The following is a 56373-nucleotide window of genomic DNA, read 5'->3' on the forward strand; positions in this document are numbered from 1 at the left end:
AAATCCTGTCTAAAGATGATACTGCCGTGACCGATCGCGGTTACCAATGTCATCGGCTCTTTGACGAGTGGCAACGAGATGGCCAGCTGTTCATCTGCCGGATCAAGGCCAGCACCAAGAAGAAGATCCTTTCGCAAAATACTGTACCTGCCGAAAGCATTGTCTTTTTCGACGGCACCGTACTGCTGGGCACCCCCGGCATTAATCAAAGCCAGACCCCTTTGCGATTGGTCGGCTATGAGGTCGACAGGGTCAAATACTGGATCGCTACCAACCGCCATGATTTGACCGGTGAACAGATCGCCCAGGCTTACAAACTGCGCTGGAACATCGAAAATTTCTTCGCCTGGTGGAAAAGGCACTTGAAAGTCTACCACCTGATTGCACGCAGTGCCTACGGCTTGATGGTCCAGATCTTGGCAGGCCTGATCACCTATCTGTTGCTGGCCATTTATTGCCACAAGAACTACCAGGAAAAGGTCTCCATCCGCCGGGTCAGACAGTTGCGCACAGCCATTGAAAACGAGTTGCGTTCAATGCCGGATGATGATTTTGAAGAGTCAAATGTAAAAGATCAGAAATTACAATTTGTTGATGCAAAAACCTAACCGGAAATTACTGGGACGAAGTAGCACTCAGGGGAGATAAAATTCGATCAGGTGCATAGACCGCGTTTGCCCGGATTATCACCCAGAATTATATCTGGGCCATAGGCTTCAACCTTGCAGGCATCACCCTGGCCGCCACGGGAGTACTCACTCCATGGCTGGCGGCTCTGGTTCACCATGTGAGCTCGGTCCTCGTGGTGGCCAATTCCGCCCGGCTGGCCAGGGGGGGTGATTGACGTTTCGCGGTCACGGATCAAACATCCAGGGCGATTACAAAAGCTTGGGAGTCGGCTGTCGCTGGGGGTGGAGTGTTTTTTAGAGAAGATTGGAAAAGGCCCGTATCAGAAGATGATACGGGCCTTTGACGTGGCAGAGGGGACGTGGGTTTGTGTCTGGTGGTCGACGGATGCCGCATCTGTGGGCTTCACGGCCGGCTCCTGGCATCTGGCATGGAGGTGCTAATGCCCGTCATTTTCGGGGCGTTTTCTCTCGTTCGGAACCTCGAAAACCAGGGTCGTGGTCCGCTTTTCCTGAAGGTAATCCCTGGTATTCCCGTTAGTGGGCTCTGTCTTGGTGAAGAAGCGGACAAACCAGTGTCCGCAGACGTCGAGGGGAATCTCGATCTTCCCTCCCGTGCACTCCTGTCTCGGGATATACATGTCTTCAGCCTGGGTCGAGAATCCGCTGTAGGTCGCGTCCCAATATCCATCCCCCTTGTAGATTTTGCCGTCCTGAAAGACCGTGAGAACCAGGGTTTCCCCCTGCTTCAGGTTGCCGACGTTTTTGGACGGGACGAGTTCCAGGGGAAGGCCGACGCATGCGGGAAAGGGATCTGAAGGCGTGTCGCAGGTGACGTAGATCTTGGTCCACTGGCTGCTGCGCAGGCTGCCCTCGACGGAGAGCGCCTGATCCGCAATGGCGCTCATGGGTTTGATGGAGTGGCGTTTGCGGTTGTTTTTGTCGGTCCAGGTGGTGAAGAATCCCGGCGTGGTTTCGGCGGTCAGGACAAAGGTTCCGGGCATGTCGTATTCAATGACGTAGGAATGTAGGGATTTTTCGTCGCGCACCGCGATTTCTTGGATGCTTCCATCCGGTTTGATGACCCGGACAGCATGCAGTTTTTTGCCCCTGACGGCATCGTCTACAGGGATATGGTGGCCGTAACAGAAAAAGAGCGGTGATCCCTTGCCCTGGTAGACGTGATATCGTCCGGACTGGATGTAGAGGGAGTGGGCAAGGACTCCCGAAGGCAGAAGAATCAAGAGCGTGAGCAGGGCCGTAAGGATTTTTTTGAGCATGAGTATGTCCTTGGACGAGGGTTGGTGAAATGCAATTCGCTGTCTCTTGCCTGCTGAACTCGTGTCGGGCAGAGGCTATATGCAATGGGCGACAGCGGATTGTCAGAGCCGGATAGTTAATGATGTTGAACATAGAATAGGGTGTTTATCTCTATTAGGCAAGGCTAAAAGCGAGACTCAGGCCTCATTCTCTTAGCCCCCCAGCCGTCAGGCGATCCAGCTCTTTTTGATGTTTGCAATACTCAGCCAGAACAGGACGAGGCAGAAAAGGCTGAGGATGCCCAGATCCACGAAAAACGGAAGAATGTGTTTGCCGTGGATGGCCCCGTGGAGCATGTCAGCCCCGTAGGTCAGAGGAAGCGCGAAGGAAAGGGGCTTGAGCAGGAAGGGCAGGTTGTGGATGGGGAAAAAGAGTCCGCACAGAAACATCATGGGGAAACGGAAGAAATTGGAGAAGGTCTGGGCCTCGAAGATCTCGTTGACCGCCACGGCGATGAACAGGCCCAGGAAGGTGGAGGCCACGGCGTTGTGAGGTCAACCTCGTATGGCCATCGAGAGAATGGGGAGTGCATCGGAAAGAGTTTGGAGGCAGTGGTTGACGGTATGGCTGTACGTAATTACTGTATTTACATATAGCCATCAACGGGAGGTTTGATTATGGATAAGCAAACACGAGGCAAAGTCGTCAAATTGGTTCCCATAGGCAATTCCAAGGGGATACGTATCCCCAAACCGCTTTTGCAGAAATATGGGATGTCCGGCAGTCTGTTGCTGGAGGAAACATCCGACGGGTTGCTCTTGCGGCGCGATAAGCAAGAGCGGCTTTCCTGGAAAGAAACGTACCAGGCCATGGCCGTGGCAAGGGAGGATTGGGGGTATTTCGAGGAAACCGTGGCGGATGGGTTGGAAGATGAAGAAAGTAACTCGGTATGACATTTTTTTTGCCGATCTGAATCCGACACAAGGGTGCGAGATCAACAAGATCCGGCCCGTGGTCGTGGTAAGTCAGAACGAGATGAACCGCTATTTGGAGACCATTGTGGTTTGTCCGCTCACGTCGGCCCTTCATCCCGGATGGCGAACGCGTATTCAGATCGAGTGCGCGGGAAAACCAGCTGAGATCGCCGTTGATCAGATTCGGACCATCAGCAAACGCCGGTTGAAGAAAAGGATCGGCGAACTCTCGGAAATCGAGGCGGCTATCCTGCGCAGGTTGATTACCGAGATGTACGGGGAGTGAGTCCGTTGGATATGTTTGATTTTTAGCTGAAGTCCGGGGCTCAACGAGGCCATGGATTATGTTTCGTGTCCCCTTAGCATGTTGAACACCAGGGCCGTGGAGGAGACGGTTCGTGAAGACGGGAAAACGGTTACCATCATGCCACTGTGGAAGTGGTTATTGACTGCAGAGGGCGGCTGACATCCCGCGATGAAGCTGGTTCAGTGCAGCGTATCCCTCAGTTTTCAGAGTCATCTCTCAACCAGTGCGGAGCCTTTTCATGGAATAGACTCCTTTGGCCCCTGCCAGACAAGTGAATTTCCGTTTATCCTTTGACTGGAGCAGGTGTTTGACCTGATCAAAGACCTCCTGCACGAATTCCTTTGAATCCAATATGCCGGCATCGCTGAAGTATCGGGTTCGGTAGCAGAACAGTTCGAACCGTTTGAGTTCGAAATTCTTCTTTCTCTCCTTTTTCACGATTTTCGGATCCACGGGCTTGCCCTTGCCCGTGTCCACCGCACCGGTTTCATAGACGAACTGTCAGTATTTTCGCATGATCTCGGATGGTTCGTACTCGCCCCATTCTTTCATCCCGAAATCCACGGACAGCAACCCGTCCTTGTTGCCTGTGCTGGACATGGTAGCCTAGGGAACTCCATTTATATACCTCCGGTCGTTTCTCAATCCCCGCACGAACAGGATTCAAGTCCAGGTAGTCCGGCAGGTTGACCAGAGAACATTCGTTCTGGACAATCAAAAATTTGAATCGATCCCCCCAGAAATATCCCTTTCTGCCATGGCGCTTGTTGTAGTAGCGCGTGAATCCCTGTTTGATATCTTTGACGAATCCAGCCAAAGAGGCCCACCGCTCCCTAAATTTGAAATGGTCTGATCGCTTATCAGCCCGTCGGTCGGAACATGTCATCTCTGGATAGTCTGGTGTTGCAGATCAGGGCTTCGCCCCTGTGGTCTTCGCTGTTTTCCTGCCTGCAGGTTTTGTGTCCGGCCATCGGATTTTTTGTTTGATTACATGAAATCTGATACATTTTTGTGGTGTATTAATATGATAAAAATATTTTTTGTTTACATACTTTTGTTATTTAAGTATCACGCATAGAGTAATTTTTTGAGGGGAGTAATGGTTGGCTCCGGGCGCTTCAGGTGCGGTCGGATTACGTTCGGTTTTAGGGGCGGCCCTGCAGATGTCCTCGTGAGGTATTCTATTGCCTATGTGTATCAAAATGAATGAACATGATTCCCCTGCTGTGGTCTGCGCCTACATCAAAAGCAGGCGACAGGGGATTTTTCTTTTCTACGCACTCCTCCTCTGTCTGTGCGCTCTGGTCGTTGTCGCCGTCAGGTTGGGATCGTATGACATGAGTGTCAAAACCGTTGTCGAGAACCTGCTCCACATGGGCGAAGGTCCCGAAAGCGTGGTGGTCTGGAACATACGCATGCCTCGGATCGTGGCCGGCATCGTGGCCGGATCCGGGTTGGGACTTGCCGGCCTGGGTACGCAGAGTCTGCTCAGGAATCCCCTGGCCTCGCCCTTTACCCTTGGAGTAAGTCAGGGCGCCGGATTCGGCGCGGCCTGTGCCATCGTCGGCATGGGTGCATGGAGCACGGATACGGGATTCGTGGCCGATCAGCTGTTCTCCGTGCTTGCGGTTTTCGGCATATCCAGGATGTATGTGGTCACCTTTTTCGCTTTCATCGGTGCCATGGCGGCAACCCTGATCATCCTGGCCTTGTCCCGCTCCAAAAAAATGTCTCCCCGATCCGTCATCCTTGCAGGTGTCGCCCTGGCCTCCCTGTTCACTTCAGGGACCATTCTGGTCCAGTATCTCGCCTCGGAAACCGAAGTCGCTTCCGTGGTCTTCTGGACCTTCGGCGATGTGGCCCGTTCAGGGTGGTCGGAGATCGGGGGTCTTGCCGTGGCTCTTGTGGGGAGTGTGATGTTTTATCTTCATAAGCGGTGGGAGCTCAACGCGCTTCTGGCCGGGGACGACGTGGCCACGAGCCTGGGAGTGAACGTCGAGAGACTTCGCATGACCGGGCTCTTGCTCGCCAGTGTGCTGGCCGCACTGGTGACGGCGTTTCACGGGGTGATCGCCTTTCTGGGGCTTCTCGCCCCGCATATCGCCCGTTTGCTTGCGGGCTCCGACCATAGGATACTCATTCCTTTTTCCTGTCTTGTGGGGGCATTGTGTCTTGTGGCCGCAGACACGTTGGGCAGAGTGGTCGTGGGATCGGGTTCGCTTCCAGTGGGGGTGTTGACCTCTTTTCTGGGAGCCCCCCTTTTTCTCATGCTTCTGGTCCGCTCGGGAGATGGCTGAATCTTCAACCACAACTATCTTGGAAACGTCCGCTTGGGTGACTGATTGAAAGAGAATTCTTTGTTTACCAGCTTATGAGCTCGCAAGCTGGTAGCCACAAAAATGGAATATCTAACGCTTGTAACAAGCTGCTTGCATGTTGGATTTTACTTAGAATGATTACTGCAGAGAGGTTTGAAGTGAAAAACGTGAGTTGGTTGCCGCCCCTGTTGCTTGTCTGCCTGGTTGTGGTTTCCGATTGTTTTGCCGGAGAGATCACTGTGCGGGACCTTGCGGGTAGGATGGTCACCATTGAGAAGACTCCCGAAAGAATCGTCTGTGTCGCTCCGGGCTCATTACGTTTGATCGCTTATTTGCAGGCCCTGGATCGTGTGGTCGGGGTCGAGGAGATAGAAAAACGATTCCCCAAGGCGAGACCTTACTGGATGGCCAATCCGCAACTCGCCAAACTCCCGATCATCGGTCCCGGAGGGGTGTCTTCCATCAATCGCAGACCCGATCTGGAGTCTATTCTTTCGGTGTCACCGGATCTCATTTTCATATCCTACATGCAGCCCGACAAGGCCGATGAGCTTTCCCGGCAACTGTCCATTCCGGTTGTGGTTCTTTCCTATGGTGATTTCGGGTCCTTTGACGAACGTCTGTATGTTTCCCTGGAGGTTGCGGGAAAGATTCTTCGCAAGGACGATCGGGCCCGAGCTGTTGTGGACTACATCCGGACCTCGGCCAGGGATCTCGCATCGAGGGTTTCCGGGATCCCCGAAGCCGACAAGCCTCGAACCTATATCGGGGGAATCGGATGGAAAGGAGGACACGGGCTGGAGAGCACGGACGCCGGGTACCAGCCTTTTGCCTGGGTCAAGGCGAACAATGTGGCCGCGGTACCGGGCAAGCAATCTCATTATTTCATCGACAGGGAAAAACTGCTGGCCTTGAATCCTGAGGTGATTTTCCTGGACGGTGGGGGGAGCGTGATCATCAGGGAGGATTACACGAAACATCCGCGCTTTTACGACCAGCTCGATGCCTTTAAGAGGGGAAACGTTTTTTCTCTGTATCCCTTTAACTGGTACATGACGAATATCGGAACGGTCATAGCGGATGCCTATGCCGTGGGAAAGATCCTCTATCCGCAGCGGTTCGAGGATGTGGCCATCCCGGAACAATCCGATGCCATCTATGATTTTCTATTGGGTAAACCTCTCTACGGGGCCCTGCGTTCCGCAAACGGTGTCCTGGGCAGGCGGATACATTTTTAAAGGAGCTGTGGCAGGTCCGGCCAGGTATGTGAAAACAAGGAGCGCGATTATGTACGAGCAAAAGGCTGCGTTTTTCGATGGTCAGGTGACGGCATCCTGGGCCGCTGACGAGTATGGTCCGGAAGAGTGGACTAAGCTGAGGGATCTGTTTGCCGGGATGCCTGATCTGAAGGGATGTCGGGTCCTCGAGCCAGGATGCGGAACCGGTCGGTTGACGGAGATTCTGGCCGACAGGGTGGGTGAGCAGGGCAGGGTTATCGCTCTGGATGTGAGTTCTGCAATGGTCGATGCGGCCACGAAGCGGATTCAGGGACGTCTCAACGCAACGGTCCACCTCGGCGCGGTCGAATCCTTTCCCTTTGATGGCGAACTTTTCGACTGCGTTTTTTGCCATCAGGTCTTTCCGCACATCGATGAGAAGCAGACAGCCCTGGCCCGGTTCGCAGCCATGCTCGCTCCGGGGGGAAGGGTGATCGTCTCCCATTTCATCGGTTTTGACGAAATAAACGATGTCCACAGAAAGGCCGGTTCCGCTGTGGCCGACGATCTCATGCCCGACGAAGCCGACATGAGGAAGCTTTTCCAGGAGGCGGGATTGAACGTCACGTCCATAGAGGACCGTGAATCCCGGTACTTTTTGTCCGCAATCAAAAAATGATCGCGGTCTGGAGTGCTATGGCCATGAGTGACGACAGGAATGGGGGAGATCCCGCTTTTTTGAAATTTGCAGGGTGTTGAACTGGCTGAGGCAGGGAAGGGCAGCCCTCTGTGGCAGGAGTAACGGCCGCCCTTCCGGTGGTAAACCCTCGCATAGGCGAGAGTATGGCCCCAGTATGGGGTAGAAGGAGACAGTATGTCCAGAATGAATGTTAGGATGATTGTTTGGGGTGTCCTGTTGTGCGTTTTGCCCGGGTTTGCCTGGGCAGGGCAGGACGGGGACGCCGTGGTCCTCGATCCGGTCGTTGTCACGGCTACACCGGTTATCGAAGGCAACGAACTCGACGCGTATGCGAGTCAGAAAACCGTTGTTTCGGAAACGCAGATACAGGATCTCAACGCCCAGGATATCGAGACCGCTCTCAGGGCGACTCCCGGGGTCAGTATCTCACGATACAACAAAGTAGGCTCTTTTGGCGGGGGAGATGGCGGCGGCATCTTTATTCGGGGTATGGGATCGAGTCGCCCCGGTTCGGAGATCAAGACAATGATCGACGGAGTACCCATGTACATGGGGATCTGGAACCACCCGTTGCTGGATCTTCTGCCTATCGACCCCGCCTCTTCCATCGAGGTCTACAAGAGTCCCCAACCCCAGTATTTCGGTAACGCCTTTGCCGTGCTCAACATTGTTCCCAAGAAAAAAAAGGACGAGGGCTACGTGACCAAGGCCGGAGTTTCCGGCGGGAGTTATGAAACTTTTGTGGGCACGGCCGAGCATGGGGGCAAGGTGGGGAGGTTTGATTACTATCTGGGCGGGGGATACAGAACATCCGAGGGCCATCGCGAGGATGCCGACGGAGAACTCCAGAATCTGTATGGCCGTCTGGGGTACGAACTGACCGATAACTGGGATGTTTCCCTGTTTTCACTTGGAAGCGACAACTGGGCGAAAGATCCCGGGGCGGAAGATGCCTCGTCTGCGGACAAGGAGGGGAAATATAAGACCAAGGCCTGGCTGGCAGCGTTGACCCTGGACAACACGTACGACAATACCGACGGGTATGTGAAGCACTATAGGAGCTCCGGCGAGGGTGACTGGCTCAATGATCCCCTTGGAGGCGGTCTTTTCGAAGACGCGTATTACCATTTCCTGTTTTACGGGGTAAAGGCCGCTCAGACCATTCATTTGCCTGCCGGTCTGGATCTTCTGGCGGGCGTGGACTGGGATTATACCGAAGGGTGGTCCGATACGGATTATAGTGATGGCAGTTCGGATTCCTGGGACAAACATCATTTCGATCTTCTTTCCCCGTATGCGGCGCTGAACTGGACCATCGGTTCCCGGGATGGCTGGTACGCCGTTCCTTCTGCCGGAGTCAGATACTACGAGCATAGTGTGTACGATTCCGAGACAGCCCCTCATGCCGGCCTGATCGTCGGATACAGGGATACCGAGATGCATGTGGGCTATTCCAAAGGTGTCGTCTATCCGGGTCTCGAAGTCGTGTATATGTCCCAGAAGGTGATCCCCATGCTCAAGGATTCGTGGAAAGATCTCGATGCCGAGACCACGAACCATTACGAGGCCGGTGTCAGGCAGAAAATCGGGGACATTGCCCTTGTGGAGTGTACATTTTTTTATGATGACGGACATGACCGTTACGCCATTGTTCCTCCGCCGCCCCCGCCACCGACATATTCCAATATCGAGGACTTCACCATCAAGGGCATCGAGGCCTCGGTCAGTCTGAATCCCCTCAGGGATCTTTCTCTGTTTGCGGGATTGACCTATCTTGATACGGACCCGTCGGATCTCCCGTATGCGCCACATACTACGGTAAACGGGGGCCTGGTTTATTGTTTTCTGGATGGATTTCGGCTGAGTGTCGACGGTTCGTGGATGTCCGAGATGTACGTGCATTCTCAGGTGCGAAAAAAGGGAGCTGTCAACTCTGATGAGGTCGATTCCTATTTTCTGGCCAATACCAAGTTGAGTTATACCTTCACTCCCGAATCACAAGGGTATGAAGCCACCGTATACGTGGCAGGAGAGAATATCACCGACGAGGACTATGAATACCTGCCCGGATATCCCATGCCCGGGATCAACTTTATGCTCGGTGCGAGCATTACGTTCTAGCTGGAAGGTATCCGGCCTGTCTTGATCATGTCCGATGCGGGGGATAGTTCCCCGTTCAGCAGGCAAAAAATCCCCGAGCCTTTTGGGCTCGGGGATTTTTTGCCTTCAGTCTGTTCGACTTCATCGATCTTATCGGGCTTGAGATAACGTTCTGCGTATGTCTTGTAGATTCCCGAATCCAGAACCAGGCGGAATACGTCGGCATCGAGGTGTTGATCCTTGACCATTAAGCCGAGTATGCGCGCGGCCTCGCTGAGTTTTTTGACGTTTCATGATGAGTCACGGCATATTCGGGAATCCTGGCCATTTTACTGGGATAGGGCAGGGTTGTGAGCATGTGGATGGTCGGACCAAAACGATGGAATTTTCTGGGCAAACATATGGTCCGTCCGGCAAGATGCTGTGCACAATCGCAGCAAGGCCCGCGTCCATTTCCGGGACACGGGCCTTGCTTTCATGATTCTATGGGCGTCTCTTATGACGCCGCTCGTTCCAGTTCTCCTCGTACAGTCCGGGCCGCACGAACCATGTTGGTCAGGGAGGGTTCGACCTCGGTCCAGTTTCTGGTCTTGAGGCCGCAATCGGGGTTGACCCAGAGCCGTTCTCTCGGGATGACCCGTAGGGCTCTGCGCAGGAGGTCGGTCATCTCTTCTTCGGACGGAATGCGGGGGGAATGGATGTCGTAGACCCCGGGGCCAATTTCCTGGGGGTAGGCCTGGTTTTCAAAGGCCGAAAGCAGGGTCATCCGGCTGCGGCTGGCCTCGATGCTGATCACGTCGGCGTCCATGGCTGCGATCCAGGTAAGGATGTCCTCAAATTCGCAATAGCACATGTGGGTGTGGATCTGGGTTTCGTCCTTCACCCCGCAGGTGGCCAGTCTGAAGGACTCGACCATGGTTTCCAGGTAGTCGTTCCATGCGGTCTTTTTTAGAGGGAGGCGTTCGCGCAGGGCGGGTTCGTCGATCTGGATGATGGAGATGGACGCCTTTTCCAGATCCCTGACCTCATCGCGGATAGCCAGTGCGATCTGGCGGCACGTGATTTCCCTGGGCTGGTCGTCACGCACGAAGCTCCAGCAGAGCATGGTCACCGGTCCGGTGAGCATGCCTTTCATGGGGCGTTCGGTCTTGGACTGGGCATAGGTTGTCCATGAGACGGTCATGGGACGTGGACGCCATACGTCACCATAAATAATCGGCGGTTTGACGCATCTTGAGCCGTAACTCTGCACCCATCCGTGCTTGGTGAAGGCGAATCCTTCCAACTGTTCACCGAAATATTCCACCATGTCGTTGCGTTCGGCCTCGCCATGGACAAGCACGTCCAGGCCGATGGTTTCCTGGCGTTTGACCGTGTCGGCAATGTGGCTGCGCATGATCGCCTTGTACCCCTCTTCCGATAACTTGCCGGTCTTGAATTGCCTGCGCGCTTCCCTGATGTCTGCGGTCTGGGGGAAGGAGCCGATGGTCGTGGTGGGCAGCAGGGGAAGGCCGAGGCCGGCGCGCTGGATCTTTGCCCGTTCGGAATAGCTCAAGGCGCGCAGGGTCATGGCCGGAGTCAGCTGTTTTAGTCGTTGCTTTACAGCGGTGCTGACCACCAGATGGCTTGTCTTTCTGGCATCGAGGATGGTTCGGGTTTCGGCCAGTTCGGGCTCGACATCCTCATTCCGAGCGGCCCTGGCCAGGACCTCCAGTTCCCGGCATTTCTGTTTGGCAAAGGCGAGCCAGAACTTGATTTCCGGGTCGAGTTCGGTCTCCAGGTCCAGATCCAGGGGGACGTGGAGCAGGGAGCAGGAGGGCGCGAGCATCAGACGGTCATCGGGCAGTGCGGCGTGGGCTTTTTTGATCATTTCGAGGCAGGTGTCCAGGTCGCCACGCCAGATGTTGCGCCCGTTCACCACTCCCAGGGAAAGGATTTTGTCCTCAGGGAGGGTTGCGAGAGCTCTTTTTAGCTGTGACGGTGCCCGGACCAGATCCAGATGCACCCCGGCCACGGGCAGGGAGAGAACCGTTTGCAGGGATTCGCCCAGATCACCGAAATACGTCGTCAGGATGATCTTTGCCGGGGAGGCAGCCTGAACCAGTGTTCTATAAACATCGCCGAGTCGTTCCAGAATGCGGGGGTTCACGTCGGTCACCAGAATGGGTTCGTCGATCTGTATCCAATCGCATTCCTGAGACAGGGTCTCCACGAGACGGACGTACACAGGGACGATCTCCTCCAGCAGTTTCCAGCGGTCGAAACCCCGAACCGTGGATTTGCCGAGCCCGAGAAAGGTAAACGGACCCGTGATCACGGCCTTGGCCCTGAAGCCGGCCTTTCCGGCCTCGCGAACCTGATGAATCAGCCTGTCGCAGGAAAGGGAGAAGGTTTGATCCGGGGTGAATTCCGGGACCAGATAGTGATAGTTGGTGTCGAACCATTTGGTCATTTCCATGGCCGTTACCGGAGCGGTTCCGCCCCGTCCCCGGGCCATGGCAAAATAGGTATTCGTGTCCAAGGGCGCTGGTGCGGGACCATATCGTTCCGGAACGGCCCCCAGGGTGACGCACATGTCGAGGATGTGATCGTACAGGGAAAAATCTCCCACCGGAATCAGATCCACGCCGTTTTCGACCTGCATCTGCCAATGGCGCAATCGCAGGGCAGCGCTCCTCGCCCTTAGTTCTTGTTCAGTAATATCCGCTTTCCAATAGCTTTCGACCGCTTTCTTGAGTTCGCGGTTCGCCCCCATGCGAGGGAATCCCAATGTGTGTGTGAGCATGTCTGATAACTCCTTGATTACATGTGTGCGTCCCGGACTGACCGGGCCGCACTGCGGTCACCTTTGACGCGAGGTGGGCAGGCGCTTGCGAGACGTCTTCCGGCTTCCGGTCTGATGAAATCAGATATATATCCCGACATGCACGGGTGTCGCACAACCTTCCCGAGGCACTGGGAACCTCAGTGATTGCGGACGGGATCGACCGGTCACGGCAGCGCGTCTGCTACGGATTTTCACCGTCTTCCGTTTCTCGCTGCGCATCAAACAATATAGTGTGGTTTGGTTTCCTCCTGGGAAAGAGATTGAAGCATACTTGTTTGTATAACTATATAAAGATATATTGATATTTAGACGTTGACAAATTGTCAAGCGACGTTTGTAGGAATCAATCACGGGGAAAATTTGATATTTTAGGCATTCTGGATGAGAGTAAGCCTGTCTTGGGATCAACCATTGACCTCATGGTTGATCCCGGGCAAATTTTTCGTCCTGAATGATTGGGTGGCACGGGCTGTTTCGATCGGTCGTGGGGATATCGTCAGTGTGCGCAACCGTTTATCCGCCCATCCGGTATCCGTAGAAACAAGGCATGCCTTGTTTCTCTAACAGAACCACAACACGTTAATACATTGGCGTATTTTCTTAGGATGTGTCTGCTTCATGAGAATGTTCTATTGGTTGTTCGCCTGCCTGTCTCTTTTGAAAATCACTGTTGGTCCGGGCTTGAAGAGCAGGCGCTGCAATGTCTTTCTGCCGGTTCTGATTTGTCTGGTCCTGCTGATGCCGTGTTCGGTATCAGCCCATCCCCATGTGTATGTGGAGGCACGGATTGACGTGGTTTTTGACGATAATGGTCTAGCCGGATTCAAGGTCGCTTGGGTCTTTGACGAGATGTTCAGCAACATGATCGCCTATGATTTCGATACAAACGGCAATCACTGTTTCGAGCCGGAGGAGGTGGAAGGGGTCAGGAATGGGGCCTTTTCCAATCTTCGGGAATTCGGGTATTTCACCCGCATACGCATCGGGGGCGATCCCTTTGTTGTGGAGTTTGTGAAGGATTTTTCCGCCACTCTTCGTGACGGGGTCATGACCTATATCTTCTTCGTCCCTTGTCATGTGCGGGCTGCGGCCACTGTCAAGGAGATCAGGTTTTCCATGTACGATGACACGTATTACACGGACATAGCCCTCGCCCGGGACCCGGTGAAGGTGAACGCTGCAAAACAATTCGAGGTCGGTTGGGACATCGAGGATAATCCGGCCGACGCCTTTTATTACGGTCAGATCTATCCCGAAGACATCATCATCACATTCAAGGAACGCCAATGACCAGATTTTTACTAGCGACTTCACTTTTCATGCTGCTTGCCGGTACTGCTGTCCCGTCAGCTGCGGGCAACCCCTTTCAGGGAGGAGGACCTGCTGTGCGCGAATCCGGGGACAGACCGATCCCTGCGGGGTTGTTCGTCCGCATCGCCGCATACCAGCAGGAACTCAGACAGCGACTCGGGGGGCTGATCCGCGAGGCCCGTCAGGGGACATCCTGGCGTCCTCTGGCCCTCATTCTTTTTTTCGCCTTTCTCTACGGGGTCGTGCATGCGGCCGGGCCTGGTCATGGCAAGGCCGTTGCCATGACCTATATTCTGTCCCAAAACGCTTCCATTGGCGGGGGTATCCTCTTCGGGGTGTCCATCGCCCTGATCCACGGGTTTTCAGGGGCGCTCTGCGTGCTGGCCCTTCATTACGTCCTCGAACAAAGCGTCACAGGAACCCTGGCCTCCGTGACCACCACGACCCAACTGGTCAGCTTCGGCCTGATCACCCTGCTCGGGGCGTGGATCACATTTTCGCATCTGCGGGAATGGTTCCGGCCGGTTGCATCCGGAGGTTCTGTTCGGGAAGGTGGAACGGGAAATACGAGGATTCTTCCCTGGGCCCTGTCCGTGGGCATGGTGCCCTGTCCGTGGGCATGGTGCCCTGTCCCGGTGTTGTCATGGTCATGCTTTTCTGCCTCTCCATGGGGGTGTTCTCCTTGGGACTCATGGCGGCAGCCGCCATCTCCCTGGGCATGGCCCTCACGGTTTCTTTGGTCGTTGTCTGCGTGGTTCTTGGGCGCAAGGCGTGCATGGGGAGGTTGTCGGCAGAAAGGGCACAGCGGTTGGAACAGATCCTGGGGATCGTCTCCGGCCTGGTCGTTGCGGTCTTGGGGTATGTCTTTTTCCGAGCGGCGATGGTGTAAAAAAGTGCGCAGTACGCAGTAACAGCATGATCCTTGAAAGGGATGTACGGCATGCTCAAGGACAATGGAAGTTTCGGCCTCTGTCCGTGCATTCTGTCCTGAACTTTTTTGATGATGCCGCGCAGGCTCTGCGCAAAACCCGCCTGGTTCAGCACGCACGAAGCGCATTTGATGGAATCACCTCCGCTTGATTGACCGGTCGCAGCCTTGCCACGATGTTCGCCCGAGATTTGCGTAAAGGAACGAAGACTCGGTATTGAAAAAGGCCCATATCAGAAGATGATACGGGCCTTTTGCGAGGCTTACCGGCAACTCATTCAGGAAGATTTCAATCCTTCAATGTGTCATTCATTTTGAAAAAACCCATGGTTTCACGGAGCTGCTGAACCTGTTCGGTCAATCCTTCAGCCGTGGAGGCCATCTCTTCTGAAGCGGCGGCATTTTGTTGAATGATCTGATCAAGCTGCTGAATGGCTGTATTGACCTGATCCGCTCCGGAGTTCTGCTCCCGGCTGGCAGCTGCGATCTCCTGCACGAGGTCGGCGGTCTTCTGGATGTTTGGAACGATTTCACGAAGCATTGCGCCTGCCTTTTCAGCCACCTTGACGCTCGAGGAGGACAATTCGATGATCTCACTGGCGGCCTGGCCACTTCGCTCGGCTAATTTCCGTACTTCGGCGGCCACAACGGCAAACCCTTTACCGGCATCCCCCGCCCTGGCAGCCTCTATGGCTGCATTCAGAGCGAGAAGATTCGTCTGTCTGGCTATCTCGTCAATGATCCAGATTTTATCCGCGATGACCCTCATGGATTTGACCGTTCCTCTCACTGCTTCCCCGCCATCCTCGGCATCATGAGCTGCCTGCTTGGCGATTTTTTCCGTTTCCAGTGCGTTGTCCATGTTTTGTTGAATATTGGCAGCCATCTGCTCCATGGAGGACGAGACTTCCTCGACATTTGACGCCTGTTCAGTTGCCCCTTGAGAAAGCTGCTCGGATGAAGAACTGAAGTGGATGCTGTTTTGAGCCACGTGGTCAGTCGCAGTGTTCACGGTCTGCACGACGTTGTGGAGTTTGCCGATCATGTTCTGCATTGCCTGGAGAAACCTTCCAATTTCATCCTGACGTCGTTTTTCTATGTGTATATCCAAATTGCCATTGGCCAGTTCGTCGGTGATACGAACAGCCTCCTCCAAGGGCTGGACAATGATTTTTCTGGTAAGGAGGAAAATCGCGCCTATGAGAAGAACAATCATGGTCAGGCTGAGAATGACAAGATATGACAAGGTGTCCCTGGCATCGGCCACGAGCTCTTTTTGAGCTTGGGCAAAGACAATGAACCAGTCATGAAGAATGTGGTAATTGTTGCTGTCAAACGGAGCCACGGTAAAATTGGTTTCTGCTCCCCTGAAATCAATCACGAACTCTTTGCTGCCGGCTTCGATTTTGTCCATGATTGGTCGAGTCAGGGTCTTGCTTTCATCGTTGAGAATCATGGATTGATCCGGATGGGAGATGAACATACCCCTGTCGTCGAGCATCAGCATTCTTCCTGTTTCGCCAATTCTGGCTTCCTGGACAAATCGTTTGGTGAAGTAATCCATCTGAATGGCATAGATGGCAGCTCCGATGATTTCTCCATTTTTTTTGACTGGAGCACAAATGACAAAGATTGGGTTTCCTCGAAGGAGACTGGGGTAGACCTGGCTGATGTAGTGGTCTTTACCCTGAAATACATTTTTTATGTAACTGAAATTTTCATTGCATTTGCCAATGGTTTTCCCTTCAACAGTGTCCGTAAAAAAACTTCCTGATCCAACCTTTATGGATTTATCACCAACATTTATATCTATTTTCTCACCTTTGGGAAGACGTGATGCAAGGGGAATGTTCTCCAGATATGGATATTTTTCATGCATGAGCGTCAAATATTCATGGGCTTTCGAAACCGTGATCGTGTCGTCAGGTGTTTCACAGGCTGCAACTACTCTGGGATCGGCAGCAATGACCTGTATGGTTCGAATTTGATCATCAATCCATGTGGTCAGAGCCTGTCGGGTATTGTCGACAAGCATCTGGGATGTGAACTTGCTGCCTTGAATGAGCTTATGGCTTTCTTTCAGGTAGATTGTCGGGATGAAAGCTCCGAAACAGACAATCATGAGCAGGCTGACCCATAAAACATAGGATCCTGAAATACTTTTATTGTTTTTGAGAGACATTTTTTACCTCAAGCATGAACATGCTAATAATGTTATGAATCCGTGAGTATCACCCTTTAGCGGAACGATGCTCACGGATTCAGGACGGGTTATAAACATAGTGATCAATATACCATATTTGTTAGACTGTGAGCAAAGTACTTGTCAAATTCCCTTGAGCTGACACCCGAGGCAAAGGTGTTCTCATCCAAGCACCTGAACAATAACAATACTTGGCTCGGCCCGATCTGGATCGTTAAGGCGTTGTCGCCGCTTATTGGCGCATCGATTTTTGAAGAGGGAGGATTGGCGTGCCGCACAACACGACCTATGTCTACATAGTGTGATTTTTTAGTTTGACAATCAAGGATGTTTTTTTAATTGTTTGATTTTCGTTCTTTTTGACTATCAAACAATACAAGGAGGCATGCATGTCCTATGCGTGTGCGCATGGTCACCATGATCATGGGGGTGGAGAGCAGGGTACGCGGGCCGTTTTCTGGTTGACCTGCGTGACCATGGTTGTGGAGATCTTTTCCGGATGGGCTTTCGGGTCCATGGCCCTTCTGGCGGATGGATGGCATATGGCCAGTCATGCCGGAGCCATGGCCGTGGCCTGGTTCGCCTATTATTATATTCGAAAAAACAGGGACAACCCGGAGTTCGTGTTCGGGGCGGGCAAGGCCAATTCTCTGGCCGGTTTCGCATCTTCCATCGGACTCATTCTGGTCAGTTTGTACATGATCGTGGAATCAGGGGCCCGGTTTTTTTCACCTGTACCCATAGCCTTTACCGAGGCCATCCTGGTCACCTGTGCCGGGCTGGCGGTCAATCTGATCAGCGCCTGGTGGCTGCGTGACGTGGATCATGCACATAACCACGATCACAATCTCAAGGCAGCGTATCTTCATGTCTTGGCCGATGCCCTGACCTCCATTCTGGCCATTGTCGCACTTCTGGGCGGCAGATTGTACGGCTGGAATCAGCTCGATCCCTTCATGGGAATTGTAGGGGCGGTGGTCGTGGGCCGGTGGGCTCTGGGACTGATGAAGCAGACAACGCATGTCCTTTTGGACCGGCGCATTCCTGATCCAACTGAAATGAAACCAGGCAACGATCAGGGCATCAATCCTCCCTGGCGAGTCAAGGACCTGGCTCTGTGGACTCTCGGCCCGCATGAACTGGCTGCGAGGCTGGTCCTGGAGGAAGATTTGGATCATTCCTCAGACTATCTCAGGTGGCTGCACGCCCGATTTCCTGATCTAAAACATGTCTTTATCGAGGTTCAGTCGGACGATTCCCCAGTCAGACCACCATCATCCCATAAGGAGGTCTCCCATGCATGATGTCGAGGTCTTCAGCGACCGGGTGATCGAATTCTACGACAAACTGTCTTCCTGGGAACAGGGGGTGGTCCGGGGCGGGGCCATCACTCTGCAGCAGACCCATATTCTGGAGGTTTTAGGGCGTTTTGCTCCCTTGCGGATGAAGGAACTGGCGACCCGAACCGGGGTGACCACCGGCACCCTGACCGTTGCCGTGGATCGTCTGGAGAAAATGGGGCTGGTGACGCGAAGTCCCCATGCAAGGGATCGTCGTTCCATTCTTGTGGAACTGACAGAGACCGGGCAGGGGCTTTATCATGAGCATCACAGGCATCACCTCCGTCTGGCCGCTGACATGCTGGACGTTTTGACCCCCCAGGAGGCCGAGGCGTTTGGTCGGATTGTGGAGAAATTGGGCACGGTGCTGTAACATCATGCGCAGGATGTCTCACGTTTCGAGAGCCTCCTGCCCTTTGTGTGTTGGTTCGTTTGCTTCTGGTCAGGCCTGTTTGTCACGCTGGATCGCTCTTTTAAAGTCTTTTTGCAGGGCGGGTTTGCGGTACTTGGGAGACATGCTCAGACATTTTGTTGGGCAGTTGTCCACGCAGATTCCACAATAGACGCAGGCGTAGGGATCGACTTCCCAGGTTCTGTTTTCCTTGTCCACAGTGATGCATCCCGACGGGCACTTGAGCATGCATTTCTTGCAGAAGATGCACTGTTCGATATCCACGTCCAAATTGCCTCTGACCCCTTCAAAGGGTTCGCGTACTTCCAAGGGATAAAGCCTGGTAGCGTATTTGGAACAGATATTTTTGATGATGTTCGGGGTCATCTTGAACATGGGAAAACTCCTTTAGCGTTCCGTACAGCTGATGCACGGGTCAATGGAGAGGACGATCACCGGGACATTGGCCAGAGCGGCGTTCGGGAGCATCTCCAAGAGCGGCGGGACATTGGCGAATGTGGGCGTTCTGATGCGGCAGCGGTCCAGGAATTTGCCTCCCGAGGCCTTGATGTAATACATGACCTCGCCCCGGGGCTGCTCGGTGCGCATGACCACTTCGCCTTCGGGTCGGCCCTTGACCTGGGCGGCCAGTTCTCCTTCGGGCAATTTGGCAATGGCTTGGCGCACCAGATCAATCGATTGGAGGACTTCCCGGAACCGAACCCTGGTTCTAGACCAGCAATCCCCGTCCTGTTCAACCATGGGCTGGAAGTCGAGGTGTTTGTAAGCCCCGTATCCGGTCATGCGGATATCTTCGGCCACCCCGCTACCCCGCAAAGTCGGACCGGCCGCGCCCAGTTCGTAGGCCCTGTCCTGGGGAAGAAGACCTATGCCCACGGTTCGGTTACGCACGGTATAGTCGTCGCTGAAGGTGGATTTAAGGGGGAGGAAATCTTTTTCCATCTTCTTGAGCACGTCCAGAATCCAGGTCAGCTGGGTGGGGCTCAGATCCCGACGTACCCCGCCTATCTGGTTCACCGAGATGATGACCCGATTGCCGGCCGTGGCCTCCATCACGTCCATGATCTGCTCCCGAATTCTCCAGCACTGCATGAACAGGCTTTCCAGGCCAAAGGAATCGGCCATGAGTCCGAGCCAGAGGAGATGGCTGTGCACACGGTGCATTTCCGACCAGATGACCCGGAGGTATTCGGCCCGTTCCGGGACCTCGATATTCATGAGTTTTTCAATGCCCTGACAATAGGTGGCCGCATGGATGCAGCTGCAGATGCCGCAGACACGCTCCACAATCTGGACCATCTGGTGAAAGTCTTTTTTCTGGGCCAGCCATTCCAGGCCGCGGTGGACATATCCTACAGTGGGGAGGGCCTGGGTGACGATTTCGTTCTCGACCGTCAGCTGCAGATGCAGGGGCTCCGGAAGGACCGGATGCTGGGGACCAAAGGGAATGATTGTCGACATTATGCATCCTCCTTGGTTTGTGCGGGCTTGCTCTCCACTCTGACCGTGCAGAAGGGGTGTCGCTGAACATCGTCCTCAAGCATGAGGTGTCCTTCAAAATCAATGGCCAGTCCCTCGAAATCGATGCCGAATCCGTCTTTAATTTCGTTTTCGACCATAAAGGCAGCCAGGTAGATCCCAGAGATGCTTGGAATGGACTCACCCTTGGGTAGGCAGACCCTGAAATGCTTCATTTCCAGATCCCTGTCGAAATGGTAAAGGACATCGAATCGGTCATCGAAATGGACCGAGGAGAGGGTCACGAATCGGTAGCCCTTGTTCTTCAGCGTCTGGACTTCTTGAAGCAGAAGAGCTTTTTCAATAAGTTGGATTGTTGTCGTCATGTCTATTTCTCCACCTGTCTTTCCGAACGATTGGCGTAAAACTCCCTGACCTTTTGCAGGTCCTTGATTGTTTTTTGTTCGTGGCCGGTTTTGTTCCGATACTCCTCGAGTCTTTCAAGGGCCAGGATCACGCCGTCGATGATCGCCTCGGGCTTGGACGGGCAGCCGGGAACATAGACGTCCACTGGGATGATTTTGTCGATCCCGCCGACCACGTTGTAGGCTTCCCGGAAGATGCCTCCTGTGGCTCCACAGGAGCCGATGGCCACGACCGCCTTGGGAAAGGGCATCTGATCATAGAGGTTCTTCAGCACGTGTTTGTTGCGGTGGTTGACCGTGCCGGTGACCAGCAGCAGGTCGGCATGCTTGGGATTGCCGACGTTTATGATGCCGAATCGTTCCACATCATAGACCGGGGTAAGACAGGCCAGGGTTTCGATATCGCACCCGTTGCAGCTTCCGCAGTCGAAATGGAGCAGCCAGGGGGATTTTGTTCTGGATGTGTGCATGAGATCTTGGAAAAAGCCCATTATCGCACTCCGTTTATGCATTTGGTATGAGTATGTCTTGCACGGGACGGTAAGGTTCCCGCCGTCGGACGTTTGTTTGTTGATTCTAGAAGGAGTTGGCGTAGACCAGTGCCAGGTTCATGAACGATAGCCCGATGCCCATGCCCCAGACATAGGTGAGCATCCATCGCCAGGTCATTCTGGTCATGACGTTGTCGATAAATATCTCGGCCAGATAAGTAATGCTCAGCAACAGGAACATGCCGGACCAGCTGGTGGTCCAGAAAAGGGCGCAAATCCCCATGATCAGGACCACTTCGTACCAGTGGGCGATCTCGATGATCGCCAGATACGGACCGGAATATTCCGTGAGCACCCCCCGGACCAGCTCCTGGTGGGCATGATGCGAGGTTGATATGTCGAAGGGAGACTTGCGCAGCTTGATGGTCAGGGCGAAGCTGAGCACAAGGTATATCAGGGGCAAAACCAAGAAGAGCGGACGGTCATGGGCCAGGATCGCATCGATCCTAAAACTGCCGGTGACCAGAAAGATGCTCGTGAAGACGATGACCAGCAGGGGTTCATAGGCGAGCATCTGCAGCAGTTCCCGCTGGCCGCCGACCTGGCTGTATGGAGAGGGTACGGACAATGCCCCCATGACCATGAATACCGCTCCGGCGGTCATGACGAAGAAAATCATCAGCAGATCGGTCTGCATGGCGAACATGACCACGCAGAGCACGGCGCAGACCAGATAGATCTGGGCGCAGAATATCTGCCAGTGGTTGACGATCCTTTTTTCCTTTCCCAGAAGCTTGATGACATCGTAGAAGGGCTGCAGGAGGGGGGGGCCAAACCGCCCCTGGACCCGCGCCGTGATTTTGCGATCCAGTCCGAAAAGGAGTCCGCCGAGAACGGGTGATCCAATAATTGCCAGAATGATCAGAAAAAGCGTCTTCAATTCCATTTAAAGCACCCCCGCCAGCAAAACGATCAGAATTCCGATGGAGATCATGTTGATCGAGAAGGAGATTTTTTTCTCGCCGATAAAGGGTTCCAGGTAGTAGTTTCCCGCCTTGAAATCGACCCATTGTTTCAGGGGGCCGACAAAGCCGATCTTGTTCGGATCATTTGATTCAAGTCCGCTCATGTACGGGGGGCAATAGGACCGCTTGCGGGCCTTTTTGGAAGCTCGACATGCCCAAAGCACCCCCGCTCCCATGATCAGAAAGAGCGGATAGATGAAAAACGCTCCGGATTGGCTGGAGAGAAAACCTCCACAAGCGACATGGTCGCTGATCTCGCAATACTGCCGGACCATGGGAAGGACCATGGTCGAGTACAGGCCCGGAATTCCGAAGCTGACCAGCACTGCCAGTACCGCCAGTACGGCCAAGGGGATGCGGATCAGGAGGTCCTGTTTTTCCTTGAATCCCCTCTCTGTCCATGTGGACGAAAGAAGAATCCCTGCCCATCGGGTCCAGAAGACCACGGTCAGGGCGGAACCCAAGGCGAGCATGACGATTACCAGGGGAAGCTCTGAGGCCGCTTCAATGGCCATCCATTTGCAGAGCAGGGCCCCAAAGGGGGGCAGGAACATAGTCACCATGCCGATCAGGGTGATTACCGCGGTCCATGGCATCGTACTCACTAGGCCGCGCATGTCCTCAATATCCCTGCTGCCGATCTTCTGTTCGATGGTTCCAACGCACAGGAACAACAATCCCTTGGAAACAGCGTGGAAAATGATCAGCAGGATGGCTGCGGAGATGGCCGCCGGGGTGTTGATGCCGGCGCAGGCAGTGATCATGCCCAGTTTGCCGATGGTCGAGTAGGCCAGGATTTTCTTTCCGTTGCTCTGGGAGAGGGCGAGTATCGAGCTGGCGATAAAGGTGAACGCACCGAACAGGGCCACGTAGGAGCTGAACAGGGTTCCGGCAAACGCCGGAGCCAGTCTGAGGATCAAATAGACCCCCGCCTTGACCATGGTGCTGGAGTGAAGCAGGGCGGAAACCGGAGTGGGCGCGACCATGGCCCCGCAAAGCCAGCTCTGAAAGGGGACCTGGGCAGCCTTGGTGAATCCCGCAAAGCAGAGCAGGCCCAGGGGAAGCAGGGAGAGTCCGGCCTCGGGAGATGTGGCCACGAGTTCCTGGAGGAACAGGGGCAGTCCTTTGGCCCGCAGGATAACCAGCGCGAAGATGAATCCGACACCGCCGAGCATGTTCATCCACAGGGCCCGTTCGGCATTGGCCTGGGCCGTTTCGGTCCGATCATGACGGATGAGCATGAACGAACAGAAGGTGGTCACTTCCCAGAAGAAATAGACCCATAACAGGTTGTTGGATAGGACCAGCCCATTCATGGCCCCCAGAAAAAGAAGCATCAGAAAGAAGAATTCTCCCTGTCTCGAACGGGACACCCCCAGATGGTTTTCATGCGTTTTCATGTAACTCAGTCCGTATATACAGATGAGCGAGCCGATGATCGAGACGACCATGACCATGATCAGGGTCAGGTGATCCGCAAAAATGCTCGGGGACGGATTTTCTCCGCCCGGGTGCATGAAGATTTCCAGAAAGGCGAGGGGGACAATCTGCAATAAACTCAAAATGATGAGCTTATTGCTTTTCAATTTGTAACTGACATAGAGGATGAGGAACAACAGCGCAAAGTCCAGGACACTGATCAGCAGATCAGGATTCATCCCCAGGACGCTCCGGGGCGAAAAGGCGAATGGTCCGGCCAAAAGCAGCATCAAAGACGCCACAGAAAGGACGATCCCTGTTCCGATGACGAGCAGGAAGCGCATAGATGGAAGTTTGAGCAGACAGAGTAGTCCCGCCAGAAGGGGGAAGAGGATGCTTGTGCCTGCGATTTGCTGGATCAACATGGAATTCGACCTCCTTGGACGTATATAAAGCCGCTGCGAAGATGTGCGGTGTCGTTTTTCAGCGAAACAATAGATGAACTTGTTTTATAGCCAGCTGTTTCGGGTCACGCAAGGCAGTGTATCCTGTTTTTTTTTTTGTGTGGACGGGCTGGAAGATCGTGACTTCGCATGAAAATTTTTTGTCGATTTGAGTTCGACCTCAGAGTGTGCACCCAACATAATCCGGTCTGTCCGCCATCCGTTTCCCTTTTTTCCCAGTAGCGGGACTGCTTGACGTCTTGATCTTCTGGTGACCGTGGAATCCCCTCGGTTGCCCGGAACGAGGAACAGCGTGTCGTCGACTTTGTGCAATATTTCTCAAAATTATGTAATTTTGCCGAAAAATGACTGGATTTTTTTATTGCTATTGGGTAGCCGAACTTAACGCCACTGAGGAACGACAAAAGCTGTTCGATAGAAAAATTTGAGGATGATCATTTTTTACAGGTGGTTACGTTGTTGGAAATCCTTGGATACGGATGGCTGGGTGGGGTTTCATCTTCCCCATAGGGAAGTGTTCAGTGCAATGATTTACCACGATATTTCGTTTACTCCACTTTGCTCGTAGCCGGTCGCGGCAGCGTTTCGAGAAACCAAAGAGGTTAGCATGTCTCAGTCAGATACAACTGTCCGCGTGGTCAGCAGGGGCACTCCAGCTGCTGCGGCAAAAACAGGTTTTTGGGACACGGTTCTCAGCTCTATTTTACGATTTATTGTGCTGTTTGTTCTCTGGCTCGTGCTCTCAGGCATGTACGATGCCTTTCATCTCTCTCTTGGGGCGTTTTGTTGCGGCCTTGTCGTCTGGCTGTCGGAAGGACTTGTCCCACCTGAGGTGCGCAGGTTCAGAAGTATTCGCGCGGTTGTCAACCTTGCCCTCTATATTCCCTGGCTGGTATGGGAAATCGGCAAGGCCAATTTTCACATGCTGCGCATTGTTTTTCACCCACGCATGTATGACCTCATCAATCCCCGAGTCGTTCATTTCAAGACCGGGTTGCGCTCCAATCTCGGCCTGACCTTTCTGGCCAATTCCATAACCATGACTCCCGGGACCATAACCGTTTCCATAGACAGACGCGGCTATGTGTCTGTGCACGCCATTGACGATCAGTCGGCCGAAGGCGTTCCCGGGGATATGGAGAAAAAGCTCAGAGCCGTCTTCGAGGAGGACTGATGGAACATCTCATTTTGACTATCGGAGTCTATCTGGTGGTTATCATGTCTCTTTCCCTGTACCGGTCCATTGTCGGTCCGACAACCATAGACCGGCTCATGGGCATGAACGCCATTGGAAGCAAGACTGTTGCCCTGATCGTGATTATCGGCCTGATCTTCAATCGCGAGGACATGTTTGTGGACATTGCCCTCTCCTATGCCATGCTCAACTTTATCACGGTCCTGGCAGCCAGCCGATACATCCACAAAAAAGGTTGCCGGGTGGAAACACATTAAGGCGGAGTGTTCGGAAATGATTGATATTCTGGTTACAACTGGTGTCATCCTTCTTTGTTTGCTGGGACTCCTTCTCTATACAGGGGGGACCATCGGCATTCTGCGTCTGCCGGATGTGTATACACGTTTGCACATGGCCGGGAAGCTGGACACGTTGGGCTCCCTCTCCCTGTTGCTCGGGCTCATTCTGTACGGCGGCTATACCGGAGCAATGAGTGTGCTGGTTCAATTGAAGATTCTTTTGCTGTGGGCCTTTGTGTTGGTAACGAGTCCGACCGCAACGCATGCCATTGTCAACGCCGGGATACGCGCCGGGATCGAACCGTGGATCAAGAAAAAACACAATGGAGAACCCTCATGATCTGGGAAATTCAGCTGCCGGCCCTGCTGTTGCTCATTGTTTGTGCCATCGCGGCCATCAATGTGCGCGATCTTCTGAGCTCGGCCATTTTGTTCGGGGTCTATAGTTTCATGATGTGTGTGCTCTGGCTTTCCATGGGTGCGGTGGATGTGGCTTTCACCGAGGCGGCTATCGGTGCCGGAATCAGCAGCGCCCTGGTTTTTGCCGCTATTTTTCGGACCACCAGGAGGACAAAAGATTGAAAAAGGCAGGATTACTCATTGTTTTGCTGGCCGGTGCCGTGATGATCGCCTCCACGTACGATTTTCCCTCATGGGGCGAAGTGGGTTCGCCTGCCAGCCTGCACGTGTCCAGGCATTTTATCGAACAGAGCTACGGTGACACCAAAACCCCGAATATCGTCAGCGCGATTCTGGCGGACTATCGTGGTTTTGACACCATGTTCGAGACCATCGTGGTTTTTGCAGCTGCCCTGGCCTGTTTTCTGATCATCCGCATGCCCAGGGAATTCTGCAAACAGGATGTCTACTATTTCCGGCATCTGGACACCGGGCTGGTAGTCCGCAAGTCAGCGATCTGTCCCCTGGACGCCAACGATACCGTCTTTGAGGTGGTGGACTCTTCCTGGCCGCCACAGGATGTGGTCATCACCACGACCTGCCGGCTGATCATTCCCTTTATCCAGCTTTTCGGGCTCTATGTCCTGGTACACGGACACTACAGTCCGGGAGGAGGATTCCAGGCGGGCGTCATCTTTGCCGCCAGTTACATCCTTCTGGCCGTGTCCCATGATCTGCGGACTCTGGTCGGGCGGTTCGCGGAAAGAGCTTCCCATCTTCTTTCAGCAGCCGGGGTCATCCTTTATGCGGGTATCGGTCTGCTGGGACTGGTCATGGGTGCCAATTTTCTGGATTACGGCGGGTTGGCCGGCATCCTCGGCATGGCTCTGGCCAGCGGCCATTCCCTGGGGATCCTCCTGGTTGAAGTCGGTGTGGCCATGACTGTGACTGCGGCCCTGGTGATCATATTCAAGCTCCTGTCTTCCAAGGGAACGATTCTGGAGGGGTTGTAAATCTATGGATGTGCTACTGGACCAACTGACCTCGAAGTTCAATTATTGGGGCTATGTGGTGATCATGATGACCGGAATATACGCCATGGTGGCCAAACGGAATCTGATCAAAAAGATGATCGGGCTGAGCATCTTCCAGACGTCCATCATGCTCTTCTATGTGGCCATCGGCTCCAAAAAAGGGGCCACTATCCCCATTCTGATGGATCATGCCGCGCATAACGCCATCAATCCCACAGACTACATAAACCCTCTGCCCCATGTACTCATGCTCACGGCCATCGTTGTCTCCGTGGCCACTCTCGGTGTTGCACTGGCGCTCGTCCAGCGGATCTATGAAACGTACAATACGCTGGAAGAAGATGAAATCATTGAAAAAATTAGTAGATCATCATGACACAAGACGTCGTTCTCACCATTCTCTCGCCATTGTTCGGGGCCTTTCTCGCTATCCTGGCAGGCTGGCTCCGCGGAGTGCTGGCCTATCCGGTGGGCGTGATCGCACTAGGGGCATCTGTTTTTTTTGCCGCCAGGTTGCTGATAACCGTTCTCTCTCAAGGGGCACTGACCTATGCCATGGGCGGCTGGGCGCCGCCGTGGGGGATCGTTTTTCAGGTGGATGCCTTCAGTGCCGGCGTCCTGTTGCTCATTGGCTGCTCCTCTCTGGTCGTTTTTCTCTCTTTTTACGATGAAATAAAAGGTTATTCGTATGAAAGGGGAGCGGCTATGGCCGCCCTGTCCCTGCTGACCATAGCCGGGCACATGGGCATCGTACTCACCGGGGATCTCTTCAATCTCTACGTGCTCATCGAGATCTCGGCCCTGAGCGGATATGCCCTCCTGGGTATGGGCGGGAAACGTTCATCCCTGGCCAGTCTCAATTATCTGGTTGTCGGAGCCGTGGGTGCCTCACTCTACCTGCTGGGCGTTGGGTATCTGTATATTCTGACGGGATCGCTGAACATGGCGGACATGGCGAATATTCTGGCCTCGTCGGCAGCCACGAGTTCCATGCGCGCGGCCGTGGTCCTTCTCGTTTTGGGACTCTGGGTCAAGATGGCCGTGTTTCCGCTCCATGGATGGCTTCCCCAGGCCTATGCCTATTCAACGCCGGCCACAGCTGCGCTCATGGCCCCGTTGACGACCAAGGTCATGGCCTATGTGGTTGTTCGTCTGATTATCAGTGTATTTCCGGAAGGTACCTTTATTCCTGCATCCATTCCCGATGTCGCTGTGATTCTGGGTACTCTCGCCATTTTTGTCGGATCCATCATGGCCTTCAGGCAGAAGGATCTGCGCAGAGTTTTGTGTTATATCCTTGTGGCAGAAGTGGGGTACATGGTCGGCGGCACGTTCATCGGCAATCGCCCGGCAATGACCGGGGCCATGCTGCACATCTTTGCCGACATGCTCATGACCGCGACCATTTTTATCGCCGTAAGTTCAATTGCCCGTCAGCGTGGCGGCATGGGACCGGAAAATCTGCGCGGTCTTTTCAAAACCATGCCCTGGACCATGGCGGCAGTGGTGGTGGGTGCCCTGTCCATGATCGGGGTTCCTCCGTTTTTCGGGTTTTTCAGCAAGTGGTATCTTCTCACAGGCGCACTGCAGGCCGGACAATATGTCTTTATGGCCGCACTTCTTTTTTCCAGTCTGATGAATGCGGTGCTTTTTTTCCGTTTTTTCGAAGTGGCCTTTTTTGAGAAGCCGGAAGATACCTCCTATGAGGCAGAGTCCTGGACACGGGTTGTGCCGCTTGTTTTGGCGGTTGTTGTTCTCGTTGTTGCAGGTCTTTCCACCGGATTCATTGTCGACAGACTCATTACCGTGATCATCCCCGCTCATTTTGTCTAACTCGGGAACAGTTATGGAATCTATTCTCTCCCTGCAGCCCATGATAGCCTCGTTTTTGCCGTTACTGGCAATCCCCGGAATTCTCACCGCAAGAACGCCCAATCTTCGCGAGGCCTGGACCTTTGTCGCTGCACTCACGCTTGTGACGGCCGTGATCTGCATGGCTCCGGCCGTGCTTGCCGGCACTACCTATACCTGGGTCGCCCTGAATGTTCTTCCCGGACTGCCCATTGCCTTTCGTGCCGATCCCCTGGGCCTGCTTTTCGCCCTTGTGGCCTCGATCCTCTGGGTGGTGACGACCATCTATTCCATGGGATACATGCGCTCCCTTAACGAGCATGCCCAGACACGTTTCTACGGTTATTTTGCCGTGGCCATCTTTTGTGCTGTGGGTGTGGCCTTTTCCGCGAATCTTTTGACCCTGTATCTCTTTTACGAACTGCTTTCCTTTTCCACCTACCCCCTGGTCACTCATCATCAGGACGAGGAGAGTCGCAAGGCGGGCAGGAAGTACGTGGCCTTCATTGTGGGCACCTCCATTGGTCTGGTTCTTCCGGCCATGGTCATTCTGAATCAGATCGCCGGGACCCTGGATTTTACATCCGGAGGCATCGATCTGTCCGGAGCCAATCCCTGGCTGGTATCGGTCTTGTTCGGCGTGATCATCTTCGGTTTTGCCAAGTCCGCCATCATGCCCCTGCATGCCTGGCTGCCCGCAGCCATGGTTGCCCCCACCCCGGTCAGCTCGCTGCTCCATGCCGTGGCCGTGGTCAAGGTCGGTGTTTTTTCTGTCTTGCGTGTGGTTACCGGCATTTTTGGTGCTCAGACCATGCAGCAATACGGCCTGGATCATTTTTTGACCACAGTGGCTGCGATCACTCTGCTGGTGGCCTCGCTCATCGCCCTGTCTCAGGATGGGCTCAAGAGGCGGCTGGCCTTTTCCACCATTGGACAGCTTTCCTACATCGTCCTTGGCGCAGGGCTTTTGAATGCAGCCGGGGTGACAGGCGGGATGGTGCATATTGCCATGCACGCCTTTGGCAAGATCACTCTCTTTTTCTGTGCCGGGGCGATATTCGTGGCCACCGGCGAAAAATACATCAGCCGGATGAAAGGCATCGGCCGCCGTATGCCCTGGACCATGGCCGCGTTTTTTGTCGGGTCGCTGTCCATCATCGGCATTCCCCCCACGGGTGGATTCCTCAGTAAATGGTTTCTGCTCAACGGATGTCTGGATTCCGGGCAGGTGATCCTTGCGGTGGTCTTGCTGGGCAGCTCCCTTCTCAATGCTGCCTATTTTCTGCCTATAGTCTACAGGGCCTGGTTCTGTCCGCCGGATGAGGCCCATTTTCAGGGACCCGTCAAGGAGGCTCCCCTGGGATGTGTGCTTCCTCCCTTGATCACGGCCGGCATTTCGGTTGTGTTGTTTTTCCATCCCGGACCGTTTTTGACCCTTGCCCGGATGGCGTTCCCTTAGGAGATGTCATGAACAAGAAGAAAGAGTTCGATCTTTTTGACCGTCCCAAGACCCGACGGGTGCTTTGGTGGCTTTTGTGGGGGACATGCGCGGCAACCGTGCTCATGGAGTTTTTTGCCAAACCTGAACCGCATTTTCCCCATAGTGGTTTCATCAGTTTCAACGCCTTGTTCGGCTTGATTTCCTGTGTGGTCTTGATCCTTGTGGCCAAGGTTTTGGGCTTTGTCTTGAAAAAACCCACGGATTACTATGATGACTGAGATACATCCAGCCCTTTTGTATTTTGGCGCTGTCGCCCTTATTCCCCTGTTTGTGGGGCAATGGCGGAACCGGCTGCTCATAGCCGCTGCAGCCCTGGCGCTTCTCAGCGTGTATTTGTTGCCTGAGGGAACAGTTGAGACTCTGCCTTTTCTGGGGCGTGATCTCGTTATCCTGCGAGTGGACAAACTGAGCAAGGTGTTTGGCTATGTGTTCTGTCTGAACTCCATGCTCGCCTTTGTTTTTGCCTATCAGCTCAGGGATGTCCGCCAGCTTCTGGCAGCGCTTTTCTATATCGGGTCCGCCCTGGGGGCTGTCTTTGCCGGGGACCTGATCACCCTGTACGTCTTCTGGGAGATTATGGCGGTTGCCTCCACCTTTTTGATTCTGGCCCGGCAGACACCGCGGGCCATGGGGGCCGGATTCCGCTATGTGCTTATCCATTTTTTTGGTGGATTGTGCATGCTCATCGGCATTGTCATGCATGTTCATGCAACCGGAGACACGGCCTTTGTGGCCTTGTCCCCGCAGACTCCGGGCAGCTGGCTGATTCTGCTCGGTGTGCTCGTCAATGCCTCGGCCTTTCCCTTTTCAAGCTGGCTTTCGGATTCCTATCCCGAGGCAACCGTGGTGGGGGGGCTGGTACTTTCGGCATATACCACTAAAACGGCTGTATATGCACTTTTGCGGGCCTTTCCCGGCTGGGAAATTCTGATCGTGGTGGGCTGTTTCATGGCCGTGTACGGGATCATCTACGCCCTGCTGGAAAACGACATGCGCCGCATCCTGGCCTTTTCCATCACCAACCAGGTGGGCTTCATGGTCACGGCCGCTGGAATCGGCACGGCTATGGCCATCAACGGGGCCGCAGCCCACGCCTTTTGCCACATCATCTACAAGTCGCTCTTGTGGATGTCCGCCGGGGCCGTCCTGGCCATGACCGGCCGGAGCAAGTGCACGGAACTCGGGGGACTTTACAAGACCATGCCCTGGTCCCTGGCCCTGGGTTTGATTGGTGCCCTGGCCATCTCCGGGGTGCCCGGAACCAGCGGCTTTACCAGCAAGAGCATCATTCTGCATGCAGCTGCCCATGAACATCTCCTCTGGGTGCTGGCCATCCTGGAAGTGGCTTCGGCAGGTGTTTTCCTGCATGCTGGTATCAAGTTTCCCTACTTCGTCTTTTTTGCCAAGGATCATGGATTGCGTCCCAGCGAGGCCCCGAAAAACATGCTCTGGGCCATGGGCGCCATGGCCTTCTTGTGTCTTGCCCTTGGTATCTATCCTGATCCGCTGTACAACATCCTGCCCTATGACATGGGTGATTTTACTGTCTACCATGCCCCCAAGGTCGTGGCTCAGATGCAGCTTTTGATGTTCTCGGCCCTGGCCTTTTTCCTCTTGCTTCCCTTGCTCAAGCGGACCGACACCATTGCCCTGGAAATCGATTGGGTCTACCGGCGCGGCGGCAAATTGTTTTTTCGTGCCACGGCCTGGTTTTTCAACGGATTGAATTCGGTTGCAGCCACCTTTTTCGGTTGGATCGTTTCAGGAATCGCAGCCTGTGGGCGGGCTGTGCCGGACCGGGTGGTGTTTCTGGTTGAGAGTCTGTCCCCTGATGTCTGGTTTGATAACAGACTGCAGCCGAGTGTCAGACTGAGAAGAATTAACAAGGCCATGGATTCCGGTACGTTTCAGATAGGTGGTGCCATGCTGGCCCTCACCATGGCCCTGGCCGTGCTGCTGATTCTGGTTCTGTAATCATATTGAGGAGCGTATATTCACATGATGATCCTGCACCCTTCGCGGTTCAACGTATTTGACAATGTGTCCCCTGAACTGGTCGAAAAGATCAACGATGCGGCCACGGTAATCGAGCTGGCAAAGGACGAGGTCCTCTATCAGCAGGGCGATTCAGCCGACAATCTCTATTTCATGACCAAAGGACGGGCCTATCTGCAGATCAGCGATGATTCGGATGCCACGGTCATTCTGGGGATCATCAAGTCCGGATATTGTTTTGGCTGGTCCGCGTTGGAGGCAGGAGATATCCGTCACCACAGCGTGGTCAGTGCCGAATCTTCCCAGGTAGCTGCGGTTCAGGGAGATGTCATCCGGGATCTCATTCTGGCTGAAAACGGCCAGGGGTTGCCCTTTTTGTGGAATCTGTTTCATCTGATCAAAGACCGTCATGATCTTCGCGTCCAGCAATTGTTTAAAACCCTTGTCTCCCATCCGACCCTCGAGAGTGTGACTCTGTAAAAGAACCCAGTTTGTAGACACTCATGCGGCGAAGCCGCAGTTTTAGGTTTTAGGTTTTAAGATTTAGGTTTTAAGTTCAAGAGGTTATAGGATTTTTTGTTTTGCATGGCAGACTTTCAAGGGTAAGACACTAAAAAGCCGTGCCCCGACCGGATTATGGATCGGGGCACGGCTTTGATAGTATGTACGGGAAGGCCAGCTTTTAGGTAGCGTAGGGTCTGAACATGCCTTGAATCGCCTCTATGAGCTGGTCATGGTCTGGAATATAGAATTTTTCCAGAGGCGGACTAAAGGGAACCGGGATGTCCGGACCGGCCACACGGCACAGGGGTGCCTTGAGGGCGTCAAAGGCCTTTTCCATGACCAGGGCCGCGATTTCACCTCCAAATCCTCCGGTTTTGTTTGCCTCGTGGAGAACCACCAGCCTCCCTGTCTTGCGCACAGATCGTAGAACGCTCTCCTCATCCAGAGGTGACAGGGTGCGCAGATCCACAACCTCCACGTCGATAGTATGTTCCTCGGCCAGCTTTCGGGCCGCTTCCAAGGCCACATTGACCATCTTGGACCAGGTGATCACCGTGACATCCTTGCCCTGTTTCTTGACCTCGGCCTTGCCGATGGGGATCTGGTAATCCTCTTCGGGTACGGGGGCCTGGGCAAAGTAAAGCATCATGTCCTCAAGAAAGAGAACCGGGTTTTCATCCCTGATAGCCGCTTTGAGCAGTCCTTTAGCATCTGCCGGATTCGAGGGGATGACGACCTTGAGCCCGGGGCAATGGGCCATCCATGCCTCGAGATCGTGGGAATGCTGGCAACCGGCGCCGAATCCGGCTCCGGTTTTGATGCGGACAACCAGGGGAAAAGAGGTCAGACCGCCCGAAAGATAACGCAGTTTGGCAGCGTGGTTGACGATCATGTCCGAGGCCAGGGTGAAAAAGGGGGAGAACATGATTTCCACAACAGGTCGGAGTCCGGCCGCGGCCGCGCCCACGGCGAGCCCGGCAATGGCTGCCTCGGAAACCGGGGTGTCCCGGATGCGTTCGGGTCCGAATTCTTCCAGAAGTCCATGGGTGGGGAGCATGGGATTATGGTGGATACTCACACCGATGCCTTCCCCGGCTAAAAATACACGACTGTCTGAGTGCATTTCCTCGCGCAGGGCCTCATTGATGGCCTGGCCCATACCTAGATTTTTCATACTCTTGTCCTTGTTTTTGACCGGATTTACAATGCCATCACGTCATCCAGTGCATCTTCAGGAGCGGGCCACGGACTTTCCCGGGCAAAGCGAACAGCCTCTTCAACCACTTCTTTGGCCCTGGATTCCAGCCTTTCAAGCTTCTGGGGGCTGAGCAGCTCTTCGCCCAGAAGGGTTTCCTGCAATCTGGGGAGAGGACATTTTTTTTGCCAGGCAGCGATCTCCTTTTTGGATTGATAGATTTGAGGATCTGTCTCACCATGGCCCCGACAGCGGTAGGTCTTGCATTCCAGGAGGGTGGGGCCATCTCCCTGCACGGCCCGTTGCCTGGCTTTCCGGGTGGCCTCGTACACGGCCAGGGCATCGTTTCCATCCACGATTTCACTGTACATGGCATAGGCCACTGCCCGATCCGCCACGTTTTTGACCCTGGTGTGCTCTTCGTATCGCTGGGCCCCGGCATACACATTGTTTTCACAGACAAAGACCACGGGAAGATTCCATAATGAGGCCAGATTGAGTGCCTCATGAAAGGAGCCTTCGTCAGCGGCCCCGTCACCGAAAAAACAGACCGTAATGTTCGATTCCCTGCGATAGTGCTGGGCGAATCCCATTCCAACGGCAATGGGCAGTCCTGCGCCGACCACGGTACTGGTGCAGGGGGCGTTGATCGCAGGTACGGCCAGGTGCAGCGTGCCGCTTTTTCCCTTGTTGCAACCTGTGGACTTGCCAAAAATCTCAGCCATGAGCGCCTTGGGATCCGCTCCCTTTGCCAAAAGGTGGTGGTGGCTGCGATGGTTGGTGATAATGACATCATCCCGGGTCAGGGCGGCACAGACTCCCGCCCCTACAGCCTCCTGCCCATTGGCCAGGATCATCATTCCCGGAATGGTATCCTGTTGGGCGCAAAGTTCAGTCAATGTATCCTCGAACCTTCGGGCAAGGATCATTGACCAGAGCATTTCCAGTTTCTTCTCCCTGGGAATGTGCATGGGGTCTCCTGTGGTTTGCAGCAGCACTTTCACTGATCGGTGTGAATATCTTTTTTCCTATGCTAGCAGATGAAACCCTGTCAGGGCAACATGTTATGGTCATTGCAAAAGATTTTGTCTTGTTTGTAAAAAGAAATCAACGGTTTTTGCCATCTCCTCGGGTGCCTGGTACATCAGCCAATGATCAGCTCCCTTGAAGCGCACGAGCCATGCGCCGGGGATCTGCTGTGCTGCTGCGAGATTCTGGTCGATGGGGGTAATGCGATCCTCTTCTCCGACCAGAATGAGTACCTCGTTGGCATCTATTTTTTTGAGCCGTGTTCTGGAGCCCTTCCAGTCAACGATGGCCGTATACTGGCGTTTGATCACATCCATCGAGACGCCGGGACCTCCGGGCAGTTGCGAATAAATGTCCGGATGCATATCCTTCCATGCCTGTGGGAACAATCTGCTGATGAATTCATCTTTTTTCAGGGCGGCCATTTCATCCAGGGCCTTCTTGATGGGTTGTGCATCCACGGCCGTCGCATAGAGTACGGCCTTGTCCACTTTATCGGGGTGTTTCAGGAGCATTTCCTGGGCAATGATCGATCCCATTGACCAGCCCATGAGATCAGCCTTGTCGATATGCAGCGCTTTCAGCAAGAGTACGACATCTTCTGCCATCTGGGAAATGGTCAGCTCTGTATCGTCAATGGTTGAACTCCCTGTGCCGCGGTTGTCAAACATGATCACCTGATGATTTCGGGCGATCTCGGAGATCATGCCGGGGTCCCAGCTGTCCATGGTGCAGGCGTATCCGACAATCAGGAGCAGAGGGTCGCCGCTTCCCATTGTTTTGTATCCCATGTTGATTCCATTGACCTTTGCCGTGAGAACCGAGGCCGGGATGGTCTGCCGGATGCGTCTATCGTGCGGCGAGCCGGCGCAACCGGTACCACTCAGCAGCCCCAATATAATTGTCAGGCAAAGAAATATTCTTTTCATAATCGCGCCTTTTCTTCGGCCTCCAGGGCCGTTTCTACTTCCTGTTCCTCCTGGAGGATGGTGGTGTACAGGATGTAATATTTATTGATGTTGCTCACGTACTGCACGGTTTCCCGACCGATGATCTTGAGTACGGCCAGTTCCACGTTGCGGAACCAGCGGGTTGGGTCAAGGCCCATGTTTTCCGCTTCTTTGCGTGCCTTGCGGATGGCGGCCGGCCCGGCGTTGTAGGAGGCCAGGGCGAAACGGATCTGATCCCTGGGGCGGATGGAAGGGGAATCGAAGTACTTGGTACGCAGAAAGTGCAGGTATTTGACCCCTGCATGGACATTATTGTCCACATCGCGGACATTTGTAATGCCGATGTTTTTGTCCGCGGCTGTGGACGGGCGGACCTGTAAGAGCCCGACTGCCCCGGCATGACTTGCTTTGTCGTTGTTCAGGCCCGATTCCTGGAAGGCCATGGCCAGGATGAGCAGCCAGTCAAAACCGTATTTGTCCGCATATTTTCTGATCACTTCTTCGTACCTTTTGAGCTTGTTCCAGTTGGAGAGTTCCCTGGGATTCAGCAGGCTCTGTGAAGGTTCGTAGTAGCGCTCGAAATAGATGTTGCCGAGCAGGGTGCCCTGTTTGTGGGAGCGGAGAAATTCGTTCAAACTTTCCAGGAGCTCGGGATTGTCCTTACGGACCATCCATGCAATTTCTCCCCCGGTTCTCACGGCCAGATCCTCATTGACCACGATGTTGGGCAGGGCTTTGACCCAGGCCCGGGCGATATGTTCGTCAGCCACGGTCATGGGGATGGCCCCGGTATTGACCATCTCGAGAATGCTTTCGGTCTCGATATGCTCGTCAATCGTTTCGATACGGATCGGTTTGAGATTCCTGTCATCGAATTGTTCGTTCAGACGGATCAGACTTTCCCGATAGCTGCTGCTTCCCCGTACGTACAGGGTCTGTCCGGCCAGATCCTCAAGGGTTTGAGGGGTAAAACCATTCGTGTGGGTCACGACGACTTCTTTGACGTGGGTCAGGTAGGGAATGGTGAAGTCGACCTGTTCCTCCCGTTCCGGGGTGATGGTCAGTCCGGCCGCGGCGATGTCTCCGTATCCCTTGACCAGCAGGGGGACGAGCTCGTTGCGGTCCACGGGGATGTATTCCAGAACGATGGGCAATCCCTTGGCCTTTTTCTGCGTGTTCAAAAAATCCTGATACCCGTTGAGCAGGGAGTATTCGAACCCCACCAGATGGCCTTCGTCGATGAAGAAGTTGGTCCGGTTGACCGTTGTGAGCACCCGGATATACCGGCGCTCAAGCAGTCCCGGCAGATCGTCCGTGTAGGATTTCTTGAGGTGGGCTGCCAGCGGATGGAGGGAATCGGATGCCTCTTTGAGGGAATCAGGCATGTCGGAATCATCCCCGCCGCAGGAAACGAGAAACAACAACGCGATACCCCCAAGGAGCATTGCAGCCAAAAGAGGTTGACGTGTCGGTCTGACAAGAGTTGTAAAGATCATGGGAATCCAAAAGGGATGAGAGGGTGCATCATTGCGAAGTTACTCCAGCCAGGGATGCTGCGATGAAGTTTTTTCGGGGCTGCATCGGGTGCGGTCAATCCTTCCACCGTTCCGCAATGGTCATAATCTCTTTAAGATGATCGAAAAAAACATCCACGATGGCCGGGTCAAAATGTTTCCCTCGTTCTTCTCCAATGATCGAGACCGTTTTTTCCATTGAAAATGCCGGCTTGTATGGTCGTTCGCTGATCAGGGCGTCGAATACGTCCACAAGGGCGACGATGCGGGCCTCCACCGGTATGTCATCGCCTTTGAGCCCGAAGGGATACCCGGTACCGTCCCATCGCTCGTGATGCAATTGGGCCAGCCTCCTGGCCAGACAGACCAGTTCGCAGTCATCAGGATCGGTATTCCCGTATCGCAGGGCCTCGCATGCCTTGGAGGCGTCTTCCATTTCTTCCAGCGGACCGAGAATGATGCAGCCGTAGGTGGTGTGCTTCTTCATGGTTTCCCATTCGTGCTCATCCAATTTGCCCGGTTTGAGCAGAATACTGTCCGGGATGCCGATCTTCCCGAGGTCGTGCAGCGGCGCAGATTCGCGTACCATTTCCACGGTTTTCTCGGGAAGTCCCATGGCCTGTGCCAGCAGGGCGCTGATCTCCCCCACGCGGATGACGTGTCGCCCGGTCTCGTTGTCCTTGAACTCGGCAGCACGGCACAACCGCTGCATGATCTGACGCCGGGTCTGTTCCAGTTCCGCGGTTCGCTCTCGCACCAGATGTTCGAGTCCTTGCTGGTACTGCTTGTTTTCCGTGATCAGTCGCGCCTTGTGAAACGCCTTTTCCAGGGTATGGTCCAGGATGCCCAAATTGGTGATGGGTTTGGTGATGAAGTCCCAGGCACCCAGGCGCATGGCCTTGAGGGCGTCTTCGACCACGCCCACGCCGGACAACACAATGACGGGCAGCTCGGCATTCTCCTGCACGGCCTCGCGGATGAAGGCATATCCGTCCATGACGGGCATGTTCAGATCGACAATGACGGCCTGGAGCTCGTCGTTGTGCATTCGCATGGTCTCGAGTCCCTCCAGACCGTTACCGGCCTGCAGGGTATCGTAGTCCAGGTCCTCCAGGTAATCCACCAGGGACTGGCGCAGCATGGGTTCGTCGTCGATGAGCAGGATCGCCATGGTGTCTCCGTTTTCAGCCGATCAGGGCCCGGACGCGGGCCAGGAGCGTTCGGATGTCATAGGGTTTCAGAAACAGGTCGTCTCTGGTCAGGCCATATTGGCTGAGGCTCTGGGACAGCTTTTCATCTATGGAGCCCGTGTGCAGGAGAAAATGTCTGCATACGCCTTGCGCCGAGGCCTTTTTGATGAATTCCCTGCCGTGCATGCCCGGCAGACGCATATCCACGATGCACAGGTCTGCTGATTCCTTTTGCAATTTTTCAAGGGCCTCCTCTCCGGATTCCGCCAGCGCCAGGCGGAATTCGTCGTAATCGTCAAGAAAATCGAAAAGTGTGGTCCGGATCAGGGATTCATCGTCCACGATCATCACAAGTGGCTGCATCACGTCTCCTCATCGGTTCGGTGTGTGTCGATGGGCAGTTCAATGATGAAGGTCGTTCCCTGACCCGGCGAAGATTCGACATCCATGGTTCCGTCGTGCCCCTTGGTGATGATGAAATAGGAAACCGAGAGCCCCAGGCCCGTGCCCTGCCCGATGGGCTTGGTGGTGAAGAAGGGTTCGAAGATCCGGGTTTTCACCTCGGGAGCGATGCCAGGGCCGTTGTCCGTGATCTCCAGGCGGATGCGCCTTTTGTCATGAGTGACGCGAAGACGAATTTCCGGATCGATCGTGGGGAGATCACTGTCGGCCATGGCCTGGGCGGCGTTACGCAACAGATTGAGCACGACCTGTTCGATCTCGGTTTCCGTGCAGGGAAACGAAGGGATGTCCTCGGCAAAATCCTTGGTCACCGTTATCTGCTTGAAGTCGAAATTTTTCTTCAGGTCGTAATCACTGGCGGCCAGAAGAACGGCCTTGTCGATGATAGCGCACAGATCGCAGACCGTGCGCTTTGATTCGCTGCGCCGACTGAAGTCCAGCATGTGCCGGATAATCACTGCGGCGCGAAGGGCAGCGGCCTGGATGTTCTCGACAAAGCCCGGAATTCCCCTACGCTGCATGTATTCCTCCAGCAGACCCATATCCAGCCCGATATCCCTGGCCACTTGGATATTCTTGCGGAAGTCCGGTCGGATGCGTTGGGCCATGTTCTGGGCCGTCTGGAGGATGATGCCGAGGGGATTGTTGATCTCATGGGCGATCCCGGCCGCTATGCCCCCGACGGAAAGCATTTTTTCCGTCTGGACCATCATTTCCTGCATTTTTTTCTGTTCGGTCACATCCCGTCCCATGACCATCAGGGCGGGTTTTCCATCGATGTCCAATTTTCTGGCGGAAAGGGAATACATCAAAGTTTCGCCGGTTTTCCGGAAGACCTGAATTTCGAAATTTTCTACCCGGCCGGTGGTTTCGATCTGTTCAAGCATGTCCTCTCGACGTTTTGTTCCGGCTATGACGCCCAGCTCGGAGGGTGTCCTGCCGAGGACTTCATCCCGTGTGAATCCTAAAGACGTCAGAAAGGACTCATTGACCGCCAGAATTTTCCCGGTTTCGATACTGGAGACATTGACGCTGTCGGGACTGAGCATGAAGAGTTCGAAGAACTTTTTTTCAGAAGCCCTGAGGGCCTCTTCAGCCTGCTTGCGTGCGGTGATGTCCTCGATGGTCCCGTCGAGAAAGAAGGGGTTGCCTTTTTCGTCCATGTGCAGGCCTGCGTGAATGATCGAATACACCGGGGAACCGTCACGCCTTTGGAACTCGATCTCCATGGTGACGCCATCGGGGTTTTGTCTGAGCGCGGTGAGAAGCCGCTGCCGTTCTTCGGGCCGGGGGTAGAGATCGCAGGCTAAATCACGATATTGGCTCATCAGCTCTTCGGGGCTGTCAAAACCGAGCATCCTGGCCAGGCTCGGATTGGCATCGAGGAAGTAGCCCTCGTATGCCGTCCGGAATATCCCTATGGGGGCGTTGGTGAAGATCTCCCTGTATTTTTTCTCACTTGTTGCCAGGGCCAGCTCGAACCGCTTCATCTCGGTGATGTCCCGACCCTCCGGAATGAAATAGATGATCTCACCAATATCGTTCACCAGAGGGGAGAATGCCACGTCCAGGTAGCATTCCTCGCCGTTCTTGTCGATGCACCTGATCTCATCTCGAAAAACCTCTCCCTTCAAGGCCACTTGCATGGCCTGTTCGCAGACCTGTCTGCCCTTTGATGCGCTCGGCCACCACGGGGCATCCCAGAAGTACTGGCCGATCAATCCGTCATGATACTCCAGCGTTTCCCGGGTGGATTGATTGATTTTCAGGATTCTGCCCTGCAGATCGAGCAGAGCGAAAAAATTGAAGGCCTGGTTGAATATGGCCAGGGAAATGGCCTCTGATTCCCGGAGGGCCTGTTCCACCTTCCTGAGTCGGGCTTCCTTGGCCTTGTAGCGGCGTCTGAGCATCCAGGCGAGGACGAACAGAACCGTGAAGGCAAGCAGGGAAACGACCAGGGCGAACTGGAGAAATCTTCTTTCCTCTGGTGAGATGGCATGCGAACTGGACAGGGGAATCCATTTTTTTTTCAGGGCCGCCATCTTCTCCGGTGTGATGTTTTCCAATGCCTTGTGCATGGCGCTGAACAGCAAGGGATGCTCCTTGCTCACGGCAAAGGACAATGCGTCCTGCATCCCCGTGTCACCGGCAACCCGGAGGTTCGGGAGATTTTCCTTTTCGAGGTAGTACGCAGCAGTCGCGATATTCTCCACAAAGGCGTCCACAACGCCAAAGGCGGTATCCCTCAATCCCTCACGGATATTGGAGAGGGTCACGATCTCGAATCGGTCGGAATAGTTGTCCCGCAGGTAGGACTCCGCCACATACCCCTTCACGGTCGCCACGCGCTGCCCCGTGAAGTCTTCGAGATTTCTGGCGTCCCTCCTGACATCCCTGGTTATCACCACCACGGGAACCGTGATATAGGGAGCGCTGAAGGTAGCGTACTCGGCCCGCTCTTTGGATCTGACGATGACCGGTGCGATCTGTATGTCATTGGCCGCGAGCGCGGCAAGCTGCTTTGACCAGCTCGGCGCAGGCTTTTTTGTGAAGGTGACCCCGAGCCTCTCCTCGATCAGGGCCATCACGTCGGCCCCCCCAGCCCCTGAAAGCTTTTGTCCGCGGCCAGGAACTCGAAGGGGGGAAAGTGGCTGTCGAATCCGAGGGCGATCTGATCACGGTGGGTCTCGAGCCAGGCGCGCTCCTCCACGGTAAGCGGAACCCCGGCCCGGGATGAGGTTGCCGCCAGCAAAGCGATAACAAACAGGACGCCGGCAAGCGCAGATCGTATCATATCCATTGAGGTCCCTGGAAGAGGGTTCCAAAAATCAGAGAGATGCTTTTTATTGTGCTAGCTGAGCTCGCAAGAGTTTTCAATAAAAAATGCGTACTAAGCTCCTTCATTCTGTAAAACATCCGGCATGGTGAAACAGCCTACTGTTTCCTTGGGGAGATACGGTGATTATTTGACAGGATGCAGGACACTGCCGGGCTAAAAAAAGAGACGGGGAAATCTGTCGGGCGGGTGCAGCAAAAAAAACAAGACCCAATCTGGAATCCGGGCATAAAAAAAAGAACTCGGCGAATCCTTTAGGTAGTCGCTGAGTCCTTGTTTTATTCATGGTACCCGGGACGGGAGTTGAACCCGTACAGCCTTGCGACCGAGGGATTTTAAGTCCCTTGCGTCTACCAATTCCGCCACCCGGGCATGAGCTGATTTTCTTAGCCATGTTGGGAACAGGCGTCAACGTGATTGTTTGGACTTCTCGGCAATCGGATGAGGGGGCAGGAAAAAAGATGATCACGGCCGTGATATTCCAGACGGTTGGGTGAGAACAGATTTGCATTGTGGTAACGGAGGTGGTCTATTCACTTTGCACCGAGATTTTGCTAAACGCGTTGCCGGCTTGTGAAGCTGATCGTGATTTTAATATTCTAACGAGTGGGGATATATATGCTGCGGAGTGAAATTCTGGCCCTGGATGAAAAAAGGTTATTGGATCTGGTCGCAGAGAAGTTTGCCGTGAAGCTGGGAGGGCTTAAGGACGTCACCTGGCTGGGGGAGGCATGGAGGATCGTTGAAAAGCTCGACCATATGGGTTGGGCCGTTGATATTCGGAATATGAAGGGGCGCAAGACCGTGGATGCCTTTGGGTTTCAGGATGGCGGACCGATCACGGTGTTTGCCAGATATGGGGAAGACCCGGATTTTACCAGTGTATGCGAGGGGATTTGCAAGACCGGGTTGGTTATTCTCGAGGAGACGAACACTGCAGGGGTCCAGTGAAAAGTTGAAAGAGCGGACTTTTCTGAGTAAACGTCCAAAGATTTTCCTGGTTTCCTCCGCGTATCCATTGTGTTCTGAAAAAAAAGGTCTGATTCACGGTTGTGGATCAGACCTTTTTAGGCATTTGATAATCACGTGAAGAATCAGCTCAACCCAAGCCAGGTCAGCAGGGAACCGGCAAAGGAGTGAGGGGTGTATACGCCCGTGTAAGGCCCGAGCATTTCCCACAATGCGGCAAGGGTTCCGATCAGAAAGGTCCAGGCAAAGAGACCGCTTGCCACGATCATTCCCTTGAAACGCAGGGGGGTGGCTGTTTTCATGATCACCACCCAGATAATCACGCACAAAAGAAGGCTGCCTCCCCGGATGGCTGTGGCGGCCATAAGCGGAGTTGCTTGCTGGATATTCACTGCCGAGTAGGTCAGGGCCGCGATCCACGCACAGGTGGCAAGAACGGCTATAAAGGGAAACAGAGCCCATTTGGCGCACACGGGCAGAGCGAATTTGTAATAATCCCGGCCAAAATCGTCACGATTGCGTCTGATCAGCAGATACAGGGAGCCAAGTACCGCAGCCATGCTGAGGCTTGTGAAGGCCCATTGTATTCCAACGGGCCAGAACAGGGAATTGAGAGGGGGGAAAAGTGACTGGAATTCGAGGTTGGTTCCCAGGACCTTGCTTCTGATGATCAGCACTGGAATCCAGAACAGGGGTTTGAGAAGCATGAACCCTGCAAGTCCCAGGATCATATGGATCTTTTTTTTCTCTTTCTTGAGCAGGTTCCAGGTGGCAAAGTAGATGATGAACAGACCTGTTCCCACAAGACCCAGTCCCAGGGTGGGCAGAAGAAGCCATGCAGAGGGGCGGATAAGGGCGATACTCTCGGGTTGGCGATACCACAACGCCGCAACACCGGCTATGAGCCCAAGCCATGTTCCGATGTGGATGAGGCTTCCGAGCCGGGTCATCTGCAGGGCCAGTTTGTCCAGAAAAATCCGTTTGCTCATTCTGCCTGCAATCTCGCAGACAAGAGCGATGATGGGGCATCCCCAAAATCCTGCAAACAGGAAGAGCACGAGAGCGGTCAGGGCGGCTTGGGAAAACGAGAGGTAGGCGATCATGGAAAACTCCTCGGTGGTGAAGGAACTGCTTGGTATAATGAAATAAGCTGCGTGGTTGTTTCTTCGGCTAATGCGACCCGTAGGCGAAAGTGGTGCCTCAGATCACGTTTGTTGCGTCTAGTGCCCGAAAAAGAGAGGTTTATCAAGGATTGCCCCGTGACCTTTCCTTGAAATTTAGCGTGTCTTGGCATAGAGATTTTGTGAACTTCAATAATGGGAGATTGCATATGCGTGGATCATTGTGGGCTGCAATCGTGGTGTGTGTTCTGATGGTATCATCGGGATGCGCCGGCAGAACCGAAACGTTCAACCAGTTGATGTATGACAGAATCAAGTTGCTCGAGTCCACGCAGAAAGATTCCCAAAGGGCGCAGGAGCAACTCGAACAGAAACATGACCGGTTGGAAGAACGCGTGGACACGTTGCACCAGGATCTCGTCAACCTTTCCCAGGAACAGGAGCGTATCCAATCCACCGCTCTGGGCGAGGCGTCAGCCGAAGAAATCGTCATGGAGTCTGTCCCCTACGGAGACGAGATCTTTCAAGATGCTCCCAAGAAGGTCGATAAGGCTTCCAACGAATCGTCTGATACTGCGAAGGTCAACACGGTACAGACGGAAGCTGCGCCTCGACATACACCTGCCGAGGCTGCCTATACAAAGGCCCTTGATATGCTTGGCAAGGGCAAGCCAGCTGTTGCCGGGAACATGTTTGAAACGTTCATCGAGACGTATCCCAAGGATTCTCTTGCTCCCAACGCTCATTACTGGCTAGGGGAATCCCATTTCGATCAGGACGAGTTCGCCGAGGCCATCCTGGCCTTTAAAAAGGTTCCTGAGTTTTTTCCCAATCACCACAAGGCCCCCGATGCCCTTTTCAAGATCGTCAGCTGCTATATGAAGCTCAACGACAAGCAGAACGCGAGGTTTTATCTGGGCATCCTGCTCAAGGGATATCCCGATGCCCGTGCGGCGAAACTGGCCAGAAAACGTTATGCCAGGCTTTTGTAGGCAGGAGCCCCTTGATGATCCAATCAGGCAGTTTTCTGTCCGGGCAGCAGTCCCGCATTCCCTCCTGCAAGGATACCAGGGCTGAATATCGTTCGTGTTTGGCCCTCCGACATACCAAGGGGATTGGTCCCCGGACCTGGAAAGGACTCCTGGAAAAGTACGGTTCAGCCGCAACAGCTGTAGAGAACGTGAAGGCATGGAAAGGGGATGGGCTGGCCACCAGATCCCAGATACAGGCTTTTGAGCAGGGAACCTGGCACGACGAGGCTGCCGGAGAGGAGGAGTCGGTCTGCAAGGCGGGCATGTCCTATCTGCTCTATACCCACGAGGCGTATCCCGAGCGGCTCAAGGAAATTCCGGACCCGCCGATTATCCTCTACACTTTAGGCGATGTTTCGTTGTTGCGCCGTCCCTGTCTGGCCGTTGTCGGATCGCGGCAAAGCATGCCCTACGCCAGACGGATGACCGAACGGCTGTGCACTGATCTGGTCCGGTCCGGGCTGACCATTGTTTCCGGTTTTGCGCAAGGAGTGGATCGCATCGCCCACATGACCGGGTGCCGGGAGCAGGGGACAACCGTGGCGGTGCTGGGAACAGGGCTTGATATTGTCTATCCCGCGTCCAACAGAGATATCTGGGAACCTGTGGTCGCGTCGGGGCTCATTGTTTCGGAATTTCCCCCCAAGACCCTGCCCGAGGCGAAAAATTTTCCGTACAGGAATCGGATCATCAGCGGACTTTCGCTCGGGGTGCTTGTGGTCCAGGCCGCGGCCAAAAGTGGCAGTCTGATCACTGCCCGTTTGGCACTGGAACAAAATCGCGAGGTTTTTGCTGTTCCCGGCCCAGTGGGAAGTGGATATGAGGGGTGTCACGAACTTATCCAGAGCGGGGCCAAACTTGTTCAGGGAATCGAGGATATTCTCGAAGAGGTGCGATCCCTTCTGGAAGATAACCAGGGAGATCGTCTTGCCCGTGTTGCTGCGTGTGCCCCGACCAGAGCCTCTTTGCCGGACATTGCTCTGGATGAGCATCAGCGTCAGGTAGTTCGTTGCCTGCAGGAACATGGGAAATTGCACATCGATACCTTGACGCAGATTCTCGGATGGGAGAGCAATACGGTAAGTCAAACCCTGGTCATGCTCGAAATTCTCAAGATGGTCGAGCAGCATGCCGGGATGGTCTATTCCCTTGTCGAGTCATAGCGGCAGTTGTCTGACAGAGTCCTGCCGATCATTTTTTTTGAAGAACTTTTACCTGTGGATTGATAGCCATGCAGAAAATTCCCTTGCCCCTGGCCGAACCGGACATGGTTCTCGAGAAGCCCGTAACCCGTGACAACGGGATGGTCCTGGTCGGGCAGGGGACTGTGCTGACCGAGGTTCTTATCGAACGTCTCAGGAAAATGGAAATACCCTCCATTGTTGTTCAAGGACACCCCCTGGATCTCGATGGCGGGGGAGCGGGAACCTCTTTTGGAAGGCGAAGCCAGCGCCTGGACCATCTTTTTCGCCATGCCGGGAGTGATCCGTTCATGCAGGACGTGAAAACGTTTCTGGCAGATTATTTCACCCGCAAGGGGGCAGTGGAAAGAATGTCCCAGGACGCTGGGACCGAGGAGGATGCGTGATGCAGGATCTGCAAACCGAGTACAAAGGGAAACTTTTGGCGGTCAAGGATCTGCCCACGCTGCCCACCGTGCTGAGCAAGGTCTCCAAGCTCGTGGAAGACCCCAATTCATCCACCGAGCAGATCGCCCGGGTCATCTCCATGGATCAGGTCCTTTCCGCCAAGGTTCTCAAAATGGTCAATTCCCCTGTCTATGGATTCCCGGGACGCATTGCCACCATCCAGCATGCCCTGGTGCTTCTGGGCTTCAATGTCATCAAGGGGATCATCATCAGCACCTCGGTGTTCGACATGATGGAAGAGAGCATGACCGGGCTTTGGGATCACAGCATGGGATGTGCGCTGGCCTGCTCCACTATAGCCCGAAATCTGGGATTCAAAGATCCTGAAGAGTACGCCGTGGCCGGATTGCTGCATGACATCGGCAAGGTTCTTGCCGTGGTCCAGTTGCCCGAATGCAAGCAGGATATTGTCAATGCAGTCAAAAAAGATGATTTGAACTACATTCAGGCCGAAAACAAGGTTCTGGGGTTTGGTCATGACCGGATCAACCTCTGGATGGCCGGGCACTGGAATCTTCCCCTGAAGCTCAAGGAGGGGTTGGCCTTTCACCACAAGCCGTCCCTGGCCAAACACTATCCCGACGTGGCCCAGGTGGTTCATGTGGGAGATTTTCTGACCCGATTGTTTGAAATCGGGTCCGGGGGTGACGACCAGATAAGCCTGCTCGATCGCGAGGTCATGCTCAAGCTGGGGATTGATTTTCCCCTGCTCGAGAAGATTCTCGATGATCTTGTGGTTGCCTATGAAGAACTCTCTGTTTTCTGATCATTCGTTCAAGGGAGTGGTATGATCCTGTCGCACAGGCAACATTTTTTTTTGATCACTCAGGATGCTGAACTCAGGGAAATGCTGGGTGCATTGTGGCCCGAAAATGAGGTTTTCTGGACCTTTTTTTCTCGCGGAGCCGAGGCCCTGGAGCATCTTTTCCATAGTCCGCCGGATTTGCTGGTCGTGGACAATGATCTGCCTGATTTCAAGGGCGAGGATCTTGTCCAGTTGATCAAGAGCGAGAATGTCTACCGGCAGGTACCGGTTGTTCTCTGCATGAACCCGTCTGATCTTCCGTTTGCTGCCTCTCAGGTTGAGATCGATGATTTCCTGGTCCGTCCCCTTGCAGGTGAAGAGGCCAAAAGCCGGCTGGATCTTGCGGTTGCCCGGGCTTCCCGGGAGCTTGATGCCAATCCTCTGACCAAACTTCCCGGCAATACCTCGATCATTCACAAGATCCAGGCGCTCATCGATGCCCAAGAGGATTTCGCCCTCATCTATGCGGATCTGGATCACTTCAAGTCGTTCAATGACAAATACGGTTTTTCCCGGGGGGATGAGGTGCTCATGATGACCGCCCGGGTGATTGTCAATACCATTCGAAAAATTGCCCAGATGCATTCGTTTGTCGGCCATGTGGGGGGGGACGATTTCGTGTGTACGCTGCCAGCGGACAAGGCCGAACAGGCCTGCATCGCACTGATTGAAAATTTCGATTCCATTGTGCCCAATTTCTACGATTGCGAGGACAGAATACGTCGATCCATCCACTCCAGGGACAGGCAGGGCAATATGCAAAGTTTTCCACTCATGGCCATATCCCTGGCCGTTGTCTTCAATAAAAACTGCAAATTGACGCATTTTGGTCAGGCCTCTCAGATTGCCATGAACCTGAAGAAAAAGGCCAAGGAAAATCCCGCGAGCAGCTATGTCCTTGATCAAAGATCCGCCTGATCTGCTCGAGCAATACCTCGATCATCTCCGTTACGAACGCGGCTACAGCCCGGCGACCCTCAAAGGGTATGCTCGGGACCTCATTCAATTCAAGGAGATCGTTCGGGCGCGCGGGGTGGATTGTGATCGTCCGGAGCAGATCGGAAAAGAGGAGGTCCATGCCTATCTGGCCGATCTGCACCGCAAGGGACTGGCCAGGAGTTCAGTGGCCAGAAAGCTTTCGAGTTTGCGAGGTTTTTTCGGTTATCTGATCGGCCGTAAAATCATTTCCCTCGATCCCTGTCAGGGAGTGCACAATCCCAAACAACTCAAGGCCCAACCCAGGTTTTTGAACGTGGATCAGGCTGTTGGTCTTATGCAGGCCGAGGTGGAGGATGGTCCACGAGGTCTGCGCGATGTGGCTCTGGTTGAATTGCTCTACGGATCGGGTCTGCGCATCAGCGAGGCCCTGGGACTCGATGTTCAGGACATCGATCCCGGTCGCTCCTTTATCAAGGTCCTTGGCAAGGGGGGTAAGGAGCGTATCGTTCCGCTGACGGATATTTCTCTTGAGCGGCTCAACGCCTACCTGGCGGTACGCTCCTCGTTTTCGCCTTCTCCCCAGGAAAAGGCCCTGTTTCTGGGCATGCGGGGAAAACGTCTTTCCCGCCGTCAGGCCTCCAAGATCATTGAATCCCTTCGCACGGCAGCGGGACTCCCGCAATCCGTATCCCCCCATGACTTACGGCATAGCTTTGCCACCCATCTTCTGGCCTCGGGTGCTGACCTGCGCAGTGTGCAGAAACTCCTGGGCCACTCCCGTCTCGGTACCACCCAGCGCTACACCCATCTCCAGCTCGAACAGCTTATGCGGGTCTATGATCAGGCCCATCCGCGGTCTTCGGCAAACAAGAAGAAGTGAAAAAGGGCACGGCGCGCCGTGCCCCTTGGACATTCACCTTCCATTCGCCTTTCCCGTCAGCTTTGCATAAGGTCTGCTAACCTCGCAAGCTCGCTAAGCATTCACTTTTACTCTGCATAAGGTCTGCTAACCTCGCAAGCTCGCTAAGCATTCACTTTTACTCTGCATAAGGTCTGCTAACCTCGCAAGCTCGCTAAGCATTCACTTTTCCCGTCTCCCCTTTTTTACATCCTTCCCAGGACTCTGATCAGATCGGCCAGGTCACTTTGTTTCTTGGCAAAAAAGAGATTGCTGTCGGCAGCAAAGCCGCTTTCATCGTCAAACGTGTGCACGATGATCGGCTGACAGGGTCGGTGCTCGCGAATGGCAGCTATGGCTGTGTGGATGTCCATATCGACCAGATCGCGTTCAATGACAATGGGATGTCTATGACCAAAGGTATGAAGAATTTCAAGCAATTCCATACCGTTTCTAAAGGGTTTGACACGATACCCCATGGTCACGAGTTCCCTGGAAATGAATTCTCGAACGTATCGATTCCGTTCGACGAGGATAACTGATTTCATACACGGCTCCACCACGGTAAGGAAGGAGGGTATGGTGTCTTTGGCAATGAACGTGCCATGCGCGATCAGTCGAGTCGGGAAAGCAGCGCGGGGTATGGGCAGGAAATGACAGGATTATCTTCTTTGTCACGCTGAGGTTCGGCGGGGTGGTGTTTATTTTCTTGACATAGTGTAAATGAGGGGGGGGGGTGCGGCGACCGGATGGCGATCAGGACGACCGGGGCGCGTCGATGACCGTCTGCGTCGTGATGTTCAGCTTGTCGATTTTCGCTAAAAGCGTCGGACGTGAGATACCCAGATATTTTGCTGTCTTGGAATGGTTTCCCTGACAGAACTTCAGCGCCTCGCCAATGATGACGGCCGACATCTGATCCATTATGTCCTGATAGGGCGTGGAAGAGGTGTTCTTGGTGGAGAACAGGGTTTGACGCGTCCAGGCATGGATGTCCAAGGGATGAGATTCCGACGTATCCTGGCAGGGGGATGCCAGGGCCTTGTCGATCTCTTCCCCGGTCAGGGGACAGCCCCGGTTGAAGATAAGGGCTTTTTGGATGGTATTGGCGAGTTCCCTGACATTCCCTGGCCATGCGTATTGCTCGAGGGATGTCACTGCCTCCCGGGTGATCCCAGGGTTGTGCATCTTCATGGATTGGGAAAAATAGTGCAGAAAGTATTCGGCCAGCAGAGAGATGTCCTTGTTCCGATCCCGCAGGGGAGGCAGATTCAAGGTGACCACCTTGAGGCGATAATACAGGTCTTCCCGAAAGGCATTTTTGGCCAGGGAGTCCTCGAGATCCCTGTTGGTGGCAGCGATGACCCGAACGTCCACGGAAATGGGGTGCCGCCCGCCCAGACGTTCGATGCTTCGTTCCTGGAGCAGCCGCAGAATCTTGGCCTGGATGGAGAGTGGCATGTCCCCGATTTCATCGAGGAACACGGTGCCGCCATTGGCCTGTTCGATCTTGCCCACTCTTCGCGTACTCGCACCGGTGAAGGCCCCTTTTTCATAGCCGAACAATTCGCTTTCCAGCAGGGTTTCAGGGATGGCTACGCAATTGATAATCAGAAAGGGACGCTCGCTGCGCAGGCTGTGCTGATAGATGGCCCGGGCTGCCAATTCCTTGCCCGTGCCCGATTCACCCCGGATGAGCACGGTTGCATCGGTCGGGGCGACCCGGCCGATGGCCTTGTACACATTCTGCATGGGTTTGCTGCGGCCGATGATGGCATCCCCATCCACGCTCGCTTCCGGTGGTCCATCGAGTCTGACCTTGGAGCGCATGAATCGTCTCGCCTCGAGGCCTTTCTTGATCAGCTCCAGGATGTTCGGGATCTCAAAGGGTTTGATGATGTAGTCAAAGGCACCGAGCTTGGTCGCCTCGATAGCCGTGTCTGTGGTTCCAAAAGCGGTCATGATGATTACCGGCAGCTTGGCGTCTATTTTCTGGATTTCCGTGAATCCTTCCAGGCCGGTCATGCCCGGCAGTCTGAAATCCATGACTGCGAGATCCGGTTCATATCGTCTCACCGATTCGATCCCGGCCTCGGCAGAAGATGCCGTGAGAATTTCATATCCTTCCTGCCGCAGAATCCGTTCGAAGCTCTGTCTCAGCTGGGGATCGTCATCCACGATCAATATCTTTTGCATGGTGTGTATCCTATTTGCTGCAAGGCAGGGTAATGGTAAACGTGGTTCCCTGATGGGGCTTTGAGGCAACGCTGATCCATCCTCCATGATCCTCTATGATCCTTTTGGCGATACTCAGACCCAATCCGGTTCCTTCTTCCTTGGAACTGAAAAAAGGTTGGAAGATTTTTTCCTTGAGTTCGGGGGAGATTCCTGGTCCATCATCGGCAATGGTCAGAACGACCACATGACCGAGAGGCTCCACAACGCCTTGACCTGCGTTGATGGTTATGGTCCCTCCGGCATTCATGGCATCACAGGCGTTTTCCAAAAGATTGATCAAAACCTCCTTTACTTGATCCTGATCGAGCATCAATCGGGGGAGATTCTGGGCGATGTCTGTGGTGATGGTGATGCCGTAGGATTCCAGCCGGTGTTTCATGAGCTGCAGCGCCAGGGTGATGATGCCGTGCACTTCCGTTGGCTGGGGTTTGAGTTTGGGGCGGCGCGAGAATTCGAGAAAGTTACTCAGAATGGTGTCGATATGCCGGATTTCTTCGGAGATGACCTCGAAATCCTCATTCTGAACATCATCGAGATCCAGGGACCGTTGCAGGGAGAAGAGGCGCATCTTGACCGAGGTCAGGGGGTTGCGCACGCTGTGGGCCACACCCGCACCCAATTTGCCGATGGTGGCCAGTTTTTCCGTTTGCTGGAGGTGCTCCCGGCTTGCTTCGAGTTGTGACTGGGTCAGATTGGCGTTGGTGATGAGCCGTTTGACCTTGCCGCTGAGTTGGATGATTTCGTTTTTGCTCCCGTGAATCGAATCGGACAATGTTTTTTGCAGAGATACAACCAGGTCATGTATGGGCGCAAGAACTCTGTTGAAAATGATGAATGCCAGGAGACCGGCCAGGATGATGCCGATGAGAAACAGGGAGCCCGTGACCGCGTTCAGTCGATTTTTCTGCCTGGCTACCTCGTTGAAATGATCATTGATGCTCCCCTTGTAGATCCGCTTGTATTTGGAACACAGATCCACAATGCTGAAGAATTGATTCCGCACGGACCAATGGAGTTCGGCCCCTTGCTCGCGTTTGCCATCCTTGTACAACTGGATGACCCGGGCCCTGGCCAGGGCGTAGTTGAGATAGTGTGATTCAATGGTGTCCAGGATTTCCCGGGAGGCATAGTTTTGACTTGTCTGCCGAGCCTTTTGCAACCACCGCTGGAAGGATTCGTTGTGCTGATCAAGTTTGTTCAACCAATGCGGGCTGCCCTGGAGAAAGTAATAGGTTACAAATCCTTTCTGCATGACCAGAGCGGTCTGCAGCTCTTCAGCAGCCTGCAAGGCGGCGATATCCTCATTGATCACCTCGGAAAAAAGCCGGTCAATATGATAGAGGTGCCAGACCGTGACCAGAAAGGTGCCCAACAGGCAGCAGGACAGACCGATGATCAGGATGCGGAATTTAACGCGAAGGCTCAGAAGTTCCATGGGCAGAGTGGTGGATTCAGAGGGTGCATGTATGCCTTTTGTGAAAAGTGTCCGGTTCGGGGCTGGGTATCTCTCCCCGTTTATTTAACGAAAATAAATGAATTTTTATTACAAAAACAATGTGGAACTGGCAATGGAAAATGCCGGCTTTTTGGGGAACAGATGTCGAGTTTGTCCTGAGTGTCGGGAAGGTCAGTCAGAGAGGAGATTGGAAATTTTGACGGGTGATAGCTGTTTTAAGAGCTTTCGCTACTGGACAAAACAGGAGGGCAGGCAATAAACCGTAATGGCGGTTGAAACGATACCCGGTTGGACCCCATGTTTGGGAGCGAATGGGGGCTTGAGCTTCTCAATGGGAGGGGATTCTCGTTCAATCTATAGGATTTTCTTGTTGTTCATGGCAGACTTTTCTGGGTAAGCGACCCAACGCCTTTACCATGTGTAGTAAATCTGTAATTGTTTTCAATTTATTATGAATATAATCCATCAGTGGTTCCGCAAATATTTCTCGGATCAACAGGTCGTGGTTCTGGCCTTGGTGCTCATTTTTGCCGTGGTCGTCATCTTGACAATAGGAGATATGATTGCCCCGGTGATCGCCAGTATGGTCATTGCTTTTTTATTGGAAAGCGTCATCAAGCCTTTGGAGCGGATGCGTGTTCCCCGTTTACTGGCAGTAAGTCTTGTTTTTATTTTTTTCATGCTTTTTTTGGTCTTTTTGGTGATAGGATTGCTCCCTTTGCTGACACAACAGCTGACCCAGTTTATTCAGGAGGTTCCCAGCTGGTTGTCCAGGGGGCAAACCGAGTTGATGCGTCTTCCTGATCGGTATCCTCAATTGTTTACCGAAGATCAGGTGAGAGAAGTGGTGGGAGTGATCAAGACCCAGATAACGTTCTATGGCCAGCAAATGCTCTCTTTTTCCCTGTCCTCCATGCGCAGCATCCTGACGGTCGTCGTGTATATCGTGTTGATGCCGATCATGGTTTTTTTCTTTTTGAAAGACAAAGACAAGATAACCGGCTGGTTCAGGAGCTTTTTGCCCGAGGATCACAGCCTGGCCAGCATTGTCTGGAAAGATGTCCAATTGCAAACAGGCAATTATGTGCGTGGCAAGATATGGGAGATCATTATCATCTGGGGTGCCAGCTATATATCTTTCCTTTTTTTGGGCCTCAACTATGCCATGTTGCTCAGTTTTCTTGTGGGACTCTCTGTTATCATTCCGTATATTGGCGCGACCGTAGTCACGGTACCTGTTCTGCTTCTCGCGTATTTTCAATGGGGATGGGGGTCCGAGTTCGTCAGCACAGCCGTCGTTTACGGCGTTATCCAGCTTTTGGATGGCAATCTGCTCGTTCCGCTCCTGCTTTCTGAGGTCGTCAATCTCCATCCGGTAGCCATCATCACGGCCATTCTGGTTTTTGGCGGTTTTTGGGGATTTTGGGGAGTATTTTTCGCCATTCCCCTGGCCACCTTGATTCAGGCTGTTGTCATCAATGCCTGTCCCAAAGCGCGAGCAGGTACATAAACGGAATTGGTCTTCAGTCTAGTGGATGGTCAATTCTGTAAGTAGGCTCGTTGCTGTCGTTATCGCACCCGGATAATGCCAAGCATCCAAGTAACACACATGCAAAGATAAGCAGTACTTTTGAGCTGAAACAAAATGAAATACGCAGGGGATAAATGGTTTTCATGATCTTTACCTTCTTTTAACCAGGAACTGTTGGGGAACCGGATCGCTGACAGAGATATCAGACAATGTGTCTATGAAGCAATCCTCTCGCATTGCTTCTATGCATCTCACAAGCTTTTACTGAGATTTTTTGGAAAAAATGATGGGATTCAATGGGGTGGCCAGCTCGGAATGCAAACCCTCATGCAATAGCGGGAAGCTTTGGGCTTGCAAGGTTTGCTGGCATGTATGGCAAGGATTCAGCCCGACTCATCGCCTTTGGCAATGTCCAAGCGGCGGTAGAGGGTCGCGCGGCTGATGCCTAAGATTTGAGCGGCCTTGCGTTTGTTGTCATGAACACGGTTGAGCACGAATCGTGTGTAACGATTGGCCATTTCATCCAGGCTGACCAGCCCCTCTTCTTCGGTCATTAACGCGGGCAATGTGTCCGATTCCCTGACTCGTAAGGGGCGCACATGTTCTCGAATTCTTACGGGCAGATCCTCCGGCTGGATTTCTGGGCCGGTGCTGAAGGCTACAGCTCGTTCCATGGCGTTTCGTAATTCTCTCACATTGCCCGGAAAAGGATAGGTATGCAGGATGTCGAGGGTTGTGTTGGATATTCCTCGGATGTTGCGTTGCATACGACTGTTGAACAGGTGGATAAACCAGGCGCACAAAAAATCGAGATCATCATCCCTCTCGCGCAACGGGGGAACATGCAGGTTAAAGGTTTCCAGACGGTAAAAAAGATCTTCGCGAAAATGCCCTGAACGGACTTTTTCCTCAAGGTTGCAATTGGTTGCGGCAATAATTCGGACATTGATCCGTTTTTCAGTGTTGGTTCCCACCGGTCGGACCAGGCCGTCTTGAAGAATGCGCAAAAGTTTTGCCTGGAGTTGGAGGGGCATTTCTCCGATTTCATCCAGGAAAAGCAATCCCCCTTCGGCCTCGGCAAAGAGCCCCTTGCGTGCTTTTTCCGCCCCTGTGAAGGCGCCGGCGGAATGGCCAAAGAATTCACTCTCCTGCAGCTCAGAGGGAATGGCCGCGCAATTGACAGCTACAAAGGGTCCTTTTTGGCTTGGACTTTCCTTATGCACTGCGCGCGCCACCAGATCCTTTCCGGTCCCGCTTTCGCCTGTGATCAATACCGGACCCGTTGCTCGAGCTACCCGTTGCAGGGTGATAAACAATGTGTTCATGGCCGTGCTTCGCCCGATAATTCCATGAAAATCGTTTTTTCCGAGTACACTATGAAACAGCCTGACATTTTCACGCAGCCGTCTCGTTTCAAGGGCCCGCTGGGCACTAATCAGGAGATGATCAAGATCCAGGGGTTTGGTGAGAAAATTATCGGCACCAAATTTGAGAGCCTCCACAGCCTGAGGGACCGTGCCAAAGGCGGTGATGACAATGAATGCCGGAGGGACGACGGATTCTCTGACACGGTTGAGAAGCCACAGGCCATCCGATCCAGGGAGACGGAGATCGCTGACTATCAGATCAGCCGGCCATTGCGTATGGGTCTGCAGAGCGGATTCGGCCTCTGCCTCGCTGCGGACTTCATGGCCCGCGTCATCAAATTCTTCCTGAATCAGTTTGCGCAGGGCGGTATCGTCTTCTACAACAAGTATTCTGGCCGGGGCTTCAGCGAGCATGGTTTTTTCCCAGGGACGAGTTTTTGCGAAATCGTTCAAAGCGCAAGGTGAATAATGCACCGCCTAGTTGTGAGGACCCGATGGTCATCTGCCCGTTATGGTCGTTGACTGCAGCCTGGACCACTGAGAGCCCCAGCCCGGTTCCCTGGCCTGAGCTCTTGGTGGTAAAAAAAGGCTGGGTTATACGGCTACGATGTTCCTCTGAAATTCCTGCCCC

General features: G+C 53.9%; 54 protein-coding genes, 1 tRNA gene, 2 pseudogenes and 1 riboswitch (1 of these 58 only partly in view). Of the genes and pseudogenes, 30 read left to right on the top strand and 27 right to left on the bottom strand.

All coding sequences use genetic code 11. The features are described from left to right. Positions 1-527, top strand: a pseudogene (locus tag ACTVJH_RS10790) (transposase); the annotation flags it as partial. A 539-nt stretch (positions 528-1066) separates the two neighbouring features. Here the strand turns inward: ACTVJH_RS10790 and ACTVJH_RS10795 are convergent. Further along, positions 1067-1906 carry a DUF4198 domain-containing protein gene (locus ACTVJH_RS10795; RefSeq protein WP_455990313.1) on the bottom strand — a complete coding sequence of 280 codons (840 nt, stop codon included), beginning with the start codon at positions 1904-1906 and terminating at the stop codon, positions 1067-1069. 207 nt (positions 1907-2113) lie between these two features. Continuing rightward, positions 2114-2428, bottom strand: a complete 315-nt coding sequence (locus tag ACTVJH_RS10800; protein ID WP_455990316.1) for an ABC transporter permease — start codon at positions 2426-2428, stop codon at positions 2114-2116. Between the two features lie 135 nt (positions 2429-2563). On the opposite strand from ACTVJH_RS10800, the gene ACTVJH_RS10805 reads away from it, so the two are divergent. Continuing rightward, a complete protein-coding gene (locus tag ACTVJH_RS10805; RefSeq protein ID WP_455990319.1) occupies positions 2564-2839 on the top strand; it encodes an AbrB/MazE/SpoVT family DNA-binding domain-containing protein in 276 nt (91 codons plus the stop codon). Further along, on the top strand, positions 2817-3146 hold the full coding sequence (locus ACTVJH_RS10810; RefSeq protein ID WP_455990322.1) for a type II toxin-antitoxin system PemK/MazF family toxin: 330 nt from the start codon (positions 2817-2819) through the stop codon (positions 3144-3146). The genes ACTVJH_RS10805 and ACTVJH_RS10810 overlap by 23 nt, the downstream gene beginning before the upstream one ends. A gap of 237 nt (positions 3147-3383) precedes the next feature. Here ACTVJH_RS10810 and ACTVJH_RS10815 read toward each other — a convergent pair. Next, positions 3384-4002, bottom strand: a pseudogene (locus tag ACTVJH_RS10815) (transposase); the annotation flags it as partial. A gap of 367 nt (positions 4003-4369) precedes the next feature. On the opposite strand from ACTVJH_RS10815, the gene ACTVJH_RS10820 reads away from it, so the two are divergent. From ACTVJH_RS10820 to ACTVJH_RS10835, 4 genes are all read left to right on the top strand, one after another. After that, entirely contained in the window at positions 4370-5464 is a 1095-nt protein-coding gene (locus tag ACTVJH_RS10820; protein ID WP_455990325.1) for a FecCD family ABC transporter permease, read from the top strand. Between the two features lie 188 nt (positions 5465-5652). Beyond that, entirely contained in the window at positions 5653-6723 is a 1071-nt protein-coding gene (locus ACTVJH_RS10825; protein ID WP_455990328.1) for an iron ABC transporter substrate-binding protein, read from the top strand. 49 nt (positions 6724-6772) lie between these two features. Then, positions 6773-7381, top strand: coding sequence for a class I SAM-dependent methyltransferase (locus tag ACTVJH_RS10830; protein WP_455990331.1), 609 nt, complete (start codon positions 6773-6775; stop codon positions 7379-7381). A 195-nt stretch (positions 7382-7576) separates the two neighbouring features. Then, on the top strand, positions 7577-9523 hold the full coding sequence (locus ACTVJH_RS10835; protein WP_455990335.1) for a TonB-dependent receptor: 1947 nt from the start codon (positions 7577-7579) through the stop codon (positions 9521-9523). Here the strand turns inward: ACTVJH_RS10835 and ACTVJH_RS10840 are convergent. Both ACTVJH_RS10840 and metE read right to left on the bottom strand, forming a co-directional pair. After that, entirely contained in the window at positions 9520-9750 is a 231-nt protein-coding gene (locus tag ACTVJH_RS10840) for a hypothetical protein (RefSeq protein WP_455990338.1), read from the bottom strand. The genes ACTVJH_RS10835 and ACTVJH_RS10840 overlap by 4 nt on opposite strands. A 248-nt stretch (positions 9751-9998) precedes the next feature. Next, complete coding sequence (gene metE / locus ACTVJH_RS10845) at positions 9999-12287, bottom strand: 5-methyltetrahydropteroyltriglutamate--homocysteine S-methyltransferase (protein ID WP_455990341.1); 2289 nt, start codon at positions 12285-12287, stop codon at positions 9999-10001. 94 nt (positions 12288-12381) lie between these two features. Then, positions 12382-12532: riboswitch (cobalamin riboswitch) on the bottom strand. 415 nt (positions 12533-12947) lie between these two features. On the opposite strand from metE, the gene ACTVJH_RS10850 reads away from it, so the two are divergent. Continuing rightward, a complete protein-coding gene (locus tag ACTVJH_RS10850; protein WP_455990344.1) occupies positions 12948-13619 on the top strand; it encodes a DUF1007 family protein in 672 nt (223 codons plus the stop codon). After that, on the top strand, positions 13616-14551 hold the full coding sequence (locus ACTVJH_RS10855; protein WP_455990347.1) for a HoxN/HupN/NixA family nickel/cobalt transporter: 936 nt from the start codon (positions 13616-13618) through the stop codon (positions 14549-14551). Before ACTVJH_RS10850 ends, ACTVJH_RS10855 begins: the two co-directional genes overlap by 4 nt. 306 nt (positions 14552-14857) lie before the next feature. Here ACTVJH_RS10855 and ACTVJH_RS10860 read toward each other — a convergent pair whose 3' ends face one another. Then, entirely contained in the window at positions 14858-16750 is a 1893-nt protein-coding gene (locus ACTVJH_RS10860; protein ID WP_455990349.1) for a methyl-accepting chemotaxis protein, read from the bottom strand. A gap of 410 nt (positions 16751-17160) precedes the next feature. On the opposite strand from ACTVJH_RS10860, the gene ACTVJH_RS10865 reads away from it, so the two are divergent. Next, entirely contained in the window at positions 17161-18075 is a 915-nt protein-coding gene (locus tag ACTVJH_RS10865; protein ID WP_455990352.1) for a cation diffusion facilitator family transporter, read from the top strand. Next, positions 18068-18484, top strand: a complete 417-nt coding sequence (locus ACTVJH_RS10870) for a MarR family winged helix-turn-helix transcriptional regulator (protein WP_455990355.1) — start codon at positions 18068-18070, stop codon at positions 18482-18484. The genes ACTVJH_RS10865 and ACTVJH_RS10870 overlap by 8 nt, the downstream gene beginning before the upstream one ends. A gap of 69 nt (positions 18485-18553) precedes the next feature. Here ACTVJH_RS10870 and ACTVJH_RS10875 read toward each other — a convergent pair whose 3' ends face one another. The 6 genes from ACTVJH_RS10875 to ACTVJH_RS10900 all read right to left on the bottom strand — a co-directional run bounded on the left by ACTVJH_RS10875 (position 18554) and on the right by ACTVJH_RS10900 (position 23763). Beyond that, on the bottom strand, positions 18554-18898 hold the full coding sequence (locus ACTVJH_RS10875; protein ID WP_455990358.1) for a 4Fe-4S dicluster domain-containing protein: 345 nt from the start codon (positions 18896-18898) through the stop codon (positions 18554-18556). 12 nt (positions 18899-18910) lie between these two features. After that, on the bottom strand, positions 18911-19987 hold the full coding sequence (locus ACTVJH_RS10880; protein WP_455990484.1) for a hydrogenase large subunit: 1077 nt from the start codon (positions 19985-19987) through the stop codon (positions 18911-18913). Continuing rightward, positions 19984-20367: an NADH-quinone oxidoreductase subunit C gene (locus ACTVJH_RS10885; protein ID WP_455990361.1), complete on the bottom strand. Its 384-nt coding sequence runs from the start codon at positions 20365-20367 to the stop codon at positions 19984-19986. Before ACTVJH_RS10885 ends, ACTVJH_RS10880 begins: the two co-directional genes overlap by 4 nt. 2 nt (positions 20368-20369) lie before the next feature. Then, a complete protein-coding gene (locus ACTVJH_RS10890; protein ID WP_455990364.1) occupies positions 20370-20918 on the bottom strand; it encodes an NADH-quinone oxidoreductase subunit B family protein in 549 nt (182 codons plus the stop codon). A gap of 64 nt (positions 20919-20982) precedes the next feature. After that, a complete protein-coding gene (locus tag ACTVJH_RS10895; protein ID WP_455990367.1) occupies positions 20983-21843 on the bottom strand; it encodes a respiratory chain complex I subunit 1 family protein in 861 nt (286 codons plus the stop codon). After that, the gene (locus ACTVJH_RS10900; protein ID WP_455990487.1) at positions 21844-23763 is read right to left on the bottom strand and encodes an NADH-quinone oxidoreductase subunit 5 family protein; all 1920 of its coding nucleotides are present in this window, start codon (positions 23761-23763) and stop codon (positions 21844-21846) included. A 649-nt stretch (positions 23764-24412) separates the two neighbouring features. On the opposite strand from ACTVJH_RS10900, the gene ACTVJH_RS10905 reads away from it, so the two are divergent. The 11 genes from ACTVJH_RS10905 to ACTVJH_RS10955 are packed head-to-tail and all read left to right on the top strand — an operon-like array spanning position 24413 to position 32538. Further along, entirely contained in the window at positions 24413-24979 is a 567-nt protein-coding gene (locus ACTVJH_RS10905; RefSeq protein ID WP_455990370.1) for a Na+/H+ antiporter subunit E, read from the top strand. Then, entirely contained in the window at positions 24979-25257 is a 279-nt protein-coding gene (locus ACTVJH_RS10910) for a monovalent cation/H+ antiporter complex subunit F (RefSeq protein ID WP_455990373.1), read from the top strand. The genes ACTVJH_RS10905 and ACTVJH_RS10910 overlap by 1 nt, the downstream gene beginning before the upstream one ends. A 16-nt stretch (positions 25258-25273) precedes the next feature. Then, positions 25274-25618 (top strand): monovalent cation/H(+) antiporter subunit G, encoded by a 345-nt coding sequence (gene mnhG, locus ACTVJH_RS10915; RefSeq protein ID WP_455990376.1) that lies wholly within the window; start codon positions 25274-25276, stop codon positions 25616-25618. Further along, on the top strand, positions 25615-25860 hold the full coding sequence (locus ACTVJH_RS10920; protein ID WP_455990379.1) for a hydrogenase subunit MbhD domain-containing protein: 246 nt from the start codon (positions 25615-25617) through the stop codon (positions 25858-25860). The genes mnhG and ACTVJH_RS10920 overlap by 4 nt, the downstream gene beginning before the upstream one ends. Next, positions 25857-26690, top strand: a complete 834-nt coding sequence (gene mbhE, locus ACTVJH_RS10925; protein WP_455990382.1) for a hydrogen gas-evolving membrane-bound hydrogenase subunit E — start codon at positions 25857-25859, stop codon at positions 26688-26690. The genes ACTVJH_RS10920 and mbhE overlap by 4 nt, the downstream gene beginning before the upstream one ends. 4 nt (positions 26691-26694) lie before the next feature. Further along, positions 26695-27087, top strand: a complete 393-nt coding sequence (locus ACTVJH_RS10930) for a cation:proton antiporter subunit C (protein ID WP_455990385.1) — start codon at positions 26695-26697, stop codon at positions 27085-27087. Next, the gene (locus tag ACTVJH_RS10935) at positions 27084-28544 is read left to right on the top strand and encodes a complex I subunit 5 family protein (protein ID WP_455990388.1); all 1461 of its coding nucleotides are present in this window, start codon (positions 27084-27086) and stop codon (positions 28542-28544) included. The genes ACTVJH_RS10930 and ACTVJH_RS10935 overlap by 4 nt, the downstream gene beginning before the upstream one ends. Positions 28545-28557: 13 nt before the next feature. Then, on the top strand, positions 28558-30021 hold the full coding sequence (locus ACTVJH_RS10940) for a monovalent cation/H+ antiporter subunit D family protein (RefSeq protein ID WP_455990391.1): 1464 nt from the start codon (positions 28558-28560) through the stop codon (positions 30019-30021). Positions 30022-30029: 8 nt separating this feature from the next. Further along, positions 30030-30281 (top strand): hypothetical protein, encoded by a 252-nt coding sequence (locus ACTVJH_RS10945; protein WP_455990394.1) that lies wholly within the window; start codon positions 30030-30032, stop codon positions 30279-30281. Next, positions 30271-32037, top strand: coding sequence for a Na(+)/H(+) antiporter subunit D (locus ACTVJH_RS10950; protein ID WP_455990397.1), 1767 nt, complete (start codon positions 30271-30273; stop codon positions 32035-32037). The genes ACTVJH_RS10945 and ACTVJH_RS10950 overlap by 11 nt, the downstream gene beginning before the upstream one ends. Before the next feature lie 24 nt (positions 32038-32061). Beyond that, on the top strand, positions 32062-32538 hold the full coding sequence (locus ACTVJH_RS10955; RefSeq protein WP_455990400.1) for a Crp/Fnr family transcriptional regulator: 477 nt from the start codon (positions 32062-32064) through the stop codon (positions 32536-32538). 202 nt (positions 32539-32740) lie between these two features. Here the strand turns inward: ACTVJH_RS10955 and ACTVJH_RS10960 are convergent, their stop codons facing one another. The 9 genes from ACTVJH_RS10960 to ACTVJH_RS11000 all read right to left on the bottom strand — a co-directional run bounded on the left by ACTVJH_RS10960 (position 32741) and on the right by ACTVJH_RS11000 (position 42110). After that, entirely contained in the window at positions 32741-33736 is a 996-nt protein-coding gene (locus ACTVJH_RS10960; RefSeq protein ID WP_455990403.1) for an alpha-ketoacid dehydrogenase subunit beta, read from the bottom strand. 26 nt (positions 33737-33762) lie between these two features. Beyond that, on the bottom strand, positions 33763-34728 hold the full coding sequence (locus ACTVJH_RS10965; RefSeq protein WP_455990406.1) for a thiamine pyrophosphate-dependent dehydrogenase E1 component subunit alpha: 966 nt from the start codon (positions 34726-34728) through the stop codon (positions 33763-33765). 99 nt (positions 34729-34827) lie between these two features. Beyond that, the gene (locus tag ACTVJH_RS10970) at positions 34828-35715 is read right to left on the bottom strand and encodes an alpha/beta fold hydrolase (protein ID WP_455990409.1); all 888 of its coding nucleotides are present in this window, start codon (positions 35713-35715) and stop codon (positions 34828-34830) included. Further along, positions 35712-37232: a transglycosylase SLT domain-containing protein gene (locus ACTVJH_RS10975; RefSeq protein ID WP_455990412.1), complete on the bottom strand. Its 1521-nt coding sequence runs from the start codon at positions 37230-37232 to the stop codon at positions 35712-35714. Before ACTVJH_RS10975 ends, ACTVJH_RS10970 begins: the two co-directional genes overlap by 4 nt. A 94-nt stretch (positions 37233-37326) precedes the next feature. Then, the gene (locus ACTVJH_RS10980; protein ID WP_455990415.1) at positions 37327-38421 is read right to left on the bottom strand and encodes an HD-GYP domain-containing protein; all 1095 of its coding nucleotides are present in this window, start codon (positions 38419-38421) and stop codon (positions 37327-37329) included. A 13-nt stretch (positions 38422-38434) separates the two neighbouring features. Further along, the gene (locus tag ACTVJH_RS10985) at positions 38435-38803 is read right to left on the bottom strand and encodes a response regulator (RefSeq protein WP_455990418.1); all 369 of its coding nucleotides are present in this window, start codon (positions 38801-38803) and stop codon (positions 38435-38437) included. Then, positions 38803-41487: a PAS domain S-box protein gene (locus tag ACTVJH_RS10990; protein WP_455990421.1), complete on the bottom strand. Its 2685-nt coding sequence runs from the start codon at positions 41485-41487 to the stop codon at positions 38803-38805. The genes ACTVJH_RS10985 and ACTVJH_RS10990 overlap by 1 nt, the downstream gene beginning before the upstream one ends. Beyond that, a complete protein-coding gene (locus ACTVJH_RS10995; RefSeq protein WP_455990424.1) occupies positions 41487-41702 on the bottom strand; it encodes a hypothetical protein in 216 nt (71 codons plus the stop codon). Before ACTVJH_RS10995 ends, ACTVJH_RS10990 begins: the two co-directional genes overlap by 1 nt. Positions 41703-42023: 321 nt before the next feature. After that, positions 42024-42110 (bottom strand) — tRNA-Leu (locus tag ACTVJH_RS11000). 246 nt (positions 42111-42356) lie between these two features. Between ACTVJH_RS11000 and ACTVJH_RS11005 the strand changes: the two genes are divergently transcribed. Next, on the top strand, positions 42357-42689 hold the full coding sequence (locus tag ACTVJH_RS11005) for a hypothetical protein (protein WP_455990427.1): 333 nt from the start codon (positions 42357-42359) through the stop codon (positions 42687-42689). A 143-nt stretch (positions 42690-42832) separates the two neighbouring features. Here the strand turns inward: ACTVJH_RS11005 and ACTVJH_RS11010 are convergent, their stop codons facing one another. Further along, positions 42833-43810, bottom strand: coding sequence for a hypothetical protein (locus tag ACTVJH_RS11010; RefSeq protein WP_455990430.1), 978 nt, complete (start codon positions 43808-43810; stop codon positions 42833-42835). 227 nt (positions 43811-44037) lie between these two features. Between ACTVJH_RS11010 and ybgF the strand changes: the two genes are divergently transcribed. From ybgF to ACTVJH_RS11040, 6 genes are all read left to right on the top strand, one after another. Beyond that, positions 44038-44820, top strand: a complete 783-nt coding sequence (ybgF, locus tag ACTVJH_RS11015; protein WP_455990433.1) for a tol-pal system protein YbgF — start codon at positions 44038-44040, stop codon at positions 44818-44820. Positions 44821-44834: 14 nt separating this feature from the next. Further along, positions 44835-46022, top strand: coding sequence for a DNA-processing protein DprA (gene dprA, locus ACTVJH_RS11020; protein WP_455990436.1), 1188 nt, complete (start codon positions 44835-44837; stop codon positions 46020-46022). 68 nt (positions 46023-46090) lie between these two features. Beyond that, positions 46091-46447 carry a hypothetical protein gene (locus ACTVJH_RS11025; protein ID WP_455990439.1) on the top strand — a complete coding sequence of 119 codons (357 nt, stop codon included), beginning with the start codon at positions 46091-46093 and terminating at the stop codon, positions 46445-46447. Further along, a complete protein-coding gene (locus ACTVJH_RS11030) occupies positions 46444-47274 on the top strand; it encodes an HDOD domain-containing protein (RefSeq protein ID WP_455990442.1) in 831 nt (276 codons plus the stop codon). The genes ACTVJH_RS11025 and ACTVJH_RS11030 overlap by 4 nt, the downstream gene beginning before the upstream one ends. Before the next feature lie 21 nt (positions 47275-47295). Further along, entirely contained in the window at positions 47296-48231 is a 936-nt protein-coding gene (locus tag ACTVJH_RS11035) for a GGDEF domain-containing protein (protein ID WP_455990445.1), read from the top strand. Beyond that, entirely contained in the window at positions 48206-49132 is a 927-nt protein-coding gene (locus ACTVJH_RS11040) for a tyrosine recombinase XerC (protein ID WP_455990448.1), read from the top strand. Before ACTVJH_RS11035 ends, ACTVJH_RS11040 begins: the two co-directional genes overlap by 26 nt. Before the next feature lie 224 nt (positions 49133-49356). On the opposite strand, the gene ACTVJH_RS11045 is transcribed toward ACTVJH_RS11040, so the two are convergent. The 3 genes from ACTVJH_RS11045 to ACTVJH_RS11055 form a co-directional block, all read right to left on the bottom strand. Next, on the bottom strand, positions 49357-49698 hold the full coding sequence (locus ACTVJH_RS11045; protein WP_455990451.1) for a hypothetical protein: 342 nt from the start codon (positions 49696-49698) through the stop codon (positions 49357-49359). A 208-nt stretch (positions 49699-49906) separates the two neighbouring features. Then, positions 49907-51346: a sigma-54-dependent transcriptional regulator gene (locus ACTVJH_RS11050; protein ID WP_455990454.1), complete on the bottom strand. Its 1440-nt coding sequence runs from the start codon at positions 51344-51346 to the stop codon at positions 49907-49909. 10 nt (positions 51347-51356) lie between these two features. Then, positions 51357-52823 (bottom strand): ATP-binding protein, encoded by a 1467-nt coding sequence (locus ACTVJH_RS11055; protein WP_455990457.1) that lies wholly within the window; start codon positions 52821-52823, stop codon positions 51357-51359. Positions 52824-53295: 472 nt separating this feature from the next. Between ACTVJH_RS11055 and ACTVJH_RS11060 the strand changes: the two genes are divergently transcribed. Beyond that, the gene (locus ACTVJH_RS11060; RefSeq protein ID WP_455990460.1) at positions 53296-54354 is read left to right on the top strand and encodes an AI-2E family transporter; all 1059 of its coding nucleotides are present in this window, start codon (positions 53296-53298) and stop codon (positions 54352-54354) included. Positions 54355-54758: 404 nt separating this feature from the next. Here the strand turns inward: ACTVJH_RS11060 and ACTVJH_RS11065 are convergent, their stop codons facing one another. Together ACTVJH_RS11065 and ACTVJH_RS11070 are read right to left on the bottom strand one after the other, a co-directional pair. After that, positions 54759-56156, bottom strand: a complete 1398-nt coding sequence (locus ACTVJH_RS11065; protein WP_455990463.1) for a sigma-54-dependent transcriptional regulator — start codon at positions 56154-56156, stop codon at positions 54759-54761. Further along, on the bottom strand, positions 56146-56373 hold the 3' portion of the coding sequence (locus ACTVJH_RS11070) for a sensor histidine kinase (protein ID WP_455990466.1). The gene runs 1134 nt beyond the window's last position; the window shows 228 of its 1362 coding nt (coding positions 1135-1362); its start codon lies off the right edge, out of view; its stop codon occupies positions 56146-56148. Before ACTVJH_RS11070 ends, ACTVJH_RS11065 begins: the two co-directional genes overlap by 11 nt.

The sequence above is a fragment of the Desulfoplanes sp. PS50 genome, from assembly GCF_053851535.1.

Bases quoted from the DNA above. Each gene is read 5' to 3' on its own strand.
- ACTVJH_RS10795 (WP_455990313.1), bottom strand. From the start codon at position 1,906: ATGCTCAAAAAAATCCTTACGGCCCTGCTCACGCTCTTGATTCTTCTG.
- ACTVJH_RS10805 (WP_455990319.1), top strand. From the start codon at position 2,564: ATGGATAAGCAAACACGAGGCAAAGTCGTCAAATTGGTTCCCATAGGC.
- ACTVJH_RS10810 (WP_455990322.1), top strand. From the start codon at position 2,817: ATGAAGAAAGTAACTCGGTATGACATTTTTTTTGCCGATCTGAATCCG.
- ACTVJH_RS10820 (WP_455990325.1), top strand. From the start codon at position 4,370: ATGAATGAACATGATTCCCCTGCTGTGGTCTGCGCCTACATCAAAAGC.
- ACTVJH_RS10830 (WP_455990331.1), top strand. From the start codon at position 6,773: ATGTACGAGCAAAAGGCTGCGTTTTTCGATGGTCAGGTGACGGCATCC.
- ACTVJH_RS10835 (WP_455990335.1), top strand. From the start codon at position 7,577: ATGTCCAGAATGAATGTTAGGATGATTGTTTGGGGTGTCCTGTTGTGC.
- ACTVJH_RS10840 (WP_455990338.1), bottom strand. From the start codon at position 9,750: ATGGTCAAGGATCAACACCTCGATGCCGACGTATTCCGCCTGGTTCTG.
- metE (WP_455990341.1), bottom strand. From the start codon at position 12,287: ATGCTCACACACACATTGGGATTCCCTCGCATGGGGGCGAACCGCGAA.
- ACTVJH_RS10850 (WP_455990344.1), top strand. From the start codon at position 12,948: ATGAGAATGTTCTATTGGTTGTTCGCCTGCCTGTCTCTTTTGAAAATC.
- ACTVJH_RS10855 (WP_455990347.1), top strand. From the start codon at position 13,616: ATGACCAGATTTTTACTAGCGACTTCACTTTTCATGCTGCTTGCCGGT.
- ACTVJH_RS10860 (WP_455990349.1), bottom strand. From the start codon at position 16,750: ATGTCTCTCAAAAACAATAAAAGTATTTCAGGATCCTATGTTTTATGG.
- ACTVJH_RS10865 (WP_455990352.1), top strand. From the start codon at position 17,161: ATGTCCTATGCGTGTGCGCATGGTCACCATGATCATGGGGGTGGAGAG.
- ACTVJH_RS10870 (WP_455990355.1), top strand. From the start codon at position 18,068: ATGCATGATGTCGAGGTCTTCAGCGACCGGGTGATCGAATTCTACGAC.
- ACTVJH_RS10875 (WP_455990358.1), bottom strand. From the start codon at position 18,898: ATGTTCAAGATGACCCCGAACATCATCAAAAATATCTGTTCCAAATAC.
- ACTVJH_RS10885 (WP_455990361.1), bottom strand. From the start codon at position 20,367: ATGACGACAACAATCCAACTTATTGAAAAAGCTCTTCTGCTTCAAGAA.
- ACTVJH_RS10890 (WP_455990364.1), bottom strand. From the start codon at position 20,918: ATGCATAAACGGAGTGCGATAATGGGCTTTTTCCAAGATCTCATGCAC.
- ACTVJH_RS10895 (WP_455990367.1), bottom strand. From the start codon at position 21,843: ATGGAATTGAAGACGCTTTTTCTGATCATTCTGGCAATTATTGGATCA.
- ACTVJH_RS10905 (WP_455990370.1), top strand. From the start codon at position 24,413: ATGTCTCAGTCAGATACAACTGTCCGCGTGGTCAGCAGGGGCACTCCA.
- ACTVJH_RS10910 (WP_455990373.1), top strand. From the start codon at position 24,979: ATGGAACATCTCATTTTGACTATCGGAGTCTATCTGGTGGTTATCATG.
- mnhG (WP_455990376.1), top strand. From the start codon at position 25,274: ATGATTGATATTCTGGTTACAACTGGTGTCATCCTTCTTTGTTTGCTG.
- ACTVJH_RS10920 (WP_455990379.1), top strand. From the start codon at position 25,615: ATGATCTGGGAAATTCAGCTGCCGGCCCTGCTGTTGCTCATTGTTTGT.
- ACTVJH_RS10930 (WP_455990385.1), top strand. From the start codon at position 26,695: ATGGATGTGCTACTGGACCAACTGACCTCGAAGTTCAATTATTGGGGC.
- ACTVJH_RS10935 (WP_455990388.1), top strand. From the start codon at position 27,084: ATGACACAAGACGTCGTTCTCACCATTCTCTCGCCATTGTTCGGGGCC.
- ACTVJH_RS10940 (WP_455990391.1), top strand. From the start codon at position 28,558: ATGGAATCTATTCTCTCCCTGCAGCCCATGATAGCCTCGTTTTTGCCG.
- ACTVJH_RS10945 (WP_455990394.1), top strand. From the start codon at position 30,030: ATGAACAAGAAGAAAGAGTTCGATCTTTTTGACCGTCCCAAGACCCGA.
- ACTVJH_RS10950 (WP_455990397.1), top strand. From the start codon at position 30,271: ATGATGACTGAGATACATCCAGCCCTTTTGTATTTTGGCGCTGTCGCC.
- ACTVJH_RS10955 (WP_455990400.1), top strand. From the start codon at position 32,062: ATGATGATCCTGCACCCTTCGCGGTTCAACGTATTTGACAATGTGTCC.
- ACTVJH_RS10960 (WP_455990403.1), bottom strand. From the start codon at position 33,736: ATGAAAAATCTAGGTATGGGCCAGGCCATCAATGAGGCCCTGCGCGAG.
- ACTVJH_RS10965 (WP_455990406.1), bottom strand. From the start codon at position 34,728: ATGCACATTCCCAGGGAGAAGAAACTGGAAATGCTCTGGTCAATGATC.
- ACTVJH_RS10970 (WP_455990409.1), bottom strand. From the start codon at position 35,715: ATGAAAAGAATATTTCTTTGCCTGACAATTATATTGGGGCTGCTGAGT.
- ACTVJH_RS10975 (WP_455990412.1), bottom strand. From the start codon at position 37,232: ATGATCTTTACAACTCTTGTCAGACCGACACGTCAACCTCTTTTGGCT.
- ACTVJH_RS10980 (WP_455990415.1), bottom strand. From the start codon at position 38,421: ATGGCGATCCTGCTCATCGACGACGAACCCATGCTGCGCCAGTCCCTG.
- ACTVJH_RS10985 (WP_455990418.1), bottom strand. From the start codon at position 38,803: ATGCAGCCACTTGTGATGATCGTGGACGATGAATCCCTGATCCGGACC.
- ACTVJH_RS10990 (WP_455990421.1), bottom strand. From the start codon at position 41,487: ATGGCCCTGATCGAGGAGAGGCTCGGGGTCACCTTCACAAAAAAGCCT.
- ACTVJH_RS10995 (WP_455990424.1), bottom strand. From the start codon at position 41,702: ATGGATATGATACGATCTGCGCTTGCCGGCGTCCTGTTTGTTATCGCT.
- ACTVJH_RS11005 (WP_455990427.1), top strand. From the start codon at position 42,357: ATGCTGCGGAGTGAAATTCTGGCCCTGGATGAAAAAAGGTTATTGGAT.
- ACTVJH_RS11010 (WP_455990430.1), bottom strand. From the start codon at position 43,810: ATGATCGCCTACCTCTCGTTTTCCCAAGCCGCCCTGACCGCTCTCGTG.
- ybgF (WP_455990433.1), top strand. From the start codon at position 44,038: ATGCGTGGATCATTGTGGGCTGCAATCGTGGTGTGTGTTCTGATGGTA.
- dprA (WP_455990436.1), top strand. From the start codon at position 44,835: ATGATCCAATCAGGCAGTTTTCTGTCCGGGCAGCAGTCCCGCATTCCC.
- ACTVJH_RS11025 (WP_455990439.1), top strand. From the start codon at position 46,091: ATGCAGAAAATTCCCTTGCCCCTGGCCGAACCGGACATGGTTCTCGAG.
- ACTVJH_RS11035 (WP_455990445.1), top strand. From the start codon at position 47,296: ATGATCCTGTCGCACAGGCAACATTTTTTTTTGATCACTCAGGATGCT.
- ACTVJH_RS11040 (WP_455990448.1), top strand. From the start codon at position 48,206: ATGTCCTTGATCAAAGATCCGCCTGATCTGCTCGAGCAATACCTCGAT.
- ACTVJH_RS11045 (WP_455990451.1), bottom strand. From the start codon at position 49,698: ATGAAATCAGTTATCCTCGTCGAACGGAATCGATACGTTCGAGAATTC.
- ACTVJH_RS11050 (WP_455990454.1), bottom strand. From the start codon at position 51,346: ATGCAAAAGATATTGATCGTGGATGACGATCCCCAGCTGAGACAGAGC.
- ACTVJH_RS11055 (WP_455990457.1), bottom strand. From the start codon at position 52,823: ATGGAACTTCTGAGCCTTCGCGTTAAATTCCGCATCCTGATCATCGGT.
- ACTVJH_RS11060 (WP_455990460.1), top strand. From the start codon at position 53,296: ATGAATATAATCCATCAGTGGTTCCGCAAATATTTCTCGGATCAACAG.
- ACTVJH_RS11065 (WP_455990463.1), bottom strand. From the start codon at position 56,156: ATGCTCGCTGAAGCCCCGGCCAGAATACTTGTTGTAGAAGACGATACC.